The organism is Nocardiopsis sp. TSRI0078 (genome assembly GCF_001905145.1).
In the GTDB taxonomy this organism is placed as follows: Bacteria; Actinomycetota; Actinomycetes; order Streptosporangiales; family Streptosporangiaceae; genus Nocardiopsis.
On the sequence record NZ_LWLB01000001.1, the window covers coordinates 114,374 to 170,811 of the forward strand.

Genomic DNA, 56,438 nt, shown 5'->3' on the forward strand with positions numbered 1-56,438 from the left:
GCTCGAAGTGCGCGGCCCGCTTGCCGTCCCGTGTCACCACGGTCCAGCCGTCGTCGAGCTGGACCACGTCGTGGCGGCCCAGGGTGGTCATCGGCTCGATCGCCAGGCACATGCCCTCGACCAGCTTCATCCCCTTGCCGCGCTTGCCGTAGTTGAGCACGTGCGGGTCCATGTGCATCTCGGTGCCGATGCCGTGGCCGCCGTACTCGCGGACGTTGCCGTAGCCGCCGTTGCGGGAGATGTGGCCGCCGATCGCGTGGCCGATGTCGCCCAGGCGCCTGCCCGGGCGCAGCTCGGCGATCCCCTGCCACATGGACTCCTCGCAGACCTCCATCATCCGCAGGTCCTCCGGGCGGCCCTCGCCGACGGCGACCGTGATCGCCGAGTCGCCGTGCCAGCCCTCCAGGATGGCCCCGCAGTCGATGGAGATGATGTCGCCCTCGGCCAGCACGCGCTCCGCGCTGGGGATGCCGTGGACGACCTCCTCGTTCACCGATGCGCAGATGGATCCGGGGAAGCCGTGGTAGCCCTTGAAGGAGGGGACGGCACCCGCGTCGCGGATGACCTTCTCCGCCACGGCGTCCAGCTCCAGGGTGGACACCCCGGGCCGCACCGCGGCCCGGAGGGTGTCCAGGGCGCGGGCCACGACCTGGCCCGCCGCCCTCATCTTGGCGATCTGCTCCGGCGTCTTGATCTGCACGTCCGGTTCGGCCCTGCGAAACATCAGGAGTCGGCCCCGGCCTTCTCGATGGCGGCCTTGGCGCGGGCCGTCACCTCCTCCACGGAACCCGTGGCGGCGATGGTGGCCAGCAGTCCCCGGGCCGCGTAGAACTCCACCAGCGGAGCGGTCTGCTCCCGGTAGACCTCCAGGCGGTGCCTGATGGTCTCCTCGCGGTCGTCCTCCCGCTGGTACAGCTCGGCGCCCTCGTTGTCGCACCTGCCCTCCGCATTCGGAGGGTCGTACTCGACGTGGTACACACGGCCGCACTCGGGGCACGAGCGGCGGCCCGAGAGGCGCTTGACGACCTCCTCCTCGTCGACCCTCAGCTCCAGGACGACGTCCAGGGAGGTGTCGAGGTCGGCCAGGATGGTCCCGAGCGTCTCGGCCTGCGCGACGTTGCGCGGGAATCCGTCGAGCAGGAAGCCCGCGGCCGCGTCGTCCCGCGCCAGACGGTCCTTGACCATGGCGTTGGTGACCTCGTCGGGGACGAGGTCACCGCGGTCCATGTACTCCTTGGCCTTCTTGCCAAGCTCAGTGCCGCCGCTGACGTTGGCCCGGAAGATGTCGCCTGTGGACACCTTGGGAATCGACAGCTCGGACGCGAGGATCTGGGCCTGGGTGCCCTTGCCGGCCCCAGGCGGCCCCACCAATACTGCTCGCATTTATCGCAGAAAACCTTCGTAGTTCCTCTGCTGGAGGTGACTCTCGATCTGCTTCACCGTGTCCAGCCCGACACCGACCATGATCAGGATGCTCGTCCCCCCGAACGGGAAGTTCGCGTTGGCACCGGTGGCGCCGAGCGCGACCATCGGAAGGAGAGCGATCACACCCAGGTACAGAGATCCGGGAGTCGTCAGCCTCGTCAGCACGTAGTCGAGGTACTCGGCCGTCGGACGCCCTGGTCGGATACCCGGGATGAACCCACCGTACTTCTTCATGTTGTCGGCGACCTCAGTGGGGTTGAAGGTAATCGCCACGTAGAAGAACGCGAAGCCGATGATCATGACGAAGAACGTCGCCATGTACACGGGGTGGGTGCCGGTGAGGAAGTACTCCTGGACGAAGGTCACCACGGGGTTGGTGGAGTCCTGGCCCATCAGGCCGACGAGCAGCTGCGGCAGGTACAGCAGCGAGGAGGCGAAGATCACGGGGATGATGCCCGCCTGGTTGACCTTCAGCGGGATGTAGGTCGAGCTTCCGCCGTACATGCGGCGGCCGACCATGCGCTTGGCGTACTGCACCGGGATGCGGCGCTGGGCCTGCTCGATGAAGACCACGGCGGTGATGAGCACCAGGCCCGCGATGCAGATGATCGCGAAGACCCAGATGGAGCGCTCCTGGTACAGGCTCATGATCGAGGAGGGGAACATCGCGATGACCTGGGTGAAGATCAGCAGCGACATACCGTTGCCCACGCCCCGCTCGGTGATGAGCTCACCGAACCACATGATGATGGCGGTACCGGCCGTCATCGTGAAGACGATGGTCACCAGGGTCATGATGTCCTGGTTGGGCATGTAGGAGCTGACCGGGATGGCCCCCTGGAACAGGGCGCCCGTCCTGGCCATGGCGACGATGCTGGTGGCCTGCAGGACCGCGAGCATCAGCGTCAGGTAGCGGGTGTACTGGGTGATCTTGCTCTGCCCGGACTGTCCCTCCTTCTTGAGGGCCTCCAGCCGGGGGATCACCACCGTCAGCAGGTTGATGATGATGCTCGCGGTGATGTACGGCATGACCCCGAGCGCGAACACGGCAAGTTGCAGCAGCGCGCCGCCGCTGAACAGGTTCACGAGCGCGTACACGCCCGACGTGTCGGCGGCGGTGATCGCCTCCATCTGGTCCCGGATCGCCGCGGAGTTGATACCCGGAGCGGGGATCACCGACCCCAGACGGAAGATCGTCAGGATGAACAGTGTGAACAGCAGCTTGTTGCGCAGGTCGGGCGTGCGGAATGCACGAACGAACGCACCTAGCACGTCTCCTCCTGCGCGGCTTCGGCGGCGGAACGGGTTCCAGACATCGCGGCCGATCCTGAATCGTCGTAGAACGTCAGCTCCGGGCGGTCGCCCGTTGCTCGGAAGTATTCACAGTACGTCAACTGGTGAACTCAAACAGATGGCACTGTAACAGTGATCACTCGGCAGTTGAGTTCGCGAGACATAACGATCACCGCTCACAACGCGCGGGGGCGTCCGCCGGCAGGTCCCTCACGGGCCTGCCGGGCGAACGCCCCCGGTCGCACATGGCGGGGAGATCCCCTACAGCTCGGTGACGGAGCCACCGGCAGCGGTGATCTTCTCCTTGGCCGAGGAGGAGAACGCGTTCGCGCTCACCTGCACGGCGGAGGTGATCTCACCGGTGCCCAGCACCTTGACGAGCTGGTTCTTGCGAACCGCGCCCTTGGCGACCAGGTCCTCGACGGTGACCTCGCCGCCCTCGGGGTAGAGCTCGCTCAGCTTGTCCAGGTTGACGACCTGGTAGGTCGTCTTGAACCGGGCGTTGCTGAAGCCCTTGAGCTTGGGCACCCGGCGGATGAGGGGCATCTGACCGCCCTCGAAGCCGGGGCGCACGGTGTTACGAGCCTTCGTGCCCTTGGTGCCGCGACCCGCGGTCTTGCCCTTGGACGCCTCGCCGCGACCCTTGCGGATCTTGGCCTTGTTGGAGCCCGGGGCGGGACGCAGGTGGTGCAGCTTGAGCAGCTCGTCGGGGTTGTAGTCGCTCATTCGGCAACCTCCTCGACAGAGACGAGGTGCGCGACGATCGTGATCTGCCCGCGAACCTCAGGGCGGTCCTCACGGACGGTGGACTTGCCGATCCGGCCCAGACCGAGCGACTGCAGAGCAGCGTGCTGCTTCTCCTTGCCGCCGATCTTGGAACGGGTCTGCGTGATCTTGAGCTTGGCCATGGTCAGGCTCCTGCCTTCGCCTCAGCGCGAGCACGCAGCATGGCGGCCGGGGCGACGTCCTCGATCGGCAGGCCACGGCGGGCGGCGATCTCCTCGGGCTGGTTGAGGCCCTTCAGAGCCGCCACGGTGGCGTGCACGATGTTCAGCGGGTTGGACGAGCCGAGCGACTTGCTCAGCACGTCGTGGATGCCGGCGCACTCCAGCACGGCGCGCACGGGACCACCGGCGATAACACCGGTACCCGGAGCGGCCGGACGGAGCAGGACGACGCCGGCAGCGTCCTCGCCCTGGACCCGGTGCGTGATCGTGCCCTGGATGCGGGGGACGCGGAAGAAGTTCTTCTTCGCCTCCTCGACACCCTTGGCGATCGCGGCCGGGACCTCCTTGGCCTTGCCGTAACCGACACCGACCATGCCGTTGCCGTCGCCGACGACGACCAGGGCGGTGAAGGAGAAGCGACGGCCGCCCTTGACGACCTTCGCGACCCGGTTGATGGTCACGACCTTCTCGATGTAGGAGACACCCTTGTCTGCGGCGCCGCCGCGGCGATCGTCACGGCGATCACGCCGCTCGCCACCGGCGCCGCGCCGCGGTGCTGCAGCCATCAGTGGTTCCTCTTCTCGTGGTTGATCTTGGCCGTTACAGAGGTCATCGCTAGAACTCCAGCCCGCCCTCGCGCGCCGCGTCGGCGAGCTTGGCGATACGCCCGGTGTACTGGTTGCCACCGCGGTCGAAGACGACGGTGGAGATGCCAGCGGCCTTGGCGCGCTCAGCGATGAGCTGGCCGACCTTGGCGGACTTGTCGGACTTGGTGCCCTCGGCGGCACGCAGGTCGGCCTCGACGCTGGAGGCGGCGGCCAGGGTGTGGCCCCTGGTGTCGTCGATGACCTGCGCGACGATGTGCTTGGAGGAGCGGAACACAGCCAGGCGGGGACGCTCGGCGGTACCGACGACCTTCTTGCGCACGCGGAACTGGCGGCGCGTACGAGAGGTGGCGCGCTTGGAGGTCCGCTTACGGCTCGAGGTGATAGCCATGCCTACTTACCAGCCTTTCCGGCCTTGCGGCGGATGTGCTCACCCTGGTACCGCACGCCCTTGGCCTTGTACGGGTCAGGCTTGCGCAGACCGCGGATGTTCGCGGCGACCTGTCCCACCAGCTGCTTGTCGATGCCCTCGACGTGGAGGAGCGTCGGCTTCTCCACCCGGAAGCTGATGCCCTCCGGGGGCTCCACCACGACGGGGTGGCTGTAGCCCAGCGAGAACTCCAGGTTGGAGCCGCGGGCCTGGACGCGGTAACCCACACCGTGGATCTCCAGCGTCTTGGTGTAGCCCTTGGAGACGCCCTCGACCAGGTTGGCGATGAGCGCACGGGTCAGACCGTGCAGCGAGCGGTTCTCCGGCTTGTCGTCGGGACGCGCCACCGTGAGCACCCCGTCCTCCAGGGAGGCGGTGATCGGCTCGGCGATGGTGTGCTTCAGTTCGCCCTTCGGCCCCTTGACAGTGACGTCTTGCCCGTTAATCGTGACTTCGACGCCCTTGGGGACCGAGAGCGGCAGTCGACCGATTCGCGACATGCTTCAATCTCTCCCTCTACCAGACGTAGGCGAGGACTTCGCCGCCCACGCCACGCTTCTTGGCCTGCTTGTCAGTCATCAGGCCGCCGGACGTCGAAATGATCGCCACGCCGAGGCCACCCAGCACCCGCGGCAGGTTCTCCTTCTTGGCGTACACCCGCAGACCGGGCTTGGAGACCCGGCGGATGCCCGCGATCGAACGCTCCCGGGTGGGGCCGTACTTCAGGTCCAGGACGAGGCTCTTGCCCACGGGGGCCTCCTCGGTCCGCCATCCCTGAATGAAGCCCTCCTGCTGGAGGATCTCGGCGATGTGCGCCTTGATCTTGGAATACGGCATGGTCACGGTGTCGTGGTAAGCCGAATTCGCGTTGCGCAGACGTGTGAGCATGTCTGCGATCGGGTCGGTCATCGTCATGGCCGACTGGCCCTTCCTCACCGCGGTTTCCGAGTGCGGGCCTTCCCAGGGCCTGCCCTTCCACGGGACATGCGTCCCGCGAAGGTGCACAAACGGACCTACGGCGTGGTCGTGGGCACCGCGGTCCCCTTCGGGACTGCCGTGCCCTGATGGTTGGATGTTGCAGGACCGTGCCGCCTGGTGCGGTCACGATCACTTCTGTGAACCACCGAGCGGTGGCGCTTCGGGGGGCCGACTCCGCGCTCGGGAACGAGCGCCCGGTCGGCCCCGCCGGAAACTACCAGCTCGACTTGGTGATACCGGGCAGCTCGCCCCGGTGCGCCATCTCGCGGAAGCAGATACGGCACAGGCCGAACTTCCGGAAGACGGCACGCGGGCGGCCGCACCGCGAGCATCGAGTATACGCGCGAACGCCGAACTTCGGCTTCCGCTGCGCCTTGGCGATCAGGGACTTCTTGGCCATGTGTTACCCCTCAGGCTTCCTTGAACGGGAAACCGAGCCGCTTGAGCAGGCTGCGGCCCTGGTCGTCGGTCGTGGCCGTGGTGACGACCGTGATGTCCATCCCACGCTGCCGGTCGACCTTGTCCGGGTCCACCTCGTGGAACATGACCTGCTCGGTGAGCCCGAAGGTGTAGTTGCCGTTCCCGTCGAACTGCTTCGGGGACAGGCCACGGAAGTCCCGGATACGGGGCAGGGCCAGCGAGAGCAGCCGGTCGAGGAACTCCCACATCCGGTCGCCGCGCAGCGTGACGCTGGCGCCGATCGGCTGGCCCTCGCGCAGCTTGAACTGCGCGATGGAGTTCTTGGCCCGGTTGATCTTCGGCTTCTGCCCGGTGATCGCCGACAGGTCGGCGACCGCGCCCTGGATCAGCTTCGCGTCACGAGCCGCCTCGCCCACGCCCATGTTGACCACGATCTTCGTCAGACCGGGGACCTGCATGATGTTGGCGATGTCGTGCTCCTCCTTGAGGGCAGCGACGATCTCGTTACGGTACTTCTCCTTGAGCCGCGGCATCGGAGGGGCCGTGATGTCGTTGGTAACCGTCATCAGATGTCCTTACCGGTGCGGCGGGAGACCCGAACCTTGGTTCCGTCTTCCTCGAAGCGATAGCCGGCACGGGTGGCCTTGCCGTCCTCCGCGAGCGCTACGTTGCTCACGTGGATCGGGGCCTCCTTGGTGACGACCTCACCCTGCTGGCCGCCCGCCGGGTTGGCCTTCCTGTGCTTCTTGACCAGGTTGACGCCCTCGACGATGACACGGTCTTCCTTCGGCATGGCCTTGACGACCTTGCCGGTGGCACCCTTGTCCTTGCCGGCGAGGACGATGACCTCGTCGCCAGATTTGATCTTCATCGCTTAGAGCACCTCCGGCGCCAGCGAAATGATGCGCATGTACTTCTTGTCACGCAGCTCACGGCCGACAGGGCCGAAGATGCGGGTGCCTCGCGGGTCCCCACCGTCCTTGATGAGCACGGCAGCGTTCTCATCGAAGCGGATGTAGGAGCCGTCGGGCCGGCGGCGCTCCTTGACGGTGCGCACGACAACGGCCTTGACGACGTCGCCCTTCTTGACTCCAGCGCCAGGCAGGGCGTCCTTCACCGTGGCGACGATGGTGTCGCCGATCCCGGCGTAGCGCCGACCCGAGCCACCGAGAACACGGATGGTAAGGATCTCCTTGGCACCCGTGTTGTCGGCGACCTTGAGTCGCGACTCCTGCTGAATCACGTCTGCTCCTGATGTGATGCGTGCGGTCCACTGCCGCACGGCTAGGTGGTCTCACCCCTCGCGCCGGCGGCCGACACCTGGTGTCGGCCGCCGACAGGCTGGGGTTACTTAGCCTTCTCCAGGATCTCCACGATGCGCCAGCGCTTCGTCGCGGAGAGCGGCCGGGTCTCCATCAGTCGGACCCGGTCGCCGACGCCACAGGAGTTCGCCTCGTCGTGCGCCTTGTACTTGGACGTCCGGCGGATGACCTTGCCGTACCTGGCGTGCGTGATGCGGTCCTCGACCTCGACAACGACGGTCTTGTCCATCTTGTCGCTGACGACGTAGCCCTCGCGCACCTTGCGGTAGTTGCGGGTCGCGGTCTGGTTCTCACTCATTCGGCTGCTTCCTTCGACTCCTGCGCCGACTCACCAGACAGCGGGGCGATGCCCAGCTCGTGCTCCCGCAGGACCGTGTAGATCCGCGCGATCTCGCGCTTGACGGTACGCAGTCGGCTGTGGTTGTCGAGCTGGCCGGTGGCGGCCTGGAAGCGGAGGTTGAAGAGCTCTTCCTTGGCTTCCTTGAGCTTGGAGACCAGGTCCTCGACGGACTGGTCACGGAGCTCATGGGCAGTCACGGACTTGGCCATCACTCCCCCTCCCGCGTAACAAACTTGCACTTCATCGGGAGCTTGTGCATCGCACGGCGCATGGCCTCCTTGGCCACGGCCTCGGGCACGCCCGACAGCTCGAACATCACGCGACCGGGCTTGACCGGCGCGACCCACCACTCGGGCGAGCCCTTACCGGAGCCCATGCGGACCTCGGCGGGCTTCTTGGTCAGCGGGCGGTCCGGGAAGATGTTGATCCACACCTTGCCGCCACGCTTGATGTGACGCGTCATGGCGATACGAGCGGACTCGATCTGGCGGTTCGTCACGTAGGCCGACTCCAGGGCCTGGATGCCGAACTCGCCGAAGTTGATCGTCGTGCCGCCCTTGGCCTTACCGCGCAGGTCCGGGTGGTGCTGCTTGCGGTACTTGACCTTACGAGGAATAAGCACTGTCAGCTCCCCTCGGTCTTCGCGGACTCGGCCGGAGCCTTGGCCTCGGTGTTCTGCTGCTGACCGCCGCCGGCACCGCCGCCGCGGCGACGACGCTGGGGGCGCTCGCGGCGCTGACCGCCACCGCCACCGCCGGCGGAGCGCTGCGCGGCCTGGGCCGCCTCGCGCTCGGCGCGGGTCGCGGGCGCGTCACCCTTGTAGATCCACACCTTCACACCGATGCGGCCGAACGTCGTACGGGCCTCGAAGAAGCCGTAGTCGATGTCGGCGCGCAGCGTGTGCAGCGGGACGCGACCCTCGCGGTAGAACTCCGAGCGGGACATCTCGGCCCCGCCCAGACGGCCACCGCACTGGATACGGATGCCCTTGGCACCGCTCTTCATGGCGCTCTGCATGGCCTTGCGCATCGCACGGCGGAACGCCACGCGGCTGCTCAGCTGCTCGGCGACGCCCTGGGCGACGAGCTGCGCGTCGATCTCGGGGTTCTTGACCTCGAAGACGTTCAGCTGGACCTGCTTGCCGGTCAGCTTCTCCAGGTCGGTCCTGATCCGGTCGGCCTCGACACCGCGGCGGCCGATGACAATGCCCGGCCGGGCGGTGTAGACGTCGACGCGGACGCGGTCACGGGTGCGCTCGATCTCCACCTTGGAGATGCCCGCGCGCTCCATACCGCGGGTCAGCATCCGACGGATCGCGACGTCTTCCTTGACGTAGTCCTTGTAGGACTTGTCGGCGTACCAACGGCTCTTGAAGTCGGTGGTGATGCCGAGGCGGAACCCGTGCGGGTTTACCTTCTGCCCCACTATCGGGTCCTTTCCTTCGTCTTGGACGAGGCGCCCGAGCGCTCAGCGACGACCACGGTGATGTGGCTCGTACGCTTGGTCACCCGGAAGGCGCGGCCGAAGCCTCGCGGACGAATGCGCTTCAGGGTCGGACCCTCGTCCACCCACGCGCGCTCGACCACCAGCGTCTCGCGGTCCAGCTTGTCATTGTGCTCGGCGTTGGCGACGGCACTAGCCAGTACCTTGCCAACGGGCTCGCTCGCCGACTGGGGCGCGAACCGGAGCACCGCCTGTGCCTCGTCAGCGGGCAACCCGCGAATAAGGTCCACCACCCGGCGGGCCTTCCGGGGCGTAACACGGACGAACCGTGCCTGTGCCCTCGTTCCCATCGCTTTTCCCTCGCTCACGGAAATTCATCTCCACTCACCGTGGAGAAATGGTTCTTTCTCCTGCTGCAACCGCTAACGGCGGCTACGGCGGTCTTCCTTGACGTGGCTACGGAAAGTACGCGTGGGAGCGAACTCACCGAGCTTGTGGCCGACCATCGACTCCGACACGAACACGGGGACGTGCTTGCGGCCGTCGTGGACGGCGATCGTGTGACCGATCATCTCCGGAACGATCATGGACCGCCGGGACCACGTCTTGATGACGTTCTTGGTCCCCTTCTCGTTCTGCGTCTCCACCTTCTTGATCAGGTGGTCGTCGACGAAGGGACCCTTCTTAAGGCTACGTGGCATCAGACGTGCTCCTTACCGCTTCTTCTTACCGCTACGCCGACGCCGCACGATCAGCTTGTCGCTGGGCTTGTTCTTGGCCCGGGTCCGGCCTTCCTTCTGACCCCAGGGGCTGACCGGGTGACGGCCGCCCGAGGTCTTGCCCTCGCCACCACCGTGCGGGTGGTCGACCGGGTTCATCACGACACCGCGAACGGTCGGGCGCTTGCCCTTCCAACGGGAGCGGCCGGCCTTGCCCCAGTTGATGTTGGACTGCTCGGCGTTGCCGACCTGGCCGACGGTCGCGCGGCAGGTGATCTCCACCATGCGCATCTCGCCGGAGGGCATACGCAGCGTGGCGTAGCGCCCCTCCTTGGCCAGGAGCTGGATCTGCGACCCAGCGGAGCGGCCCAGCTTGGCGCCGCCGCCCGGCTTCAGTTCGACCGCGTGCACGAACGTACCCGTGGGGATGTTGCGCAGCGGGAGGCAGTTGCCGGGCTTGATGTCGGACTGCGGGCCGTTCTCGACCCGGTCGCCCTGCTTGAGGCCGGCGGGCGCCAGGATGTAGCGCTTCTCGCCGTCCACGTAGTGGAGCAGGGCGATACGGGCGGTGCGGTTCGGGTCGTACTCGATGTGAGCGACCTTGGCCGGCACGCCGTCCTTGTCGTGGCGACGGAAGTCGATCACGCGGTAGGCCCGCTTGTGACCGCCACCCTGGTGGCGGGCGGTGATCCGGCCGTGGCCGTTGCGCCCACCCTTGGAGTGAAGCGGACGCACCAGGGACTTCTCCGGCTCCGAGCGCGTGATCTCGACGAAGTCGCTCACGCTGGAGCCGCGACGACCCGGCGTCGTCGGCTTGTACTTACGAATGCCCATCTTCTTCGCGCATTCCTTTACGTATTGCTTGGTGTGTAGCGGTCAGACCCGGAGAAGGTCAGACACCGAAGATGTCGATCCGGTCGCCCTCGGCGACACTGACGATCGCGCGCTTGGTGTCGGGACGCTTCCCGTAACCGAAGCGGGTGCGCTTGCGCTTGCCCTTGCGGTTGATCGTGTTCACGCTCGTGACCTTCACCTCGAAGATCTTCTCGATCGCGATCTTGATCTGGGTCTTGTTGGCGTCGGGGCTGACGATGAACGTGTACTTGTTCTCGTCCATGAGCCCGTAGCTCTTCTCGGAGATCACCGGCTCGATGATGATGTCCCGGTGGTCGGCGATCCTCACTGGTCGTCCTCCTCGGACTGCGCGGCCTTGGAGGCACCGGCCGCGTGGGCCAGGAACTCGGCGTAGCCCGCCTCGGTGAAGACCACGTCGTCCGAGTACAGGACGTCGTAGGTGTTCACCTGGTCCGCGTCGAGGATGTGCACCTCTTCGAGGTTGCGCAGGGCGCGCCGGTTGTGCTCGTCCTCGCGGGCCAGGACCACCAGGACCTTGTCGGACTCGGTGACCTGGCGCAGTGCCTTCAGAGCGTTCTGCGTGAGCTTGCTCTCCACGCCCTCGGCCACGAAGTGGCTGACGACGTGGATGCGGCCGTGGCGCGCCCGGTCCGAGAGGGCACCGCGCAGGGCGGCGGCCTTCATCTTCTTCGGGGTGCGCTGGCCGTAGTCGCGCGGCTGGGGTCCGTGGACCGTGCCGCCGCCGGTGTACTGCGGGGCGCGGATGGAACCCTGGCGGGCCCGGCCGGTGCCCTTCTGGCGGTAGGGCTTCTTGCCACCGCCGCGGACGTCGCCGCGGGTCTTGGTGGCGTGGGTGCCCTGACGGCCAGCGGCGAGCTGGGCGTTCACGACCTGGTGGATCAGCGGGATGCTGACCTGCTGGGCGAAGACGCTCTCCGGCAGCTCAACGCTGCCCTTGGCGCCGCCCTCGGGGTTCTTGACCTCGATCTGGGCCATGGCTTACTTGTCCCCCTTCACAGCGGTGCGGACGAGCACCAGACCGCCGTTGGGACCGGGGACGGCACCCTTGACCAGGATGAGCCCCTTCTCCGCGTCCACGGAGTGAACGGTCAGGTTCTGGACGGTCTTGCGCACGTTGCCCATGCGACCGGCCATCCGCATGCCCTTGAAAACGCGGCCGGGTGTGGCGCAGCCGCCGATGGAGCCGGGCGAGCGGTGCTTGCGCTGCGTACCGTGTGTGGCGGAGAGACCACGGAAGCCGTGGCGCTTCATCACACCGGCGAAGCCCTTGCCCTTGCTCTTGCCCGTGACGTCGACCATCTGGCCGCTCTCGAAGCTGTCCGCGGCGACCTCCTGGCCGAGCGTGTACTCGGAGGCGTCGGTGGTGCGGACCTCGACGTAGTGCCGGCGCGGGGTCAGGTCGTGCTGGCGCAGGTAGTCGCCGAGAGGCTTGTTGACCTTGCGCGGGTTGATCTGCCCGTAGCCGAGCTGGACAGCCGAGTAACCATCGGTGTCCGGAGTCCGGATGCGGCTCACGACGCACGGACCGGCCTTCAGAACCGTCACGGGAACCATGCGTCCCGCGTCGTCGAAGACCTGGGTCATGCCGAGCTTTTCGCCCAGAACTCCCTTGATCTGCTTGGTGGCCATGTCTGTGCGTCCTTAAAGCTTGATCTCGATGTCAACGCCGGCCGGGAGGTCGAGTCGCATGAGCGAGTCCACCGTCTTCGGCGTGGGGTCGATGATGTCGATCAGCCGCTTGTGGGTGCGCATCTCGAAGTGCTCGCGCGAGTCCTTGTACTTGTGCGGCGATCGGATGACGCAGTAAACGTTCTTCTCCGTCGGCAGCGGCACCGGGCCCGCGACCTGTGCGCCGGTTCGCGTCACAGTTTCGACGATCTTGCGCGCCGAGCTGTCGATGACCTCGTGGTCATAGGCCTTTAGCCGAATGCGGATCTTCTGTCCCGCCATATGGCCTGTTCGTCCTTCGCTTCAGTGTCCGTAACGGTGAGCTGTCCGGTCACAGACGCCCAGGCCCGACGAAGTCCGCCGTGTAGCCGTGAGCCCCTATTCCCTTGAGAAACCGCAACAGGGCTTGCCCCTGCGGTGCGTCACCGTCACAGAGCCCGATGACGTCTTGTCGTGTGGCGGGCGGGCCGCCTGTGGGGGCGGCCCGCCCGCCACGCCCGGGGCGGCTCCGTACGGAGTCGCCACCCGGCGTGTGTGTGCTACTTGTTGATCTTCGTGACGCGACCGGCACCCACGGTCCGGCCACCCTCGCGGATGGCGAACTTCAGGCCCTCTTCCATCGCGACCGGCTGGATCAGCTGGACGGACATCTCGGTGTTGTCACCGGGCATGACCATCTCGGTGCCCTCCGGCAGCGTCACGACGCCGGTGACGTCGGTGGTGCGGAAGTAGAACTGCGGGCGGTAGTTGTTGAAGAACGGCGTGTGGCGGCCACCCTCGTCCTTGGACAGGATGACGACCTGGGCCTCGAACTCGGTGTGCGGGGTGGTCGTGCCCGGCTTGATGATGACCTGGCCGCGCTCGACGTCCTCGCGCTTGGTGCCGCGCAGGAGCAGACCGACGTTGTCGCCGGCCTGGCCCTGGTCGAGCAGCTTGCGGAACATCTCCACACCGGTGACCGTGGTGGTCTGCTTCTCTTCCTTGATGCCGACGATGTCGACGGTCTCGTTGACGTTGATGACGCCACGCTCGATGCGACCGGTGACGACGGTGCCGCGACCGGTGATCGAGAAGACGTCCTCGATCGGCATGAGGAAGGGCTTGTCGGTGTCACGCTCGGGCTCGGGGATGAAGCTGTCCACGGTGCCCATGAGCTCCAGGACGGCGTCAGCCCACTTCTGGTCGCCCTCGAGCGCCTTCAGAGCCGAGACCTTGGTGACGGGAACGTCGTCGCCGGGGAACTCGTACTCGCTGAGCAGCTCGCGGACCTCGAGCTCGACGAGCTCGAAGATCTCGTCGTCGTCCACCATGTCGGCCTTGTTCAGGGCGACGACGATGGCGGGGACGCCGACCTGGCGGGCCAGGAGCACGTGCTCCTTGGTCTGCGGCATCGGGCCGTCGGTGGCGGCCACGACCAGGATGGCACCGTCCATCTGGGCCGCACCCGTGATCATGTTCTTCACGTAGTCGGCGTGACCCGGGCAGTCCACGTGAGCGTAGTGGCGCTGCTCGGTCTGGTACTCGACGTGGGCGACGGAGATGGTGATACCGCGCTCGCGCTCCTCAGGAGCGTTGTCGATGTCCTCGAACGGGGTGAACGGGTTCAGCTCCGGGTACGCGTCGTGCAGCACCTTGGTGATGGCCGCGGTCAGCGTGGTCTTGCCGTGGTCAATGTGACCGATGGTGCCGATGTTGACGTGCGGCTTAGTCCGCTCGAACTTTTCCTTCGCCACTGGAAGTCTCCTAGACGTACAGAGCTATCTGGTCCATCCCCGGCGCGTGGCCGGAGATCGGATTGGTTACGTGTCCGCGATTACTCGCCGCGGACCTTCGCCACAATTTCTTGGGCGACAGCGGACGGAACCTCCGCGTAGGAGTCGAACACCATCGAGTAGTTGGCTCGACCCTGCGTACGGCTGCGCAGGTCACCCACGTAGCCGAACATTTCGGAGAGGGGCACCTGGGCCTTGACGACACGCACGCCGGAACGCTCGTCCATGGACTGGATCTGTCCACGGCGGGAGTTCAGGTCGCCGATGACGTCACCCATGTACTCCTCAGGAGTGGTGACCTCGACGGCCATGACCGGCTCCAGGAGAGTCGGCTTGGCCAGCTTGACGGCCTCCTTGAAGGCCATCGAACCGGCGGTCTTGAACGCCATCTCGGAGGAGTCGACCTCGTGGTACTGGCCGTCCTGCAGCGTCACCTTGATGCCGACGAGCGGGTAGTGCGCGAGCACACCCAGTTCGGCGGCCTCCTGGCAGCCGGCGTCCACGGACGGGATGTACTCCCGGGGGATGCGGCCACCGGTGACGGCGTTGACGAACTCGTAGCCCGAGGCGTCGCCGCTCTCGGTCTCGAGGGGCTCGAGGTCGATCTTGACCTTGGCGAACTGGCCCGACCCACCGGTCTGCTTCTTGTGGGTGTAGGTGTGCCCCTCGACCTTCTTGCGAATGGTCTCGCGGTAGGCCACCTGGGGCTTGCCGATGTTCGCCTCGACCTTGAACTCGTCGCGCATGCGGTTGACGAGGACCTCGAGGTGCAGCTCACCCATACCGGAGATCACGGTCTGGCCGGTCTGCTCGTCCGTGGCGACCTGGAACGAGGGGTCCTCGTCCGCGAGGCGCTGGATCGCGATGCCCAGCTTCTCCTGGTCGCTCTTGGTCTTGGGCTCGATGGCCACCTCGATGACCGGAGCCGGGAAGGTCATGGACTCCAGGACGATCGGGCTGCCCTGCTCGCACAGGGTCTCACCGGTCGTGGTGTCCTTCAGGCCCATGACGGCGACGATGTCGCCCGCGCCGACCTCGGCGATCTCCTCACGCTTGTTGGAGTGCATGCGGTAGATCTTGCCGATGCGCTCCTTGCGGCCCTTGAGGCTGTTCAGCACCTGGGTGCCGGCCTTCATGACGCCCGAGTAGATGCGCACGTAGGTGAGCTTGCCCAGGTGCGGGTCGCTCATGATCTTGAAGACCAGCGCGGAGAGCGGCTCGTCGTTGCTCGGCTTGCGGACGAGCTTGGTCTGCTCGGTCTCGTCCTTGGGGTCGTGGCCCTCGACGGACTCCACGTCCAGGGGCGAGGGGAGGTAGGCGGTGACCGCGTCGAGCAGGGGCTGCACGCCCTTGTTCTTGAACGCGGTGCCGCACAGGACCGGAACGGCCGTACCGGCGATGGTGGCGCGGCGGATCGCGGGGATGAGCTGCTCCACGGTGGGCTCCTGGCCCTCCAGGTACATCTCCATGATCTCGTCGTCGGCCTCGGCCAGCGTCTCGATGAACTGGTCGCGGGCCTCGCGGGCGGCGTCGGCGTGGCTCTCGGGGATGTCGACGGTGTCGTACATCTCGCCGAGCGCGGCCTCCTCGTTCCAGACGTAGGCCTTCATCCGCACAAGGTCGATGACGCCCTTGAAGTCGCTCTCGGCACCGATGTTGAGCTGGATCGGCATGGCGTTGGCGCCGAGGCGCTCACGGAACATGTCGACACAGCGCTGGAACTCGGCGCCGATCTTGTCCATCTTGTTGACGAAGCAGATGCGCGGAACGCCGTAGCGGTCAGCCTGGCGCCAGACCTGCTCCGACTGGGGCTCGACGCCTTCCTTGGCGTCGAAGACCGCGACGGCACCGTCGAGGACACGCAGCGAACGCTCGACCTCGACCGTGAAGTCGACGTGGCCGGGCGTGTCGATGATGTTGATGGTGTGGTCGTCCCAGTGGGTGGTGGTAGCAGCCGAGGTAATGGTGATACCCCGCTCCTGCTCCTCCTTCATCCAGTCCATCGTGGCGGCGCCGTCGTGGACCTCACCCACCTTGTGGGTGACACCGGTGTAGTAGAGGATCCGCTCAGTCGTCGTGGTCTTACCCGCGTCGATGTGAGCCATGATCCCGATGTTGCGGACCTTGGCCAGGTCAAGAACAGTCTTAGCAGCCATGAGGCTCGTCGTCCCTCGGTCTTTTTCGATCCGCCGCTTTACCAGCGGTAGTGCGCGAAGGCCTTGTTCGACTCGGCCATCTTGTGCGTGTCCTCACGCTTCTTGACAGCCGCGCCGAGACCGTTGCTGGCGTCGACCAGCTCGTTCATCAGACGCTCGGTCATGGTCTTCTCACGGCGCTTGCGCGCGAAGGAGACCAGCCAGCGCAGGGCCAGCGTGGTGGACCGGGAGGCGCGGACCTCGACCGGCACCTGGTAGGTCGCGCCACCGACACGGCGGCTGCGGACCTCGAGCGCGGGCTTGACGTTGTCCAGAGCCCGCTTGAGAACGACGAGCGGGTCCTGGCCGGTCTTCTCGCGGGCACCCTCCAGGGCGTCGTAGACGACGCTCTGGGCGATGGAGCGCTTGCCGTCGAGCAGCACCTTGTTGATCAGTGCGGTGACGAGCGGCGAGCCGTAGACCGGGTCGGTGATGAGCTGGCGCTTCGGCGCCGGGCCCTTGCGCGGCATACTTACTTCTCCTTCTTGGCGCCGTAGCGGCTACGCGCCTGCTTGCGGTTGCGGACACCCTGGGTGTCGAGCGAACCGCGGACAATTCGGTAGCGGACACCCGGCAGGTCCTTCACACGGCCACCGCGCACGAGCACGATGCTGTGCTCCTGGAGGTTGTGGCCGATGCCGGGGATGTAGGCCGTGACCTCGATACCGCTGCTCAGCCTCACTCGAGCGACCTTGCGCAGAGCGGAGTTCGGCTTCTTCGGCGTAGTGGTGTAGACACGCGTGCACACACCACGACGCTGCGGACTCCCCTTCAGCGCCGGGGTCTTGTTCTTTGCGACCTTGTCCTGTCGGCCCTTACGGACCAGCTGCTGGATGGTGGGCACCGCGTCTCCGTCTTCCTCGTGACCTACGCCGGTTCTCGTAGCCGATATCGCTATTGACCTGCTGAATTTCCCGAATCTCCCCGGCCCCCGATGTCGGGCGTGTCGCATTCGTTCCCGCGCATGGCGAAAAGGCGTTCACACCCGGCACGAGGCCGATCTTGGGAGGAGGCTCACATGCGCCGCGCACCGTAGGCCCGCATCTGCTGGGACCGGGGCGCCGCACACGCACGTGTGACCCGTCGACTCACGGGCACAATCACACAGGCTACCGTTTGCCGTCATGGCGGTCAAAACGGTGTGCGACACGGCGAGAACCGCGGAACCGGCCTCGCACAGCCGTGGGTCACGACCAGTCTACGCGCTCCCAGGGCTGCTTCGTACTCGGTTCTCCCGGGGAACAGGCGAAGGCGGACCGGCCGCCTTCCTGAGGACCCATTGTCGCCGGAAGGCGGCCGTCCGCGCTACAGAACCAGCCAGACGGCGACGGAGATCACCGTCACCAGGATGCCGAGCACCGCGAAGACCGTGCCCGTGGTGATCAGACCGAGACCGTCCAGCTGCCCGCGGGACTCGCGGATCTCCTTCTTCGCCTTGGGGCCGGTGACCAGCAGCGCCACGAGGGCGGTGGCCAGGCCCACACCCGGAAGCAGCGAGGCCACGCCCAGCCACAGCGTGAGGACCGCTCCCCGCTCGGTGTCGGCGAGGAAGTCGATGTTGTCGTAGCCGGGGTAGGGATCGCCGGGATCGCCGCCCAGGGGGCGGTCGTCGAAACCGGGGAAGTCCCCGGCGATGGGGTCCCTGCGCCGCCTGCGGCCGACCGCGGCCTCGGGCATGCCGTAGTCCGCCGGGGTGAAGCCGTCGTCGTACTCCGGATCATCCGTCCCGCCGTCGTACCCGGGATCCCCGGGGCCGTCGCCGTACCCGGACGCGTCCGGAGCCGCGTCGTACCCGTGCTCGGCCGGACCCGCGTCGTACCCGTGCTCGGCCGGACCCGCGTCGTACCCGTCCGGGCCGTCCTCGTATCCGTATCCGTCCGGACCGTCGTCGTACCCGGCCTCGCCGTCCTCCCAGGTCCGTCCGTACCCGGCGGGGTCCCGGCCGTCCTCCCAGTCCTCCTCCCGGACGTCGAACATCCGGGTCGCGTCGCCCGGCTCCTCGTCCCTGGACCGGGCACGCGTCTGCATGTCGGCGATCGCGGCCAGGGGGTCCTCCGACGCGGGGACCGCGGCGGAGAGCTCTCCGGTGTCGGGATCCGCCCCGCCGGGGGTCCCGGAACCGGCGGCGGACTCACGGCGCCGCCGCTCGGCCTCCCTGACCGCGTCCGGCATCCGGGGATCGTCGCGGCCGAACACCCAGGTGTTGCCGCTCCCCGCGCCCGGGTCCGGGGGCGAGAGCTCGTCCCCGCGCCCGTCTGTCCACGGTTCGTTGGCGCCCGAGCCGGCCCAGCCGTCGCCGTTCTCCCGAGGGGGTGTCCACGAGTCCAGGCCGTCGGTGCCCGCGGCGGACCCGTCGGCCCCCCAGGAGCCCGCGCCCAGCTCGTCGGTGTCCCAGGACCGCCCGCCCGAAGCATCCGCCCCAAGGGGGTCCTCATCCCAGGACCGCTTCCCCTGTGCGCCCGCACCGAGAGGGTCGTCGGCGCCCCAGGACCGCTCCCCGGGCACGTCCGCGCCGAGGGGGCCGTCGTCCCAGGAGCGCTCCCCCGGCACGTCCGCCCCAAGGGGAGCGTCAGGGCTCCAGGACCGCCCGCGCGGCTCGCTCCCTCCGAGGGGGTCCTCACCCCAGGGCCGTCCACCCGGCGCGTCCGTACCGAGGGGGGCGTCGGCGTCCCAGGAGCGCTCCCCCGGCGCGTCCGCGCCGAGGGGGTCCTCACCCCAGGGCCGTCCACCCGGCGCGTCCGCGCCGAGAGGGTCGTCGGCGTCCCAGGACCGCTCCCCCTGTGCGCCCACACCGGGGAACCCCGCGTCGGAGGCGGGCCGGGCACCGGACCCGTCGTCCCACGGCTGCCCGCCGAACGCCTCGGAGCCGGGTGCTCCCGGGGTACCGCTCGCGGGGGAGCCGTCGGTTCCGGCGGTGGTGCCCCAGGCGTCCGCGCCGGGCCTGTCGGCACCGCCGACGGGAGCGTCGGCGCTCCAGGTGGAGGAGCCGAGCTCGTCATCGTCCCACGGCCGACCGCCCGCGGGGGCCTCGGCGCCCTGCTCGGCGAAAGCGCGTGCGGCGTCGGTGTCGGCGGCCTCCCCTCCCCATGCGGGGGGACCGACCTCGTCGGCGCCGTCCCCGTCCCATGCGGAGGAGGCCTGCTCCCGGGCGTCCCAGGGCCGGTCGTCGACCGCCTCCGCACCGGGGCCGTCCACGGGCCCGGGCGCGAAGGACGGTGCGTCCCAGGCGGCGTCCGGGTCGGCCGTCCCGGGACCGGGCGCGTCCTGTGCTCGGTGGTCGTCCTCCCAGGGCCGGTCACCGGGCGCACCGGTAACGGCGCCCCAGGTGTTGGCACCTGCGCGGTCGGTGTCGGCGGCGGGAGCGTCGGCATCCCAGGCGGGGGAACCGAGCTCGTCACCGTCCCACGGCCGACCGCCCGCGGTGTCGCTCCACGGGGCGGCGCCGTCCGCTTCGCCGGGGCCCGGGGAGGGAGTGTCCCAGGAGGCGGGTCCGTCGTCCCATGGCTGCCCGCCGAGCGCCTCGGGGCCGGATGCCCCCACGCCCTCGGGCGCGGGGGCGGACGGCGCGCCCCAGGCGACACCGGGGTCGCCGGCGTCGGGAGTGTGCGTCTCGGCCGTGTCCTCTCCGTACCGGCCCGCGTCGCCGGAGTGCCAGGGCCGGTCGCCGACCGCGTCGGGGCCCGGCGTCCCCGGAGCCGGGGAGGACCAGGCGTCCGGGGCGTCGTCGCCCCAGGGCCGGTCGTCGACGGCCCCGTCACCGGGAACGGCGGCGGGAGCCCCACCCTCCCAGGTGCGCGCACCCCCGTCCCACGGCTGGCCGGCGGCGGGTCCGGGCATGCTCCATGCGGAGGGCCCGGAGTCCGTGTCGTCGTGTTCGTCGGAGCCCTCCGGAGCGGCGTCGGCCCCTCCGGAGGGGTCCCAGGAGTCCAGGGCGGGGATCTCCTGGGTCTGCGGCTCATCGGATCGGGAGTCCTCCCGTTCCTCCTCGGGCAGGGGGACCCGTGCGCTGGCCGCCACGCTCGGGAAGCTCGGCTCCTCCGGCTCCCCCGGAACCCTGGTCAACGGCTGGTAGGCCGACGCCCCGGCTCCCGGGTAGGAGATGCCGTTGGAGGGCGGAGGACCGCCCAGGGCCTCCGGATACGGCTCCACCATGGCCGGGCGGGACGAACTCAGCCCCGTGTATCCCCCGCTGTCCGGGAAGACCGTCTCCTGGCTCTCCCCGGTCTCCTCGTCTTCGAGCGGATCCTGGTACTCCGACTGCGTGCGATAGCGGTTCTCACTCGGCTTGAACCACGAGTCCCCCGCACCGGAGTTCCGCCGCTCGCCCCCGTTATCAGTCACCTGTGCCTCTTCCGCCAGCGCAGTAGCGCAATCTCCCGTCCGCGTCAGCGGACCCTCACGCGGCAACGGCGGCGGTACCACCCCCCTGAGGGGGTGGTGCTCCGCCGCCGTCAGCTCAGCAAACCACTCTTACCTGTTGTACGGCCCGAAGTCGTACTCCTCCAGCGGGACGGCCTCGCCCGAGCCCTGCCCGAAGGTGTACTCGCTCGGCTCCTCGTACCCGGAGACCGAGTACATCGAGGCCTTGGCCTCCTCGGTCGGCTCCACCCGGACGTTGCGGTACTGCGGAATGCCGGTACCGGCCGGGATGAGCTTACCGATGATGACGTTCTCCTTGAGGCCGAGCAGAGGATCGCTCTTGCCGTGGATCGCGTTCTCGGTGAGCACCCGGGTGGTCTCCTGGAAGGAGGCCGCGGACAGCCAGGACTCCGTGGCCAGCGAGGCCTTGGTGATACCCAGCAGCACCGGGCGCCCGGCCGCGGGCTGGCCGCCCTCGGACACGACGCGGCGGTTGATCCGCTCGAACTTCGGCCGCTCGACCATCTCACCGGGCAGTAGCTCGGTGTCGCCGGACTCCAGGATGTTCACCCGCTTGAGCATCTGGCGGACGATGATCTCGATGTGCTTGTCGTGGATGGACACACCCTGCGACTTGTACACCTCCTGGACCTCCGACACCAGGTGCTGCTGCACCGCGCGCGGGCCCTGGATGCGCAGGACCTCGTGCGGGTTGATCGCACCCTGGATCAGCTGCTGACCGACCTTGACGTGGTCGCCGTCGGTGACCAGCAGCTGGGCACGCATCGGGACCGGGTAGGCGATCTCGTCCGTGCCGTCGTCGGGGATGACGACGATCTTGCGGCTCTTCTCGGTGTCGTCGATCCGGATCCGGCCCTCCATCTCGGAGATCGGGGCCACACCCTTGGGGATGCGGGCCTCGAAGAGCTCCTGGACACGGGGCAGACCGTGGGTGATGTCCTGACCGGCCGAACCGCCCATGTGGAAGGTCCGCATGGTCAGCTGGGTGCCGGGCTCACCGATGGACTGGGCCGCGATGATGCCGATCGCCTCACCGACGTCCACCGGCTTGCCGGTCGCCATGGAGCGGCCGTAGCAGGTGGTGCAGACGCCGATCTTGGCCTCGCAGACCAGCGACGAGCGAACGCGGACGCGGGTGATCCCGGCCTCGATCATCCTGTCGATGTTCTGCTCGGAGGTGTCGCTCAGGGCGGGCAGGATGACCTTGCCGTCGGCGTCCACCACGTCCTCGGCGATGGTCCGGCCGAAACCGGTGTTCTCGACGTTGTGCTTGCGCACCACGACGCCGGCGGCGTTCTTCTCGCCGATCTCGTGCCACAGCGACCGCTCGGTGCCGCAGTCGATCTCCCGGACGATGACGTCCTGCGCCACGTCCACCAGACGACGGGTCAGGTAACCCGAGTCGGCGGTACGCAGGGCGGTGTCGGCCAGACCCTTGCGCTGACCGTGCGTGGAGATGAAGTACTCCAGCACGGACAGGCCCTCGCGGTAGGAGGACTTGATCGGACGCGGGATCGTCTCACCCTTGGTGTTGGAGACCAGGCCGCGGATACCCGCGATCTGGCGCACCTGCATCGGGTTACCGCGGGCGCCCGACTGGACCATCATCCACACCGGGTTGTCGGCGGGGAAGTTGTCCTCCATGTTCTGGGCGACCTCGGTGGTGGCCTGGGTCCACACCTCGGTGAGCTCCTGGCGGCGCTCGTCGTCGGTGATCAGACCCCGGTCGTACTCGCGCTGGATCTTGTCCGCCTTGCGCTCGTACCCCTCCAGGATCTCGGCCTTGCGCGGAGGCGCGACGACGTCCTCGATGCCGATGGTCAGGCCGGACCGGGTGGCCCAGCGGTAACCGGCGTCCTTGAGGGCGTCCAGGGTCGTGGCGACCTGGACCTTGGGGTAGTTCTCGGCGAGGTCGTTGACCAGGACCGAGACCTGCTTCTTGCCCACCTGGAAGTTGACGTACGGGTAGTCGACCGGGGTGGTCTCGTTGAACAGGTACCGGCCCAGGGTGGTCTCCAGCAGGTAGTCGTCGCCCTGCTGCCAGCCCTCCGGCGGCGTCCAGTCCTTCGGGGCCGGGGCTCCGTCGGCGATCCGCAGCTTGATCCTCGCCTGCAGGTCGAGGTCGCCCAGGTCGTAGGCCATGAGCGCCTCGGCCGGGGAGAGGAACGAGCGGCCCTCGCCCTTGGCTCCGGCCTTCTCCGTCGTCAGGTAGTACAGGCCGATGATCATGTCCTGGGTGGGCATGGTCACGGGCTTGCCGTCGGACGGCTTGAGGATGTTGTTCGTGGCCAGCATCAGCAGCCGCGCCTCGGCCTGGGCCTCGGCGGACAGCGGCAGGTGCACGGCCATCTGGTCACCGTCGAAGTCGGCGTTGAACGCCGTGCACACGAGCGGGTGGATCTGGATGGCCTTGCCCTCGACCAGCTGCGGCTCGAAGGCCTGGATACCCAGGCGGTGCAGCGTCGGGGCGCGGTTGAGCAGAACCGGGTGCTCGGTGATGACCTCTTCGAGGACGTCCCACACGACCGGGCGGGACCGCTCGACCATGCGCTTGGCGCTCTTGATGTTCTGCGCGTGGTTCAGGTCGACCAGGCGCTTCATCACGAACGGCTTGAACAGCTCCAGCGCCATCTGCTTGGGCAGACCGCACTGGTGCAGCTTCAGCTGCGGGCCGACGACGATGACCGAACGGCCGGAGTAGTCGACGCGCTTGCCCAGCAGGTTCTGGCGGAAGCGGCCCTGCTTGCCCTTGAGCATGTCGGACAGCGACTTGAGCGGACGGTTGCCCGGACCGGTGACCGGGCGGCCGCGGCGGCCGTTGTCGAACAGTGCGTCGACGGCCTCCTGCAGCATCCGCTTCTCGTTGTTGACGATGATCTCGGGCGCGCCGAGGTCGAGCAGCCGCTTGAGGCGGTTGTTGCGGTTGATGACACGGCGGTACAGGTCGTTGAGGTCGGAGGTCGCGAAGCGGCCACCGTCCAGCTGCACCATCGGACGCAGGTCCGGCGGAATGACCGGGATGCAGTCCAGCACCATGCCCATGGGGCTGTTGGTGGTGTTGAGGAACGCCGAGACGACCTTGAGCCGCTTCAGGGCGCGGGCCTTCTTCTGGCCCTTGCCGGTGCGGATGGTCTCGCGGAGCTTCTCGGCCTCCTCGTCCAGCTCGAAGTTGGCGAGCCGGTCCTGGATGGCCTGGGCGCCCATGCCGCCGCGGAAGTACTTGCCGAAGCGGTCCCGCATCTCGCGGTAGAGCATCTCGTCGCCCTCGAGGTCCTGGACCTTGAGGTTCTTGAACCGGTTCCAGACCTCGTCGAGGCGGTCGATCTCGCGCTGGGCGCGGTCGCGCAGCTGGCGCATCTCGCGCTCGGCGCCCTCGCGGACCTTGCGGCGCGCGTCGCCCTTGGCGCCCTGCTCCTCCAGCTCGGCGAGGTCGGCCTCCAGCTTGCGGTGGCGCTCCTCGACGGTGGAGTCGCGGCGCTGCTCCAGGTGCTGCTTCTCGACCGAGATCCGCGCCTCCAGGGACTGGAGGTCGCGCTCACGGGCCTCGGTGTCCACCCACGTGACCATGTAGGCGGCGAAGTAGATGATCTTCTCGAGATCCTTCGGCGCCAGGTCGAGCAGGTAGCCCAGGCGGGAGGGCACGCCCTTGAAGTACCAGATGTGCGTGACGGGAGCGGCCAGCTCGATGTGGCCCATCCGCTCACGGCGCACCTTGGCGCGGGTCACCTCGACGCCGCAGCGCTCACAGATGATGCCCTTGAAGCGGACGCGCTTGTACTTGCCGCAGTAGCACTCCCAGTCCCGGGTCGGGCCGAAGATCTTCTCGCAGAAGAGGCCGTCCTTCTCGGGCTTGAGGGTGCGGTAGTTGATGGTTTCGGGCTTCTTGACCTCGCCGTGCGACCACTGGCGGATGTCGTCGGCCGTGGCGAGACCGATGCGCAGCTCGTCGAAGAAGTTGACGTCGAGCACTTAATTCGTCCCCTGCTCTCGAAGAATGCGGAAGTTAGACCTCTTCGACACTGCTCGGCTCACGCCTACCCAGGTCGATTCCCAGTTCTTCCGCGGCGCGGAAGACGTCCTCGTCGCTGTCCCGCATCTCGATGGACATACCGTCACTGGACAGCACCTCCACGTTCAGACAGAGCGACTGCATCTCCTTGATGAGCACCTTGAAGGACTCAGGGATGCCCGGCTCGGGGATGTTCTCGCCCTTGACGATGGCCTCGTAGACCTTGACCCGGCCCACCACGTCGTCGGACTTGATGGTGAGCAGCTCCTGGAGGGCGTAGGCGGCGCCGTAGGCCTCCAGCGCCCACACCTCCATCTCACCGAAGCGCTGGCCGCCGAACTGCGCCTTACCGCCCAGCGGCTGCTGGGTGATCATGGAGTACGGGCCGGTGGAGCGCGCGTGGATCTTGTCGTCCACGAGGTGGTGGAGCTTGAGGATGTACTTGTAGCCGACGGAGATCGGCTCGGCGAACGGCTCACCGGTGCGGCCGTCGAACAGGCGCGCCTTGCCGTCGGAGTTGATCAGGCGGTTGCCGTCCGCGTTGGGGCGCACCGACTGGATCAGGCCGCTGAGCTCGTCGCCGCGCAGGCCGTCGAAGACCGGAGTCGCCACGCGGGAGTCCGGCGGCACCTCCATCGCGCCGATGGCCTCCAGCGACTTCTGCCACTCCTCCTCGACCCCCTCGACCAGCCAGCCGTTCTTGGCCAGCCAGCCCAGGTGGACCTCCAGGACCTGGCCGACGTTCATACGCCCGGGAACGCCCAGCGGGTTGAGGATGATGTCGACCGGCGTGCCGTCCTCCAGGAAGGGCATGTCCTCCTGGGGCAGGATCTTGGAGATGACGCCCTTGTTGCCGTGGCGTCCGGCGAGCTTGTCGCCGTCCGTGATCTTGCGCTTCTGGGCCACGTAGACGCGGACCATCTCGTTGACGCCGGGGGCGAGCTCGTCGCCCTCCTCGCGGCTGAACACGCGGACGCCGATGACCTTGCCGGTCTCGCCGTGCGGCACCTTGAGCGAGGTGTCGCGGACCTCGCGCGCCTTCTCACCGAAGATCGCGCGCAGCAGGCGCTCCTCCGGGGTCAGCTCGGTCTCGCCCTTGGGCGTGACCTTGCCGACGAGGATGTCGCCGTCGACGACCTCGGCGCCGATGCGGATGATGCCCCGGTCGTCCAGGTCGGCGAGGACCTCCTCGCTGACGTTGGGGATCTCCCGGGTGATCTCCTCCGGGCCCAGCTTGGTGTCGCGGGCGTCGACCTCGTGCTCCTCGATGTGGATCGAGGACAGGACGTCGTCCTGCACCAGGCGCTGGGAGAGGATGATCGCGTCCTCGTAGTTGTGGCCCTCCCAGGACATGTACGCCACGAGCAGGTTCTTGCCCAGCGACATCTCACCCTGGTCGGTGGAGGGCCCGTCCGCGAGGACCTGGCTCTCCTCCACCCGCTGGCCCTCGGCCACGATCGGCCGCTGGTTGAAGCAGGTGCCCTGGTTGGAGCGCTGGAACTTGCCCATGCGGTACGTCTTGCGCGTGCCGTCGTCGGCCATGACGGTGACGTAGTCGGCGGTGACGTCCTCGACGACACCGGCCTTCTCGGCGAGGATGACCTCGCCGGCGTCGGTGGCGGCGCGGTACTCCATGCCGGTACCGACGAACGGCGACTCGGCGCGCAGCAGCGGCACGGCCTGGCGCTGCATGTTGGAGCCCATGAGGGCGCGGTTGGCGTCGTCGTGCTCCAGGAACGGGATCATGGCGGTGGCGACCGACACCATCTGGCGCGGCGACACGTCCATGTAGTCGACCTCGTCCGCGGTGACCTGCTCGAACTCCCCGCCCTTACGGCGCACGAGCACACGCGTCTCGGCGAAGGTGCCGTCCGCGTTCATCGGCGTGTTGGCCTGCGCGATGACGAAGCGGTCCTCCTCGTCCGCGGTCAGGTAGTCGACCTGGTCGGTGATGCGGCCGTCGACGACCTTGCGGTACGGGGTCTCCACGAAGCCGAAGGAGTTGACCCGGCCGTAGGCGGCGAGCGAGCCGATCAGACCGATGTTGGGGCCCTCGGGCGTCTCGATCGGGCACATGCGGCCGTAGTGCGAGGGGTGCACGTCCCGGACCTCGAAGCCCGCGCGCTCACGGGACAGACCGCCCGGACCCAGCGCCGAGAGGCGGCGCTTGTGGGTCAGACCCGCGAGCGGGTTGGTCTGGTCCATGAACTGGGACAGCTGCGAGGTGCCGAAGAACTCCTTGATGGAGGCCACGACGGGACGGATGTTGATCAGGGTCTGCGGCGTGATCGCCTCGACGTCCTGGGTGGTCATCCGCTCACGGACGACGCGCTCCATGCGGGCCAGGCCCAGGCGGACCTGGTTCTGGATGAGCTCGCCGACGGTGCGCAGGCGGCGGTTGCCGAAGTGGTCGATGTCGTCGGTCTCGATCGGGTTGAGACCGGTGACGGTCTCCTTCTCGACCTCGCCCGCGTGCAGGCGGACCAGGTAGTCGATCGTGGCGACGATGTCCTCTTCGGTCAGCGTGCCCTGCGTGTAGTCGGTGTCGAGACCGAGCTTCTTGTTGATCTTGTAGCGGCCGACCTTGGCCAGGTCGTAGCGCTTGGGGTTGAAGTACAGGTTCTCCAGCAGCGCCTGGGCCGACTCCTTCGTGGGCGGCTCTCCCGGACGCAGCTTGCGGTAGATGTCCAGCAGCGCGTCGTCGGTACCCGCGGTGGGGTCCTTCTCCAGCGTGTTGCGGATGGACTCGTACTGGCCGAAGCGCTCCAGGATCTGGTCCGTGGTCCAGCCCAGCGCCTTGAGCAGGACGGTGACGCCCTGCTTGCGCTTGCGGTCGATACGAACGCCGACGAAGTCGCGCTTGTCGACCTCGAACTCCAGCCATGCACCGCGGGACGGGATGACCTTGCAGCCGAAGAGGTCCTTGTCCGAGGTCTTGTCGACGGACTTGTCGAAGTACACGCCCGGCGAGCGGACCAGCTGGGACACGACGACGCGCTCGGTGCCGTTGATGATGAAGGTGCCCTTGACGGTCATGAGCGGGAAGTCGCCCATGAACACCGTCTGGCTCTTGATCTCACCGGTGTCGTTGTTGATGAACTCCGCCGTGACGAACATCGGGGCGGAGTAGGTCATGTCCTTGTCCTTGCACTCCTCTTCGGAGTACTTGGGCGGCTCGAACCGATGATCGCGGAACGACAGGGACATCGTGCCCGAGAAGTCCTCGATCGGGCTGATCTCCTCGAAGATCTCTTCGAGACCGGACTGCTCCGGAACGTCCTTGCGGCCAGCGTTTCGGGCTGTCTCAACCCGGGTCTTCCACTTCTCGTTGCCCAGCAGCCAGTCGAACGACTCGGTCTGCAGGGCCAGGAGGTTCGGGACCTCCAGTGGTTCCTGGATACGGGCGAAGGAAACGCGGTGCGGACCAAGGGCGTTAGCGGAGGCGTTGCGCGAGGCTGCCAACAGGGGTCCTTCCGAAGGCTTGTGGCGGTTGAAGCGCGCACGCCAGACGATCCGTCGCGAGAAGGACCGCCGCAACACGGTTGAGACGGTCACATCGTGCGGGAGCGGGCCACCGTATGTTCCGGAATCGGAAGTGGGCGGCAGCCGTTCACCGGCACAGGGATCACCAAAGGGCAGCGCAAAAGAGCAGTGTAGCCGAACACCACACCGCTGTCCACTCACGGTCCACAGCGCCACTCACGACACCGGCAGGATGGCCCGTTGAGGGCGATCCGTCAACCCCAACCAGGTTGTTCTCACCTCGAAACCGACTCGCCGGGATGGTCCGGAACCGTCTCGGTGGACTGGTGCGCCTGCCCTGGCCCGGGGGTGGAAGCCAACGGACATCCGAAGGATTCCCCCGCCGTGGGCGGGTAAACACTTCCTCAGGGCCCCGCCGGGATTCCCGGGACGGGAGATTACCGCGTCCTGAGGACAGTTCGCACACGCGCCCCCCACCCGGGCCCGCCCAGCTTCGCACACGCGGAGGAAGGAGCGGTGGCGGACACGGCGCGCGGCGCCCGGCGAACACGCACGGCCCCGCCGCGGGCCTCCGGGCCGGCGGGCCGTCCCGGAAAGGAGCGGGCACGGGGCCCGGACCGCGCATCAGGATAGCCCAGCGCCGCCGCGCCGGCGCCCCCGAGAACACGAAAGCGGCCGCCCTGCCCGGAAAAGGGCGGGGACGGCCGCGTGCGCAGACCAGCGGGCCTCTGCGACCCGCGGAGGACTACTTGAGGGTGACGGTGGCGCCGGCGCCCTCGAGGGCGGCCTTGGCCTTGTCCGCGGCCTCCTTGTTGACGCCCTCCAGCAGAGCCTTCGGGGCGTTGTCGACCAGGTCCTTGGCCTCCTTGAGACCCAGGCTCGTGAGGCCGCGGACCTCCTTGATGACCTGGATCTTCTTGTCGCCGGCGGCCTCGAGGACGACGTCGAACTCGTCCTTCTCCTCCTCGGCGGCGGCCTCGCCACCGCCACCGGCGGGGGCGACGGCCACGGCGGCCGGAGCGGCGGCGGTGACGTCGAACTTCTCCTCGAAGGCCTTCACGAACTCGGACAGCTCGAGGAGGGTCATCTCCTCGAAGGCGGCCATCAGGTCGTCGTTGCTGAGCTTCGCCATGGTGCGATCTCTCTTTCTCTACGGACACGCGAGCCTGCGAGCGTCACGTGCGAGCCAGTGTCCGGACACCCTCGGCGCCCGGCGGGTTCGAAAATGTTCAGGCGGCTTCTTCGGAGCGCTTGTCCGCCAGGGCCTGCGCGAGACGCACAGTCTTGGAGGGGAGCGCCTGGAAGACGGCGGCGGCCTGGCCCTGCTTGGCCTTGAGCACACCGGCCATCTTCGAGAGAAGCACCTCGCGGGACTCCAGGTCGGCCAGCTTGGTGACGTCCTCGGCGCTCATCGACTTGCCGTCGATGACGCCGCCCTTGATCACCAGGGACGAGTTCGCCTTCGAGAAGTCACGCAGACCCTTGGCGGCCTCGACCACGTCGCCGTGGACGAAGGCGATGGCGGACGGGCCCTCAAGCAGGTCCTTGACCTGCTCGTCGAGTCCGGCCTCCGTGACCGCGATCTTGGTCAGCGTGTTCTTGACGATGCGAAAACGCGCACTCTGGCCGAGGCTGCGGCGCAGTTCGGTGATCTGCGCCACGCTGAGCCCCCGGTATTCGGTCAGCACGGCGCCGTTCGAGCCGCGGAGCTCCTCCGCGATCTCGGCGACCGCGGCTGCCTTGTCCGGCCTCGCCATGGGACTCCTTCCAACAGTGAACGCTGGTTGACCCCCAAGGACCCGTGCGATCGGCGTCAGCACGAGAAAAGGCCCCGGGCGCCAGGCGCACGGGGCACGACCGCGTTCTGCTGGGCGCACGGGGGCGCCCGGAACGGGAAGCTCTTGTGACACCTGCGCGGGCGCCCATCGCGGATGGGTCCTTGGGCCACCCGTTCGGGTGGCGACCAGCGGTCTTCGGCAATAACCCATCGTACTGCACGTCTCGGGGTGCCCGTCCACCCGTGCACGACCGGACGGGTGATCGCGCTCACTCCCCCGGGGCACGAAACCGTACCGAAGGAACCTACGTCCCAGTAACGACCGCCGCGGACCGGACTCGAACGTCGGTTTCCCGTGGCAACATGATGCACTCGGGCACCCCCGCTCCCAGATGTGCCCTTCCCCCACAGAATATGAAGAAGGCGGACACCCCCGTGAAGACCCGTATGCCGGCCCTGATGACCGCCGGCACCTTGGCCCTGGCCCTCACCGCCTGCGGCGGAGGAGCCCCCGAGGAGGAGCCCGCCGACGCCGCGGCGGAGACGCCCGAGGAGAGCAGCGGTGGCGGCATCCTCGACCTGGTCGCCAGTCTCGGACAGAGCTTCCAGGAGGTCGACAACTACACCCTCGACATGGAGATGGTCGCGTCCGACCCCGAGGAGGGCGACACGACGATGACCACGACCTACGAGGTCATGGACGACCCCGAGGCCGCCCACGTCACCATGGTCATGCCCTTCGTGGGCGAGGCGATCCTCGGTCTGGCCGAGCTGAGCGGAGAGGACCTCGGCCTGACCGCGGAGGAGCTCGGCACGTCCATCCTCATCGTTCCGGCCGAGGGCGACGTCCTCGTGTCCAACCACAACGGCCTCCAGGAGGTCGACACGCCGTGGGTCCGCGGTGTGCAGGACACCGAGACGGCCCCCTCGGACGAGGTGTTCGACACCAGCCACTTCCCCCGCATCGCCGGGACCGTCGCCGAGATCGAGCAGATCGAGGAGGTCGGTACCGAGGAGGTCAGCGGTGTCGAGACCACCCTCGTCGAGGGCACGCTGACCCAGGAGGAGGTCGAGGCCCTGGAGCCGGAGCAGAAGAAGGCCGTCAACGAGCTCATGGGCGGCAGCATCGAGGGAACCGTCGAGGTCTCCGCCTGGATCGCCGACGACGGCTTCCCCATGCGCATGGAGTTCTCCGACGACGTGGCCGACGTCTCGATGGTCTTCTCCGACCTGGGTGAGACCTCCTTCGAGATGCCCTCCGAGGACGAGATCACCGACCTGTAGGCGGTCACCTCCTCCGGTACGCGCACAGCGGTCCCCTGGCCCGGCGGGCCCGGGGACCGCTTCCGTCCGTACCGCGCCGCGGACGGGCCCCGCACGCGAAGCGGCCCCCGACGTCCTGACCGGGACGCCGGGGGCCGCTCTCCTGATGCGCGGAGACCGCGAAGGCTAGGCGTCGAGCGGGATGCTCGGGCCCATGGACGTGGTGACCACGGCCTTCTTGATGTAGCGGCCCTTGGCGGCGGACGGCTTGAGGCGGTTCACCTCGTCGATCGCGGCCTGGTAGTTCTCCACGAGCTGCTGCTCGGCGAAGGAGGCCTTGCCGATGATGAAGTGCAGGTTCCCGTGGCGGTCCACGCGGAACTCGATCTTGCCGCCCTTGATGTCGGTCACGGCCTTGGCCACGTCGGGGGTGACGGTGCCGGTCTTCGGGTTCGGCATCAGGCCGCGCGGACCGAGGACGCGGCCGAGACGACCGACCTTGCCCATGAGGTCCGGGGTGGCGACGACGGCGTCGAAGTCGGTGAAGCCCTTCGAGACCTTCTCGATCATCTCGTCGTCGCCGATGATGTCGGCGCCAGCGGCGAGGGCCTGCTCGGCACGCTCACCGGTCGCGAAGACCAGGACCCGAGCGGTCTTACCGGTGCCGTGCGGCAGGTTCACGGTGCCGCGGACCATCTGGTCGGCCTTGCGCGGGTCGACGCCCAGGCGCAGGGCGACCTCGACGGTCGCGTCGAACTTGGCGGTGGAGGTCTCCTGGGCGAGCTTCACGGCCTCGGCGGGGCTGTAGAGCTTGTCCCGGTCCACCAGCTGGCTGGCTTTGCGGTGGTTCTTGCTGCGCTTCACGCGGTTCTCCTAGGGAACTTGTGGTCACGGGGCCAGCGCCTGGCCCTGCCACTGCGGTTCTTGAAGGTCGGGCGTCCCCGGCCGCTCCGGTCCGGCCGGACCGGTGCCACCGTAGGGGGCTACTTGACCTCGATGCCCATCGAGCGGGCGGTGCCGGCGACGATCTTGGTGGCGGCCTCGATGTCGTCGGTGTTGAGGTCGGGCAGCTTGGTCTGCGCGATCTCGCGAACCTGGTCGGCGGTGATGGAACCGGCCGTGGTGCGGCCCGGGTCGGTGGCGGCCTTGTCCATCCCGGCGGCCTTCAGGATCAGCTTGGGCGCCGGAGGCGTCTTGGTGACGAAGCTGAAGGAGCGGTCCTCGTAGATGGAGATCTCCACGGGGATCACGTTGCCGCGCTGGGCCTCCGTAGCAGCGTTGTACTGCTTGCAGAAGTCCATGATGTTGACGCCGTGCGGGCCGAGCGCGGTACCGACGGGCGGCGCCGGGGTGGCCTGACCAGCGGGGAGCTGCACCTTGACGAGTGCGGCCAGTTTCTTCTTCGGAGGCATATCGGGTCCTTTGCCTGATCTGCGTTGTGTGCTGGCCCCTGGCCTCCCTGACGGAGCCGCACGGCCGCGAGGGGCCGGGGCGCCGCTGCCGAAGGAGGCACGACCCCGCGCACGCGGCACGGGGCGGCGGCCCGCCGGGGCCTGGCGGGCCGTGGTGCGGCCCGCCGGGGCGGGACACGCGAGTGGGTCCGCCGCGGGGCGGACCCACCAAGTCTACGCGGCCCGGCCGGGTACCCTGACATGCGCTCCGCGCAGGCAGGGACGCCCGCCCGGGCGTCGGTCCCGGGGCGTGGTCAGATCTTGGCGACCTGGTTGAACGAGAGCTCGACCGGGGTCTCACGGCCGAAGATCGACACCAGCACCTTGAGCTTCTGGGTGTCGGCGTTGATCTCGCTGACCGTCGCGGGCAGGGTCGCGAACGGACCCTCCATGACCGTGACGGACTCGCCGACCTCGTAGGCCACGTCGGCACGGGTCTCGCCGCCGCCGGCGGCCTTGGCCTGCTGCGCCTGCTCCGGCTCCTCCTCCGGCTCGGGCGCGAGGAGCTTGGCCACCTCGGTCAGGCTCAGCGGGGCGGGCTTGTTGGACAGGCCCACGAAACCGGTGACGCCCGGGGTGTTGCGGATGGCCGACCAGGACTCGTCGGTCAGGTCCATGCGGACGAGCACGTAGCCGGGCAGGACCTTCTCGGTGACCTGCTGGCGCTTGCCGCTCTTGACCTCGGTGACCTCGTGCTCGGGCACCTCGACCTGGAAGATGTACTCCTCCATGTTGAGCGACTGGGTGCGGCTCTCGACGTTGGCCTTGACCCGCTTCTCGTAACCCGCGTAGGTGTGCACGACGTACCAGTCGCCGGGCAGCAGGACCAGTTCGTTCTTGAACTCCTCGACGGGGTTCAGGCGGGGGGCCTCCTCGACCTCCGCGCCCTCCTCGTCGGCGTTCTCCCGGTCCGCGTCGGCCGCGCCGGTCTCTTCGGCCTCGTCAGCGTCACCGGTCAGCTCCGGGCTGTCGGTGTCGGCCTCGCCGGCCGCATCCTCCGGCAGCTCGCCCGCCAGGCCGGTCTCTTCCGCCGACGACTGATCCGGCTCCTCTTCGGGGAAGTCGTCAGAGGTCAGTGGGGACTCGGACACGGCTGCTCTTTCTCTCGTCGGATTCGCTCTCGGGCACGACGCATACGAGACAGCGCCATGCGTCGGGCCCGGTCATGCCAGCTTACGGTCTCCCCGGATGATCCGGGACCAACGCGCGGACGAGGACTGACCCGCCCCCGGCTCGTCCGGGAGGGGCGGCCGTGAGGGGCGTCAGGCTCCCTGCGGAGTGCCGAACGTGCCGTACAGCCAGGTGACGGCCTCGCCGAAGCCCCAGTCGAGGAGGGAGACGTAGCCCAGGACGATCAGCACGAAGACGAGGACCACGATGGTGTAGGTCACCAGCTCACGGCGCGTGGGCCAGCGGACCTTGCGCAGCTCGCCGACGACCTGCTTGGTGAACGTCACCGGACCGGTACGACGCTTGGGCTCCCTGTCGGGCTTGGCGTCGGCGTCAGTCTGAGTCACCTGGGGTCCTTAGGGTCGCGGGCTGCTGGATTTCCCCGTGTTGTCCGTTGCCCGCGCGGCGCGGCGCCCGGGGGCGCCACACCGCGCGAGCGGATGTGCAGGGCAGGAGGGACTCGAACCCCCAACCGCCGGTTTTGGAGACCGGTGCTCTGCCAATTGAGCCACTGCCCTTAGCGGAAACTGCGATCCCACCATAGCCGGTCCCGGCGCGCTACGCACACCGTATGTCGGATAACACCCCGACAACGACCGGCCGGCGCGGAAGAGTCTATGCGCTCCCCGCCCCCTGGCCAAACCGTTCGTCCTCCCGCGCGGGGGAGGGGTGTCTTCGTCCCCCCACCACCCGCCTTCCCTCCCCGGACGGGAAGGCACATGACAACATGGGACCATGACTGACCGACCCCGTATCTCTGCACGTATCAGCGCCATCTCCGAGTCCGCCACCCTCGCCGTGGACGCCAAGGCCAAGGCCATGAAGGCGGAGGGCCGTCCCGTCATCGGCTTCGGCGCGGGGGAACCCGACTTCCCGACCCCCGACTACATCGTCGAGGCCGCCGTCCAGGCCGCCCGTGAGCCCCGGTTCCACCGCTACACCCCGGCGGGCGGCCTTCCCGAGCTGAAGAAGGCCATCGTCGAGAAGACCCGGCGCGACTCCGGCTACGAGGTGGAGGCCTCCCAGGTCCTGGTGACCAACGGCGGCAAGCAGGCCATCTACGAGGCCTTCGCGGCCATGCTGGACCCGGGCGACGAGGTCATCGTCATCGCCCCGTACTGGACCACCTACCCCGAGTCCATCAAGCTCGCGGGCGGCGTCCCGGTCTACGTGGTCACCGACGAGAGCACCGGTTACCTGGCCGGTGTGGAGCAGCTGGAGGCGGCGCTCAGCGAGCGCACCAAGGTCCTGGTGTTCGTCTCCCCGTCCAACCCGACCGGCGCCGTGTACCCGCGCGAGCAGGTCCGGGAGATCGGCCGGTGGGCGAACGAGCACGGCCTGTGGGTGCTGACCGACGAGATCTACGAGCACCTGGTGTACGGGGACACGGAGTTCTCCTCGCTGCCCGTGGAGGTGCCCGAGATCGCCGACCGCACCGTCGTCGTCAACGGCGTGGCCAAGACCTACGCCATGACCGGCTGGCGCGTGGGGTGGATCATCGGCCCCAAGGACGTCGTCAAGGCCGCGAGCAACCTCCAGTCGCACGCCACCTCCAACGTCGCCAACGTCTCGCAGGCCGCCGCCCTGGCCGCGCTCTCCGGCGACCTGGAGGCGGTGGCGAGGATGCGCGAGGCCTTCGACCGCCGCCGCAGGACGATCGTGCGCATGCTCAACGAGATCGACGGCGTGGTCTGCCCCGAGCCGCAGGGCGCCTTCTACGCCTACCCGTCCGTCAAGGGCGTGCTGGGCAAGGAGATCCGCGGCAGGACGCCGCAGACCTCGACCGAGCTGGCCGAGCTCATCCTGGAGGAGGCCGAGGTCGCCGTGGTGCCCGGTGAGGCCTTCGGCACCCCCGGCTACCTGCGCCTGTCCTACGCGCTCAGCGACGAGGACCTCGCCGAGGGCGTGAGCCGCGTCCAGAAGCTGCTGGCCGAGGCCAAGTAGCGGTATCCCCCCGGGGCTTCACCTCGCCCCGTTGTTCGGGCGCCCGGAGAGCGGGAACCTTCGGCGCCGGAGGCGGACTCGTTCCTCGCGAGTTCGCCTCCGGCGCCTCCAGCGCCCCCGCGGGCGCCCGAACACCCCCTGAGGCCGGGGCGGGCGCTCACCGGCCCCGGCCACAGGCGCCCCGGCGCCGCGCCGTGCGGGGCGCTCCCGCGCGTCCGTGCCCGGTCCGGACGGACGAAGTCCGGCGTCCCGGCACCACCGGTGCTCCTCATACGGCAGGCTTACGCCATGGAGACACCGACCAGCGCCCGCCGGTTGGACCGGCTGCCCAAGGCTCACCTGCACCTGCACTTCACCGGCTCGATGCGCCACTCCACCCTGGTGGAGATGGCCCGGGAGAACGGGGTCCACCTTCCCCAGGCCCTGGTCGAGGAGTGGCCCCCCAGACTCCGCGCCACCGACGAGCGCGGCTGGTTCCGCTTCCAGCGCCTCTACGACATCGCCCGGTCGGTGCTGCGCCGGCCCGAGGACATGTACCGGCTGCTGCGCGAGGCGGCCGAGGACGAGCGCGCCGCGGGGTCCGCGTGGCTGGAGATCCAGGTCGACCCGAGCGGCTACGCTTCGCGCTTCGACGGGCTCACCGCGACCCTGGAGCTGATCCTGGACGCCGCCCGCGCCGCCGAGCGCGAGACCGGGGTGGCCATCGGCCTGATGGTGGCCGCCAACCGCACCAGGCACCCGCTGGACGCCAAGGTCCTGGCCCGGCTGGCCCGCCAGTACGCGGGCAGGGGCGTGGTCTCGTTCGGGCTGAACAACGACGAGCGGCGGGGCCGGGCCCTGGAGTTCGAGGGCGCGTTCCGGATCGCGCGCCGGGCCGGGCTGCTGTCCGCGCCGCACGGCGGAGAGCTCCAGGGGCCGCGCAGCGTGCGCGAGTGCCTGGACGAGCTGCGGGCCGACCGGGTGGGGCACGGGGTGCGCGCCGTGGAGGACCCCCGCCTGGTGGAGCGGATCGCCGCCCAGGGGGTGACGCTGGAGATCTGCCCGACCTCGAACGTGGGCCTGGGGGTCTTCGACGAGCTGGAGCACCTGCCGCTGCGCAGGCTCTTCGACGCCGGAGTGCCGATCGCGCTGGGGACCGACGACCCGCTGCTGTTCGGCCCGCGCCTGGTGGAGCAGTACCGGATCGCCCGCGAGGTGTTCGGGTTCTCCGACCCGGAGCTGGCCGAGCTGGCGCGGATGTCCGTCCGCGGTTCGGGAGCGCCGGAGTCGCTGCGCAAGGAGCTGCTGTCCGGGGTGGACGCGTGGCTGGCCGAGGAGCCCGGGGAGTAGACCGGCGGGCCCGCGCGGTCAGGCGAGGAGCATCCAGGCGCCCTGGCCGAGCATGGCCGCGCCCGCGACGAAGAACAGGGCGGCGGCGCCGATCTGGATGGCGCGCTCGGGCAGCTTCTTGCCGAGGACCGCGCCCAGGGCGATGGCGATGGCGTCGGCCGCGACCATGCCGATGGTGGAGCCGATCCACACCGGCAGCCAGTGGTACTGGGTGCCGACGGTGATGGTGGCGAGCATCGTCTTGTCGCCGAGCTCGGCGACGAAGAAGACGAGGAGGACGGTCGCGAACGCGGAGCGGATGCGCCGGGAGGCGGCGCGCTCCTCGTCCTTGTCGGTCATCTCGTCACCGCGCAGGGTCCACAGGCCGAAGAAGACGAACGCGACACCGGCGGCGAGGGTGAGCCAGTCGGTGGGCAGCGCCGCGCCCAGGACCTCGGCCAGCAGGACGCTTCCGGCGTGCACGGCGGCGGTGGCGACGGTGATGCCGAGGATGACCGTGAGAGCCCGGTAACGGGTGGCCAGGGACATCGCCACGAGTTGGGTCTTGTCCCCCATTTCGGCGATGAAGATGGCGAAGGCACTGAATGTCAGGCCCGCGATAAACCCTGTCACGCTTTCCCTTCCGTCCGAGGCGCCCTGGGCGGAAGGAGGCGGAGGACGCCACTTCAACCCGGTCTTGTCCGGGTCAAAGGTCTCGTCCGCCCCTGGTCAGGTCCTGTGGCCTGACCGGGCTCGCACGACCGGGCCGCGACGGCCAGGATGTCGATCGTACGCATTGGGGACTACTCCCCTTCGACGCATCCGACTTTATGGGAGGACAGAAGGGGGATGCAATTCATGGCTTTACTGAATTCTTTTATCAGCCAGCCCTGCAAAAGAAGTTGGCTGCGCCCAACTCACAGGTTGGGCGCAGCCGCGAAGAGGTTCAGAGCGCGACGCCGACCATCACCGGCTCGTTGACGAGGACGACCCCGAAGGCCTCCTCCACACCCGCGCGTACCTCGCGGGCCAGCTCCAGCAGGTCCTCGGTCGTGGCCCCGCCGGGGTTGGTCAACGCCAGGGTGTGCTTCCCGGAGATGCGGGCGGGCCCGCTCCCGTACCCCTTGCCGAACCCGGCCCGGTCGATCAGCCAGGCCGCGGACAGCTTGACGCCGCCCAGGCCGTCGGGGTGGCCGGGCACCTCCGCGTCGGCGCCCAGGCGGGCGGCGGCCCGCTCCCGCACGGCCGCGAACTCCTCTGCGGTGACCACCGGGTTGGTGAAGAAGGACCCCGCGCTGCGGGTGTCCGGGTCGTCGGGGTCCAGGACCATGCCCTTGCCCCTGCGCAGCCCCAGGACGGTCTCCCGCGCCCGCTCCAGCGGCACGCGGGCCCCCGCCTCGGTGCCCAGGGTGCGGGCCACCTCGGCGTAGGCGATCGGTCGGCTGAGCTTGGAGCGGTGCAGGGCGAAGGTCACCTCGCACACCACGTAGCGGTCGTCGCCCTTGAAGACGCTGTCGCGGTAGGTGAAGCCGCACTCGGCGTTGGTCATCCGGCGCCGCTCGCCGGTGCGCCGGTCGTGGACGAGCACCTCGCGGATGGTCTGGCTGACGTCCTGGCCGTAGGCACCCACGTTCTGGATGGGGGTGGAGCCGACCCGGCCGGGGATGCCCGACAGGAACTCCACGCCGCTCAGGCCCTCGGAGACGGCCCGCTCCACCAGGGGGTCCCACTCCACGCCGGCGTCGGCGCGCACCAGCACGACGGGCTCGCCCGTCTCGTCGGTGCCCGCCTCCTCGAAGGAGACCTCCCGGGAGTCCACCAGGACCACGGTCCCGGGGAATCCGGCGTCGGAGACCACGAGGTTGCTGCCGCCGCCCAGGACGAGGACGGGCTCGCCGGCGGCGTCGGCCGCGGCCACCGCGGCGACCAGGTCCTCGGTGGTGGCGGCCGCACGGAACTCCCTGGCCGGGCCGCCCAGGCGCAGGGTGGTGTACTCGGAGAGCGCGGTCACGGCCTACCTCGCCAGGCGCACGGTGGCCTTGGACTGCGCCAGGACCTTGGCGCCGCCGGAGCGCGCGGTCAGCAGGACGTCGACGGTGCCGTCGCCGTTCTTGGCCCTGACCTTGCCCCCGACCGTGACCTCGGCGCCCTCGTCGTCGTCCGGGACCACCACGGGCGCGGAGAAGCGCACCGAGTAGTCGACGACGCAGCCCGGGTCGCCCGTCCAGTCGGTGAGCACCCGCGCGGCCTCGGCCATGGTGAACATGCCGTGCGCGATCACGTCGGGCAGGCCCACCGACTTGGCGAAGCGCTCGTTCCAGTGGATGGGGTTGAAGTCGCCCGAGGCCCCCGCGTAGCGGACCAGGTCCAGGCGGCGGACCGGGAAGGTCCGCTCGGGCAGCTTGGTGCCGACCTCGACGTCGGCGTGGCGCAGCCTGCTCATTCCTCTCCTCCCCGCACGACGAGCATCATCGTGGCGGTGACCACGTGCTCGCCGTCGGCGTCGTCGGCCACGGTCTCCAGGGTGAGCAGTTCGTTGCCGCCGAGGGCCTTGATGCCCGTGATGCGGGTGACACTGCTGAGGAGGTCGCCGGCGTGCAGCGGACGGCTGTAGTGGAAGCCCTGGTCGCCGTGCACGACCCGGGAGAAGTCCACTCCCAGTCCGGGGTCGGCGATGGCCTGGGCCGAGCCCGCCATGCCGAGGATCACGGGGAAGGTGGGCGGGGCGATCACGTCGGGGTACCCGGCGTCTCGGGCCGCGGCCGGATCGACGTAGAACGGGTGGGGGTCGTTGACCGCCTCGGCGAACTCCCGGATCTTGCCCCGGGTCACCTCGTAGGCCTCCGGCGCGGGATACTCCCGGCCGAGGTAGTCAGGGTTGATCGCCACGCTCTCTCCTGTCGTGAAGGGGCCCGGAAGACGCGAACGGCCCGGTGAGCGGATCGCTCACCGGGCCGGAAGTTCACGGGAACCGCCTCTGCTCCGTCGCACTCGAGACGATCGCGCTCGTCAGGGCGCTCGTCATGAGACCGGGTCTAGCGGGTCTCGCGGTGCTCGTTGTGCTTGCGGCAGTTCGGGCAGAACTTCTTGATCGCGAGACGGTCGGGGGTGTTCCGACGGTTCTTGCGGGTGATGTAGTTCCGGTGATTGCACTCCTGGCAGGCCAGGGTGATCTTCGGCCTCACGTCTGTGGCAGCCACTTCGGAGTGCCTTTCTCGCTGGAGACAGTACTAAGCGCCCGCGACGACCCCTGAGCCATGAGCCTCAGGGGTCAGCGGGTGGTAGCGGGGGCCGGACTTGAACCGACGACACAGCGATTATGAGCCGCTTGCTCTACCGACTGAGCTACCCCGCCCCGATCAGCGGGAACCGCCCCCTGCGGGGCCTTCCCGGTACAGACCGGCAGATCCTCCGCCGGCCACCCACCTGCGTGGACCGGACCTCGTCAAGTGGTGGAGCCCCTTTACGGAATCGAACCGTAGACCTTCTCCTTACCATGGAGACGCTCTGCCGACTGAGCTAAAGGGGCGCGCTGTTGGGGCTTCCTTGTCGTCCGCCCCGGGGGGCGTTGCCCCCTTGCGCTGGTCATGACTATACAGGGATTCGGGGGTGCTCTGCCAAATCGAATGCCCCGCGCCCGCCTCCTGAGGACGAAACCCCTGCTCACAGGCCTTTTCACGAAAGCGATGCGACTCAGGATGTGACTCAGACCGCTCCGTCGGAGACCCACACGTTGGACATGGCGTCCCGGTTGATCGTGCGGATGTCCGCCGGCAGGCCCAGCCTGCGCAGGGCGTCGGACAGGCGGGTGTCGTGGGTGAACACGATCAGCTGCCGGTGTCTGCCCACCTCGGCCAGTACCGAGGACAGGCCCTCCACCGTCTCGGTGTCCATCGCCTGGACCGGGTCGTCCAGCACCAGGAAGCCGAACGGGTTGCCCTCCACCAACGTACGCGGCAGGCAGATGGACAGCGCCAGGGCCTGGAACTCGCCCTGGCTCAGCAGCCCGGGCGCGCTGGTCTGGTCCTCGACGCCGTCGACGGACACGTCCACCTCGACCCTGCGGCGGGCGCCCCGCCCGGTCAGGCGCATGCCCTGGAGGTCGATGTGGCGCTCCTGGCGCAGCCGGTACCAGACCTGCTCGGCCTGTGCGGCGACCGGGCCGAGCCGCTCCGCCCGCAGGATCCGCGCCTGCTCCGACAGCCAGTTCAGCGCGGCCTCGGCCGCGTTCAGGGTGTCCCGCGCCGCGATGGCGTCCTGAGCGTCGTCCAGCCAGCCCGAGAGCTGCCCGGCCAGCTCCGCCCAGCCGCCCGTGGGATCCTCCAGGCGCTCGCTGGCGTCGCGGCGGGCACTCACGGCGGCCGCCCGCAGCTTGCGGCCGACCACCTCGATGTGCTCGGCCAGCTCTCCCAGGTCGGTGATGTCCGCGCCGGACTCCCACAGCGCCCAGACCTGGCCCAGCTCGCTCTCCGGCGGCAGCCAGCCCGGTGCCGGCGACATCAGGAAGCGGGCCTGGTCCCGGGCCGCCTCGGCGCGCTCGTAGGCGGCCGCGACGACGGCCGCCTGCGGCCGCAGCACCCGCAGCTGGGCGTTGGCCCGGCGCGCCCAGTCGGCTCCCAGGGGCGCGGAGCACGTGGGGCACTCGGTGTCCGTGGGATGGCGCTGGTGGTGTTCGAGGGCCTGCTCCAGGAGCCGGACCACCCCGTGGGCGCGGTCGCCCTTGCTGCCCGCGGCCATGGCGAGCTCCATGGCCGCGCCCCGCAGCTCGTTGACCACGTCGGACATCACCGTCCGCTCGGGCACCGCCAGCCGCCGCAGGCGGCGCAGGACCACGTGCAGCTCGGGGTCGCTGGGCCCGTCGTCGGCGGCGATCCTGCGCAGGGCGTCCATGTCGAAGTAGGAGGCCGTCAGGAGGCGCACGGCCTCGGCGGCCCGGGGGTCGCCGGACTCCCGGAGCGCGTCGAGCAGATAGCGCAGCTCCCGTGAGGGCCGGTCGCGGCGCTTGACGAGCCCGTCGCACACCTTGGCCAGGCGGCGCTCGGCCTCGGCCAGACTGCTCAGCCCCAGCAGGGAGGTCAGCGTGTCGTACAGCTCGGCGGAGCGTCCGCTCACCGTGCGGCCGAGCTCGTCGTAGGACAGGAAGGGCCGGTAGCGCACGAGGTTCTCGCCCCACTCCAGCGTCCGGAGCGGCGAGACCTCCCCGTCCGGATGGACGACCTCGCCCCGCGCGGAGCGGACACTGTCGCCCGTCCACCTGCGGCTGATCCGGGTGGATCCCTGGTCCCCGGCGATGCGGATGTCCACGGACGCCTCGGTGCGCTCGTCGTAGTGCAGGTTGCGCCAGCCGTCGCGCCAGCCGGTGGGCATGGCGTCCCACCGGGGGTTGCGCCCGGTGAGGGCGGCCTCGGCGGCCTCGGCGAAGCTCGACTTGCCCGAGCCGTTGCGGCCCACGATCACGGTGAGGCCGGGGCCGGCCCCGAAGGTGAGCTCGGCCGGGCGGCCGATGCCCCGGAAGCCCTGGACCCTGATGCCCGTCAGGTAGGCCCGGCGGATCCTGCTCGCGGTCCCCGGTTCCGGCTCCGGCTCGGGCTCCGGCAGCTGCTCGCCCTTCAGGCGGGCCGCGAGCGCGTCCTCGCCCCACAGGGCCGCGGTGACCCAGGAGCGGACCTCGCGGGGGAGCCCGGAGCGCGCCAGAGCGTCCAGGAGTGCCCTCCCACCCTCGAACGTCTCGGGTACCCGAGTCACCTACGCCACCCCGCTCCTGTGTCGTTCCTGCACAAGCAGACTAGGACAGGCCGGGAGGAAGCGCTCGCCGAACACCCGCCCCTTCCACGGTCGGGCCCTCCCCACTGGGGAGCTCCCTACACACCGACGAGGCGTCTCCTGCTCCCGTCCCATGTGAAGTGCAGGGTCGCGATGCCCGGCACGTTCGGGTCCCTCAGGCACTCGTAGATGTTCAGGCTCGGCACGCTGGCGAAGCACCCCCACACCCGTTCCGACGTCAGGACGAAGTCCAGGTCCAGCTCCACCAGCAGGCCGAGCAGGCGCCCGTGCGTGGGTTCGTCGACCTTGGCGAAGGCGTCGTCGAGCAGGATCAGCCTCGGAGCCCACGGCACGCGCGCGGCCAGGGCGTCGAAGTGCGCGGCGGCGGCCGCGAACAGCACCAGGTAGGCGACCACCCTCTGCTCGCCCTGGCTGAGCGCCGTGCGGTGCCCCAGGCGCCGCTCGTCGCCCGCGGCGTCGGTCACGTACACGGTGAAGGTGAACCAGGACCGGTAGTCCAGCGCGGCGCGCAGCTGCGCGCCGCCCGTGGCGGTGGGGTCCAGGCGGCGGATCGCCTCGATGCAGCGCCGCAGCGCGTCCCGCAGCCGCGTGGTCTGCACACGGGTGCGCTCCTCGGCGGGCGTGGCCAGGAGCGGCACGACCGCCTCCACGTCCGCGCCCGCGTCGGGGGCCAGCCGCCAGTCCAGGCGCACGCCGAGCCCGGCCGAGGTGGTGACGTCCTTGAGGACGTCGTTCATCGTCGCGATGAGGGCCCGGGCCTCGTCGATCTGGCGGGCCAGGTGGCCGGCCAGCTCGCCCAGCAGGTGCCGTTCGAAGGCCTCCTCCTCGGCGACCGCGACGACCTCCTCCGCCTTGGTGACGGCGGCCGCGACCCTCTCGGCGTAGGCGGTGACGTCGTGGGCGCCCTCCTCGTCGTGCACGGTGAGGCGCTTGATGCCCCGGGGCTCGCTCATCTCGGTGCGGATCTGCGCCCAGCCCGACGACGCGAGCAGGCGGTCGAGGTCCTCGCGGCTGCCCAGGATGGCGCTGTCGTCGACCTCGGCCTCCGGGGCGGTGAGCCCCTCCTCCACCTGGTCGACGAAGGCCTCCAGCAGGGCGAGGCGGACGTCGGGGCCGGGAGGGGCCGCCTCGCCGCGGGCGGCGAGGTAGGCGGCCAGGGGGGCCTCCTGCCCGTCGCGCGGCTCCAGGCCGGCGGCGCGCAGCAGCACCTCGTCGGGGACGTCGGCGCCGTCCGCGTCCTCCGTGGTGACCGCCGAGACCAGCCTGTCCCCCGCCGCGAGCGCGCGGAGCACCTGTTCGCCCCTCTCCCGCTCCGCCACGGCCAGGCGCGCCTCGGCGCTGATGCGCTCGTCGCGTGCCCGCTGGGCACCGCGTTCGAGTTCGGGCAGCCGCTGGGCGGCCTCCTCGGCCCTGGCCCTCACCTGCTCGCGCGCGGAGTCGAGCTGCTCGGGGGCCACACCCCGCGCCCGGTCGCCGAGCTCGATCTGGCGGCGGACGGTGATCATGTCGTCGATGGCCGCGGCGCGGGCGTCCTCGGCCAGTACCCGGTCGGCCCGCGCGGCCCGCCACGCGGCGACGTGGCGCTCGTGGTCGGCCAGTTCCCAGGCCAGGACGTCCAGGTCCCGCAGCGCCGAGGCGATGAGCACGCGCAGGTGGTCGAGGGCGCGCAGGGCGCTGTCCAGCTCGGCGCGCGTGGTGGGCAGGTCCCGCTCCCACGGGGAGCCCTCCGCCTCCTCGGCGCCGCCCACCGCGGCGGAGGCGCGCAGCCTCGCGCGGATGTCGAGCAGCTCGGACCGGCAGGACTCCGCGGCGGCGCGTGCGACGTCGTGCGCGCGCCGGGCGGCGGCCACGTCCTCGCGGGCGACCTCCAGCGTGGCCCAGGCACTGATCAGCGGCGCGGGATCGGGCAGGTCGCGGGAGACCTCCAGGAGCTCGGCGTAGGAGTGCTCGACCGCCCAGCGGCGTTCGCCCGCCTCGGCGAGCAGGGCCTCGGCGATCGCCATCCGGCGGTCGGTATTGGCCGACTTCCGGTCGCGGGCGCGCTTGCGGGCGGCCTCGCCGATGTACTCGGGTTCGCTCTTGTGGTGGGCTCCGGAGGCGACGCCCAGGCGCCAGCTCCCGGAGAGGGACACGGCGCTGGACAGGACGACGGTGCCCTGGCTGTCCCGGCGGTGCCTGGGCTCGGCGTCCGGGGAGCCGTGTCCGTCCCTGCGGTGCCTGGCGTCGTTGTCTCCGTCCTCTCCCCTGGCGCGCTCCATCTCCGCGTCCGAGTACAGCGCCACGGAGGACAGCAGGGCCCGCAGGCCGTCCTGGTCGACCGCGCGGCCGGGCCCGGAGGCGGGGACGGCGGCCGGCACGAGGACGTCGAGCAGCGTCCGTCCCCTGAACGGCCTCGACAGCGCCGGCACGGGCACCGGGGAGACCATCAGGTCCCGCGTCGTCGGGTCGTGGAGGGTGCCGTCGGCGCGCACCCACCCGGCCAGCAGCCCGCTGGCCTCCAGCGCCGCCTCCAGTCCGGCCTGCTCACGCGTGCTGAGCCCCTCGGCGAAGTCGACGGCCTCGTACAGCGGGACGCCGTCCCCGGCGGGGCGCGGGTGGGTGGCCCAGGCCGGGCGCTCGGGGGCGTGCTCGGTGTTCCTCGCCTTGCGGTCCGCCAGCTCGGCGAGCTCGTCGGAGAGCTGGCCCTCCTCCCCCACCGCCACGTCCCGGCGGGCGCGCAGCTCCTCCAGCAGGGGGTCCACGGCCGCGTAGGCGAGGCGGGCGACCGTGGCGGGCACGTTCGGGTCCAGGACGCGCAGGGAGTCGTTGATGGGCAGTTCGACACTGCCCTCCAGTTCGTGGATGGCCTCGCCCAGGGCGTGCGCGTGGCTGGAGTCGCGCAGCCGCGCGGCCCAGGCCCGGACGCCCTCCGCGTAGGCGGCGCTCTCCCGGCGCACCCCGCCGACGGCGTCCTGCTCGCGCGTGTGGGCCTGTTCGAGCGCGGCGTCGGCGCCCTCGGCCTCGCTCGTCAGGGCGACCAGGCGGCGGTCGGCCTCGGCCGCGGCGGCGGTGAGCCCGGTCAGGCGGGTGACCAGGTCGGTCCGGTCGGCGGCGCGCCCCGCGGCCCCCGTGAGCTGGTCGTGGAGGCGTCCCAGGCGGTCGCGCAGGCCGTCCAGGTCGATGCCCTCCACGGGCTCGCGCTCGACGGCCTGTTCCAGCCCCTGCAGGTCCACCCGCGTGGTGCTCTCGCGCGGCGCGTGGACGGTGAGGACCGGGTCGGGTACGGCGCCCAGGACACCGGGGTCGATCCCCGCGGCCGTGGCCGCGCGCGAGGCCTCGGCATGGGTCTGGCGCAGCACGTCCAGTGCGCGCTCGACCGTGTCGGAGTCCTCGCCCAGCCGCTCGACGGCGCTTCGCTCCAACCGTTCGGCGTGCTCGGCGGCGACCCATGCGGCCTCGGCCGCGCGGATGTAGGCGCCCACCGCGGCGTCGTAGGCGCGGCGCTCGTTGCCGGTGGCCGCGGCGGCGCCCTCCTGTGCGGTGGCGAGGGTGCCGTCGTCGGCCTGCGCGGTGTCGCGGGTGCGGCGGGCCTGGTCGCGCTCCTCGGAGACCTGGCTCTCCACCGTGATGAGGCGGTCGAGCTCGGCGCGCAGCCGCTCGGTCTCCTCCGTGCGGTGCGCGGCGGAGTCGACCTGTTCGCGCACCTCGGCGACCCGCGCGCGCAGTGCGTGGACCAGGTAGCCCCGGTAGTCCTCCAGGAAGACGGTGACGCCCGCCCGTGCCTCGGCGAGGGAGTCCTTGTCGGAGCGGGCCTGCTCCAGGTCGGCGATGTTGCGGGCGACCTCGTCCAGGACGGACTCGTCCATGGGCGGCAGCGCCTCGGACAGGACCCCGACGAGCTCACCGGCCTCCAGGCGGTCGCCGATGGTGGGACGGCGCAGCCGGTAGAGCAGGTGGATGAGGTTGCGGTAGCGGACGGAGTCGTCGATGCCGAACAGGTCGCGCATCACCCGGGCCCGGTAGGGGACGGCGCTGGTGAAGCAGTTGTCGGTGCCGATCTCCGAGCGGAGGCGGTCCACGGGCTTGGGGCGGCCGTCGGTGACCAGTTCGAGGTCGTGCCCGACCCTGCGCTCGGTGACGAAGAACACGCAGCGCGGGTCGGAGCCGTCCACCGCCATGACGGCGGCGCCCAGGGTCAGGTGGCTGGGCGGGGCGCCGGGGTCGCGGGGCTCCTCCCGAGGGGCGCCGTGCCCCTCGGCGTTCGCGGCGAGCAGCGCGGAGGTGCTCCTGGGACCCGCACCGGCCCGGGCCGCGGCGTCGAGTCCGCGTTCGCCGCGCTCGGTGGTGAACTCCACCCACAGGTAGCCGAGCCGGGTGGTGGGACCGGTGCTTCCGCCCTCCGCGTCCGTCTCCTCCCCGTCCCCGGCGGCCTCGCCCGTCCCGGGTCCGCCGAGCAGGTCGGGGCCGGTCTCCTCGGTGTCGGGGAGGCGGCCCGCGCGCGGGCCCTCGGCCATCAGCCAGCGCAGGCTGGTCCGGTTGGTCCCGGTGGTGTCCAGCCGGCGCACGTCCCCGTCCAGCAGGAACGGGAGCAACATCTCCAGGGCCTTGGACTTGCCCGCGCCGTTGCGGCCGCGCAGCAGCAGCCGCCCCTCAGCGAAGTCCAGGACGTGGTCGTCGTACTGCCAGACGTTGCGGATGCCCGCGCGTTCGAGGCGGTAGCGGGGAATACCGCGGGAGGTACGGGGCCCGTCGGCGGAGGCTTCAGCCGGAACCGCCGCCGCTTCCGTCCCCGGGGCCTGGCTGGTCTCCTGTGTCACCACTGGACGCGCTCACCTTCTCGTTCGCCACCGCTTGCAGCACGGACGCCACCCGGCTCAGATCACCCTGGGGATCGGCGGGAGCCTCGGGCACGGGGCCGTCACCGGGGCCACGTGCCGTGTCGGGTCGTGTCCGGCCGTGTTGGTCATTGTCCTGGATCGGCGGGACGTGCTCGTCCGTTTCGGTCCCGTAGCGGGCGGCCGCGGCGGTGAGCCGCCACCGTCCGGGGCCGCCGCGCAGCAGCCCGAGGTCCGACAGCAGGGCCGGCACCCGTTCACGGAGCCGTGCGGGGTCGGGCACCTCGGGGCCGGCGGTGCGCGCCCACTCGGCCCTCGCGGGTGCGTCCTCGCCGCAGAGGGCGTCCAGGGCGGCGTCCAGCTCACGCTCCGGAACGGGGACGGAGGTGGCGGGCTGACCGGGGTGCAGGCGCCCGGAGAGGTGCCGGACCAGGGACAGGGCCACCTGGCCGACCGGGTCGGCGGAGGGGAAGGTCGGGCGGGCCCCGGCCTCGTCGGGCATCACGAGGGCGACGCCCTCGGCCCGGACCTCGGTGTCGCAGCCGAGCAGGTTGCCGAGCGCGGCGGCGGCCCGCCACTGGTGCGCGGCGAGGCGGTCGCGCTGCCGGTCGGGAAGCTCCTCGCGGTAGACGACGGCGGTCTCGGCGAGGAGGCGGCGCAGGGCGGTCTCACCCTGCTGGTCGCTGTCGGGGTCGGTGTCGGAGGCGGCCGCGATGAAGGAGTCCGGGTCGTCGTCGGCGCGGGGCAGGTGGGCGGCGACGGAGCGGATGATCTGCGTGCGCGGCAGCAGGTGCGGGTCGGCCGCGGGGTCGGCCTGGTGGTCGGCGATGGCGCCGGAGGTCTCGGTGAGGGCTCCGAGTCCGGCCAGGTACCGCAGGGCCGCGCAGAAGGCGCGGCGCTCGCCGAGGCTCCGCGCCGGGTCGGCGTCGACCCCGGCCTCGTGCGCGGCGGAGCGGACCTGGCCGGCCAGCCGCCGGACCGTGGTGGGCCCGTGCTCCTCGACCAGGACGGCCAGTGCCAGGGCGAGGTAGGTGTGCGTGCGCGGTGTGAAGGGCGCACCCGTCCTGCGCGTGAGGGGCCGCGCGGACTCCGTGGCCAGGCCCCTCTTGACCAGGCGGGCGTGGTCGGCGGCGACGGTCAGCCGGTAGCCGAGCACGCGTTGGAACCTCTGGATGAGCCACTCGGCGTGGGAGCGCACGAGGGGGAACTCCGCCGGGTGGGTGCGTTCGGTGAGCAGGGGGTTGGCCAGCAGGGCGCGGGCCGCGGCCTGGCGCTCGCCGATGAGCGCGGCGTCCTCGCTGTAGGTGTTCGTCTCCATCACCCCCACGATCGGGTCCAGGACCGGTTCGCGGACAGGTCGAGCGGACCCGTGGTCTCGACGTCCGGATCCGGTCCATGGAGGTTACCGGTGGGTTCGGTGTCTTCGGCAGGGGTCTGGGGCGAACCCTCGGTGTCCGCTTCCCCGGCGTCCGGCCCGGAGTCGTCCTGGCCGGCCGGATACGCCCGGGCGGGCGGCGCCTCCGGATCCTCCAGGGCCTCCGGGGGGAGCGGGTCCGTCAGGGGATCGCGAGGGGCCGCCGCGGGGGAGGCCTCCTCCGCGGCGAAGGTCCCGGACGCGTCCGGGACCTCCCCTCCCGGGGTGCCGCCCTCCGGGGCGGACTCCTCCGGGGCCTCGTCCGGGGAGCCGTCCTCAGCGCCTCCCGTGCTCTCCGCGGCCTCCTCGACGACGTGCTGGTCGTAGTCGGTGACGCACAGGCGCAGCCCCTCCAGGGTCAGTTCGCCGCCCTCGCCCTGGACGGTGACCTCGGCGCCCGGAGCGGTGATGACGTGCAGGCGCAGCGAGAACTCCAGGTCCCCGGCCGACGTGGGACGCCGGCTGGCGTCACCGGAGCCGAGCGCCGCGGTGAGGAGTTCCATGAGGACCTCCATCCCGGCTCCGGACAGGTCCAGGCGGGCGCGGTGGCCGGTGGGCTCGGTGAGCAGGGCGCGGATCTGCGCGGCACCGGCGCGGCGCCAGTGCGCGGAGGACTCGGCCGCGTCGCGGAGGCGGGCCTGCTGGGCGCGGTGGTCGCGGACCGGTTCGGGCAGCCGGCTGCCGGGCCGCTCGATGACGGTGCTGCGGTCGGGGTCGGCCTGCCACCAACTGGTGGTGGCGGCGACGCCCTCGTCCACGCGTCCCTCCAGGTGGAGGGCGGGGTGCAGGGCGTAGGCGGCGGCGGCGAGGGCGTGGGCCCTGTCGGGGCCGGCCTCCTCGAACCAGGTGGCCAGGCGCAGCAGGGCGGCGCGGCCGTGCCGCGGCGCCGGTAGCCCTCCGGTGCCCTGTGCGTCGTCCGCGCGGTTGTCCGTCCGCTGGTTGAGTCCCACAACTCAGCAGACTAGAGACCTCCCGGGCGCGCCACGCCCGTTTCGGCACCGTCTGGCCCGGCTGAGAGGACCGTGTCACCCGTTCTGATCAGGCGTTATGTTCTTTTGAGGAACTTTGGCATGATTCTGCGAAGCCGTGGTGGAGGCGAACCTCACCTTCGCCGGCGCGGGCACTCCCCCCGGGTCCGTCACCGCGTCCGGGTTCACCCGGAGGACGGTACCGACAGGCGTCCGCCGTCGGCCTCCTGCATCGCCTGGCGCGTCTCCGCCGACATGTCGTCGTCGTGGTCGGTGATCGTGTAGGTGGAGAAGTAGGTGGTGCCGTCGGCCTCCACCGGATCGCCCAGCTCGACCTCGACGTCGTAGGGATCGTCCTGGCAGCCCACGTCCATGCACCAGGTTCCCAGCAGTTCGCCCTCGCCGCGCGCGACCTCGTTCGACCACTCGCTCCACTCCATGTCGGAGAAGGTGGTGAACTCCGTGGCGACGTAGTCGGTGGGACGCACGTCGGCGAACCCGTCCTCGTCGCCGTGGCGGTTGAAGACGTGGGGCTCCTCGCTCCCGCCCGGACTGGCCTGCCCTTCGGGGCTGGCCTGCCCTTCGGGGCTGGCCCCGTCCCCCGGGCTGCTGGTCGCCTGCGGGTCGCCGCCCTCCTCCCGCGGGGACTGCTCGGCCTCGGGAGCGCCCTCGGGTACGTCGGGCGCGGCCGTCTGCTCCCCGCAGGCGGTGACCGCCAGCAGTAGTGCCGCTCCGGTCAGGATCGTGCGCCTCATCTGGCCTCTCTCCTCCTCTTTCGGTCCCTCTCGGGTCACCTGGCCCCGCGGTCCGCTGCCGCGAGCCCGGGCCCGGGGGCCGCCTACCCGCGTCCCGTGACCCCATGTGTCCGGCGGCGCGGGGCGGCGGTCCCGGTGACGACAAGGCCCCCCGGCAGGGTGCCGGGGGGCCTCGACGGGCCATGTGCCTTCCGTCACTGCGGGGCCGAGGGCCCCACCACCCGGAGGTGGTCAGTAACCGTGGCCGTTGTCGTCGCCGTCCTCGTCCTCGGAGCGGTCGTGGCTCACGTTGTTCCACGCGGGCCCGTTGATGCAGTCACCGGTGGTCTGCGGCGACAGGATCGGCACGTTGACCGCTCCCAGGCCGACGGACAGCTCGGTGTTGCACAACTGGATGGGAACCAGCTGCAGGTTCTGGTTGAACTGCTGGTCCCCGCCGTGCGAGGCGAAGGCGGGCGAGGCGGCGAGCATCGCGCCCAGGGCGACACCGGCGATCGCGGTGGCCGCCGTGAACTTGCGCAGCATGCCGTCTCCTAGTCGATGTTGGTGCTGGCCGGGCCGTTGATGCAGTCGCCCGTGGTCTGCGGCGACAGGATCGGCACGTTGACCGCGGCCAGGATGCCCACAACGATCTCGGAGTTGCACAGCTGGACGGGAACGGCCTGCAGGTTCTGGTTGTACTGCTGGTCGCCGCCGTGGGAACCACTGGCGGAGGCCGGCGTGGCGGCCAGAACGGTGCCCAGGGCGATCCCGGTAACGGCCGCGGCCGTGGTGAACTTGCGCAGCATGCCGTCTCCTAGTCGATGTTGGTGCTGGCCGGGCCGTTGATGCAGTCGCCCGTGGTCTGCGGCGACAGGATCGGCACGTTGACCGCGACCAGGCCGACGACGATCTCGGAGTTGCAGAGCTGCACGGGAACGGCCTGCAGGTTCTGGTTGTACTGCTGGTCGCCGCCGTGGGAACCACTGGCGGAGGCCGGCGTGGCGGCCAGAACGGTGCCCAGGGCGATCCCGGTAACGGCCGCGGCCGTGGTGAACTTGCGCAGCATGTCGGGACCTCCTAGTCGATGTTGGTGCTGGCCGGGCCGTTGATGCAGTCGCCGGTGGTCTGCGGCGACAGGATCGGGATGTTGACCGCGACCAGGCCGACGACGATCTCAGAGTTGCAGAGCTGCACGGGAACGGCCTGCAGGTTCTGGTTGTACTGCTGGTCGCCGCCGTGGGAACCACTGGCGGAGGCCGGCGAACCGGAGAGAACGACACCGAAAGCGGCACCAGCGACGAGGCCGGCAACACCGAGCTTACGCAGCATTGTGACTACCCTTCGAAAAAGTTTGAGATATTGTCTCGGTCGGACGTATTGCCGGAACTAGCTGATGTTGGTGCCGACAGGGCCGTTCACGCAGTCGCCGGTGGTCTGCGGCGACAGGATCGGAATGTTGACCGCGACCAGGCCGACGCTGGCCTCCAGGTTGCAGGCCTGGATCGGAACCAGCTGCAGGTTCTGGTTGAACTGCTGGTCACCACCGTGCGAACCGTGGGCGTGAGCGGGAGCCCCCATGAGGAGAGCGCCCATCGCGGCACCGGCGACCAGGCCAGCAGCGGCCATCTTCTTGATCATGTTTCCCCCGAGAATCGGATACGAGGATCGACAGAAAAAGACGCAGGCGCTTCTTGCACCTGTGTCGCGGTGGACTGGGGCAATCATCATCCGCCCCCCGGTTTTTGTCAATGCCGAAACTCGGGAAGCAATTTGTCCAGATTGTCGCGAGGATTCTTTTCGCGTCGGTCGCAAATGAATATATTGGATCTCTTTCTGCGCGACCCGAGCAAAAGACTGACTTCCGTCCAGGAAGGGGTCCGAACGGCGAAGCGGACACACCCCCCTATCCGCACATCCGTGACCGACCCCATCGCACGGACCGCCCGGGGGAAGGGCGAACCCGCAGCTCAGCGCACCCGGGGGCGAGCACCCCGCCCGCGGCCCTCCCACCACCGGACGGAAAAACGGCGTTACCTCCCCGTGTCCCGAACGCGACCAACACGCGATCGCCCGAATCCCGGACGCGGTCCGCGCCGGGCCCGGATCACGTCCGCGCCACCGAGCGACGCGGGTGTGATCTGCCTCTCCCCCGCTCCGGTGCGGGCCCGGTCCCCAGTGCGCCCCGAACACGCCGAGGCCCCGGAACCTGGTGGTGCCGGGGCCTCGTTGGTCAAGTCCACCCGGGGAATGCCCGACACAAGGTGCTGCGGGAAGCCCTCTACGGCCGGGCCTTCCACACCGAGCGACGCAAGGAGGGGCCCGCCTCCGGAGTACGAGGCCGCCATCGCGTGGACGCGCGTCGACGCGGGACAGGAGCACCTGCCTTCCGCGGCAAGCGCGGTGGGCCGCTGGGTGAGAGCACCCACGGCCGCGTGTGGCAGGAAATCCGTGTGAGGGTCCTCACCCCGAAGCAGACCGGGACCGGCCTTGGCGGCCGGGTCCACGACCCGCGCGGCACGGGGAGCTCGCTCGGGCTGAGCTCCGGAGTGCCCGTGCCGGTGTTCGCGGAGGGGCCGGACACAGCCCGGCCGTCCTGCCGAATCCACGCGGGCTGGCTCGAAGGGCACGAGCAGCTCTGGAACGCGCGTCTGGAGGCCGCCTTCGACGGACGCGACCGGGCACCGGGCCGGCGGGGGCACTCCCGCGATCGCGGCCTGAGAGGCGTTCCGTGACTGTTCCGTGAGCAGCCGTGGACGACCAGGAACGCGAAAGACCCCGGTGACCAGCGTGTGGGCTGGTCACCGGGGTCTTTCCCCAGTGTGGCAGGTCAAGGATTCGAACCTTGGAAGGCAAAGCCGACGGATTTACAGTCCGCTCCCATTGGCCGCTCGGGCAACCTGCCTGGGCTGCGGCGACGTGTTCGTCGCGACGCACCACCGAGAATAGCGGATGATCCGCCCGAACCTGAAATCGGTTTCTCCGGGCGCGCCCCGAACAGGTGCTTCGGCAGCCTGAGCAGGGCGCGGCTAAGCTCTGAAGTCCTGCCCGCCCCGGGGTCCGGCGCGGGTGGACGAGACCCACGCGGGCGTCCCGGGCGCCCGCGACCCATGATGACTAGCGGGGTGTGAGCGAACGTGGCCGCCGAATCCAGTTTCGACGTCGTGTCCAAACTCGACCGTCAGGAGGTCGACAACGCCCTGAACCAGACCGGCAAGGAGCTGGCCCAGCGGTTCGACTTCAAGGGCACCGGAACCACCATCTCCTGGCAGGGCGAGGACGGGATCGAGATCAGGGGCAACTCCGAGGAGCGGGTCAACGCCGCCCTGGAGGTCTTCAAGGAGAAGCTGATCAAGCGCAAGCTCTCCCTGAAGATCCTGGACTCCGCCGACGAGCCCAAGCCCTCCGGCAAGGAGTACCGCCTTCCCGTCGGCCTCAAGGAGGGCATCACCTCCGAGGACGCCAAGAAGATCTCCAAGCTGATCCGCGACGAGGGGCCCAAGGGCGTCAAGGCCCAGATCCAGGGTGACGAGCTGCGTGTCAGCTCCAAGAAGAGGGACGACCTCCAGGCGGTCCAGAACCTCATCAAGGAGAAGGACTTCGACCTGGCCCTCCAGTTCGTCAACTACCGGTAGCGACGACCGAACGGCCGCCCACCCCCTCGGTGGGCGGCCGTCGCCGTGTCCGTCCGCCTATCCGCCCAGGTCCCACTCGCGGCGCAGCAGCCGCAGCCGCCGGACGCGCTCGGCGGTCGGCGGGTGGGCGGCGAAGAGGCGGCCCACACCGCACGGGAACGGGTTGGTGGTCATCAGGTGCGCCGACGCCAGCAGGCTGCGCTCCCGGGGCAGCGGGTACCGGCGGGCGCCCGCCTCCAGCTTGCCCAGCGCGTCGGCCAGCCCCTCCGGGTCCCCGGTCATCCTCGCGGCCCGCTCGTCGGCGCGGAACTCGCGCCGGCGCCCCACGCCGAAGTGGACGACCAGCGCGGCGAGGGGTGCCAGCAGCGCCACCATCAGGCCGCCCAGCAGGTTGGGCATGTCGGTCTCCTCGGACTCGCCGAGCGGGAGGAGGAGCGCGACCGCCGACATGGCGGTGATGACCGCGGTCAGGGTGGCCGCCACCGAACTGGTCAGGGTGTCGTGGGAGCGGATGTGCGCCAGCTCGTGGGCGATCACCCCGCGCAGCTCGCGCTCGTCCAGGGCACGCAGCAGCCCCGTGGTGCAGCACACGGCGGCGCGCCGGGGGCTGCCGCCGGTGGCGAAGGCGTTGGGCGAACGCACCGGGGACAGGTACAGCTTCGGCATCGGCTGCCGGGCCGCGGTGGCCAGCTCCCGGACGATCCGGTAGAGCTCGGGCTGCTCGATCTCGCTGACCGGCCGGGCCCGCATCGCGCGCAGTGCCAGGGACTCGCCGAAGAGGTAGACCAGCACCCCGGCGCACACCACGAGGGCCGCGGAGAACTGGGCGCCCTTCTCGGCGCCGCACAGCCAGCCGACCGTGACGACGAGTACCGCGACACCGACGAACAGACCGATCGCACGGGCCACGTTGACGTGCACGCCGCCACCTCCTCGTCAGCCGACCACGGATGCGTATACATGGTGACAAACGTGCGGGTCGGCGTTCCGCGTTCCCCGTGTGACCAGCCGTCGGTCACATCCCGGATCCCACGCCTTCCCCGCGCCCCGTGCCACCCGCCGGCTCCTCCCCGCCACTCCCGCATCCGCCTCCCCGAGCCCGCGCTCCCCGCGCCCCGCCGCACGTGTGAGAATCGCCACCCGGCCACCGCTCCGGCACCCCCGACGACCTATAGTGCGAACGTGGCCCTCATCACTCCGCCTGCCAGGCCGTCGGGACTCCGCTCCCTCGGTCCGGTGTGCGGATGGCCGTGTCGTTGAAGGCTGGCCCCTTCACGACCCGGCCGTCGCGGCGCGGCCGCACCGCGCGAGACCGGGTTGGCGCACCCGGCGATCGCGAGGGCCGCGAACGCTGTCCCCACGTCCCCGAACCCGGCACCCGGCCCGCGACGGTACGGTCCGGTCGGGGGCTGACACCCGAGCGCCGCCGCCCGTCACGACCGGCGGCTCACCAAGGAGGTCGTCGATCTCAGTGGCCAAACAGATCGAACAGCTCGACCGCGTCGTCATCCGCTTCGCCGGTGACTCCGGCGACGGCATGCAGCTGACCGGTGATCGCTTCACACAGGAGACGGCGTCGTTCGGCAACGACCTGTCGACCCTGCCGAACTTTCCCGCGGAGATCCGCGCGCCCGCCGGAACCCTGCCCGGGGTGTCCAGCTTCCAGCTGCACTTCGCCGACCACGACATCATGACTCCGGGGGACGCCCCGGACGTGCTGGTGGCGATGAACCCCGCGGCCCTCAAGGCCAACCTGGGCGACCTGCCCCGGGGCGCCACCGTGATCGTCAACACCGACGAGTTCACCAAGCGCAGCCTGGCCAAGGTGGGGTACACGGTCGACCCGCTCACGGACGGGACACTGGACTCGT

General features: G+C 69.8%; 58 protein-coding genes and 4 tRNA genes (2 of these 62 running past the window's edge). 5 read left to right on the top strand and 57 right to left on the bottom strand.

The window, feature by feature from the left end:
* The 33 genes from map to rplJ all read right to left on the bottom strand — a co-directional run.
* On the bottom strand, positions 1-724 hold the 5' portion of the coding sequence (gene map / locus A6A08_RS00485; protein WP_073700502.1) for a type I methionyl aminopeptidase. Its footprint begins 101 nt before the window's first position; only the first 724 of its 825 coding nucleotides appear in the window; it begins with the start codon at positions 722-724; the stop codon falls past the left edge of the window.
* Complete coding sequence (locus A6A08_RS00490; protein ID WP_199866800.1) at positions 724-1,383, bottom strand: adenylate kinase; 660 nt, start codon at positions 1,381-1,383, stop codon at positions 724-726. Before A6A08_RS00490 ends, map begins: the two co-directional genes overlap by 1 nt.
* Positions 1,384-2,697, bottom strand: a complete 1,314-nt coding sequence (gene secY, locus A6A08_RS00495; protein WP_073700504.1) for a preprotein translocase subunit SecY — start codon at positions 2,695-2,697, stop codon at positions 1,384-1,386.
* A gap of 282 nt (positions 2,698-2,979) precedes the next feature.
* Complete coding sequence (gene rplO, locus A6A08_RS00500) at positions 2,980-3,444, bottom strand: 50S ribosomal protein L15 (protein ID WP_073700505.1); 465 nt, start codon at positions 3,442-3,444, stop codon at positions 2,980-2,982.
* Positions 3,441-3,626, bottom strand: a complete 186-nt coding sequence (gene rpmD / locus A6A08_RS00505) for a 50S ribosomal protein L30 (RefSeq protein WP_073700506.1) — start codon at positions 3,624-3,626, stop codon at positions 3,441-3,443. Before rpmD ends, rplO begins: the two co-directional genes overlap by 4 nt.
* A gap of 2 nt (positions 3,627-3,628) precedes the next feature.
* Positions 3,629-4,231: a 30S ribosomal protein S5 gene (gene rpsE / locus A6A08_RS00510; RefSeq protein WP_073700507.1), complete on the bottom strand. Its 603-nt coding sequence runs from the start codon at positions 4,229-4,231 to the stop codon at positions 3,629-3,631.
* A 49-nt stretch (positions 4,232-4,280) separates the two neighbouring features.
* Positions 4,281-4,661, bottom strand: coding sequence for a 50S ribosomal protein L18 (rplR, locus tag A6A08_RS00515; RefSeq protein ID WP_073700508.1), 381 nt, complete (start codon positions 4,659-4,661; stop codon positions 4,281-4,283).
* Between the two features lie 2 nt (positions 4,662-4,663).
* Complete coding sequence (gene rplF, locus A6A08_RS00520) at positions 4,664-5,200, bottom strand: 50S ribosomal protein L6 (protein WP_073700509.1); 537 nt, start codon at positions 5,198-5,200, stop codon at positions 4,664-4,666.
* A gap of 16 nt (positions 5,201-5,216) precedes the next feature.
* On the bottom strand, positions 5,217-5,615 hold the full coding sequence (gene rpsH / locus A6A08_RS00525; protein ID WP_073700510.1) for a 30S ribosomal protein S8: 399 nt from the start codon (positions 5,613-5,615) through the stop codon (positions 5,217-5,219).
* A gap of 277 nt (positions 5,616-5,892) precedes the next feature.
* Positions 5,893-6,078 (bottom strand): type Z 30S ribosomal protein S14, encoded by a 186-nt coding sequence (locus A6A08_RS00530; RefSeq protein ID WP_017573364.1) that lies wholly within the window; start codon positions 6,076-6,078, stop codon positions 5,893-5,895.
* Positions 6,079-6,088: 10 nt separating this feature from the next.
* The gene (gene rplE, locus A6A08_RS00535; RefSeq protein WP_073700511.1) at positions 6,089-6,664 is read right to left on the bottom strand and encodes a 50S ribosomal protein L5; all 576 of its coding nucleotides are present in this window, start codon (positions 6,662-6,664) and stop codon (positions 6,089-6,091) included.
* On the bottom strand, positions 6,664-6,969 hold the full coding sequence (gene rplX / locus A6A08_RS00540) for a 50S ribosomal protein L24 (protein WP_073700512.1): 306 nt from the start codon (positions 6,967-6,969) through the stop codon (positions 6,664-6,666). The genes rplE and rplX overlap by 1 nt, the downstream gene beginning before the upstream one ends.
* Before the next feature lie 3 nt (positions 6,970-6,972).
* Positions 6,973-7,341 (bottom strand): 50S ribosomal protein L14, encoded by a 369-nt coding sequence (rplN, locus tag A6A08_RS00545; RefSeq protein WP_013156121.1) that lies wholly within the window; start codon positions 7,339-7,341, stop codon positions 6,973-6,975.
* Between the two features lie 104 nt (positions 7,342-7,445).
* Positions 7,446-7,718: a 30S ribosomal protein S17 gene (gene rpsQ / locus A6A08_RS00550; RefSeq protein WP_073700513.1), complete on the bottom strand. Its 273-nt coding sequence runs from the start codon at positions 7,716-7,718 to the stop codon at positions 7,446-7,448.
* Positions 7,715-7,969 (bottom strand): 50S ribosomal protein L29, encoded by a 255-nt coding sequence (rpmC, locus tag A6A08_RS00555; protein WP_073700514.1) that lies wholly within the window; start codon positions 7,967-7,969, stop codon positions 7,715-7,717. Before rpmC ends, rpsQ begins: the two co-directional genes overlap by 4 nt.
* A complete protein-coding gene (gene rplP / locus A6A08_RS00560; protein ID WP_073700515.1) occupies positions 7,969-8,382 on the bottom strand; it encodes a 50S ribosomal protein L16 in 414 nt (137 codons plus the stop codon). Before rplP ends, rpmC begins: the two co-directional genes overlap by 1 nt.
* Positions 8,383-8,384: 2 nt before the next feature.
* Positions 8,385-9,185, bottom strand: coding sequence for a 30S ribosomal protein S3 (rpsC, locus tag A6A08_RS00565; protein WP_073700516.1), 801 nt, complete (start codon positions 9,183-9,185; stop codon positions 8,385-8,387).
* The gene (gene rplV / locus A6A08_RS00570) at positions 9,185-9,553 is read right to left on the bottom strand and encodes a 50S ribosomal protein L22 (protein ID WP_073700517.1); all 369 of its coding nucleotides are present in this window, start codon (positions 9,551-9,553) and stop codon (positions 9,185-9,187) included. The genes rpsC and rplV overlap by 1 nt, the downstream gene beginning before the upstream one ends.
* A gap of 72 nt (positions 9,554-9,625) precedes the next feature.
* Entirely contained in the window at positions 9,626-9,904 is a 279-nt protein-coding gene (gene rpsS / locus A6A08_RS00575) for a 30S ribosomal protein S19 (protein WP_073700518.1), read from the bottom strand.
* 12 nt (positions 9,905-9,916) lie between these two features.
* The gene (rplB, locus tag A6A08_RS00580; protein WP_073700519.1) at positions 9,917-10,756 is read right to left on the bottom strand and encodes a 50S ribosomal protein L2; all 840 of its coding nucleotides are present in this window, start codon (positions 10,754-10,756) and stop codon (positions 9,917-9,919) included.
* 58 nt (positions 10,757-10,814) lie between these two features.
* Positions 10,815-11,105, bottom strand: a complete 291-nt coding sequence (gene rplW / locus A6A08_RS00585) for a 50S ribosomal protein L23 (RefSeq protein ID WP_073700520.1) — start codon at positions 11,103-11,105, stop codon at positions 10,815-10,817.
* Entirely contained in the window at positions 11,102-11,773 is a 672-nt protein-coding gene (gene rplD, locus A6A08_RS00590) for a 50S ribosomal protein L4 (protein WP_073700521.1), read from the bottom strand. Before rplD ends, rplW begins: the two co-directional genes overlap by 4 nt.
* Before the next feature lie 3 nt (positions 11,774-11,776).
* A complete protein-coding gene (rplC, locus tag A6A08_RS00595; RefSeq protein ID WP_073700522.1) occupies positions 11,777-12,427 on the bottom strand; it encodes a 50S ribosomal protein L3 in 651 nt (216 codons plus the stop codon).
* 12 nt (positions 12,428-12,439) lie between these two features.
* Positions 12,440-12,748: a 30S ribosomal protein S10 gene (gene rpsJ, locus A6A08_RS00600; protein ID WP_013156110.1), complete on the bottom strand. Its 309-nt coding sequence runs from the start codon at positions 12,746-12,748 to the stop codon at positions 12,440-12,442.
* A gap of 257 nt (positions 12,749-13,005) precedes the next feature.
* Entirely contained in the window at positions 13,006-14,199 is a 1,194-nt protein-coding gene (tuf, locus tag A6A08_RS00605) for an elongation factor Tu (protein WP_073700523.1), read from the bottom strand.
* Between the two features lie 80 nt (positions 14,200-14,279).
* Complete coding sequence (gene fusA, locus A6A08_RS00610; RefSeq protein ID WP_073700524.1) at positions 14,280-16,394, bottom strand: elongation factor G; 2,115 nt, start codon at positions 16,392-16,394, stop codon at positions 14,280-14,282.
* 38 nt (positions 16,395-16,432) lie between these two features.
* Positions 16,433-16,903, bottom strand: a complete 471-nt coding sequence (rpsG, locus tag A6A08_RS00615; protein ID WP_073700525.1) for a 30S ribosomal protein S7 — start codon at positions 16,901-16,903, stop codon at positions 16,433-16,435.
* A gap of 2 nt (positions 16,904-16,905) precedes the next feature.
* A complete protein-coding gene (rpsL, locus tag A6A08_RS00620) occupies positions 16,906-17,277 on the bottom strand; it encodes a 30S ribosomal protein S12 (protein WP_040274940.1) in 372 nt (123 codons plus the stop codon).
* Between the two features lie 461 nt (positions 17,278-17,738).
* Positions 17,739-20,774: a hypothetical protein gene (locus tag A6A08_RS00625; RefSeq protein WP_073700526.1), complete on the bottom strand. Its 3,036-nt coding sequence runs from the start codon at positions 20,772-20,774 to the stop codon at positions 17,739-17,741.
* A gap of 129 nt (positions 20,775-20,903) precedes the next feature.
* Positions 20,904-24,782: a DNA-directed RNA polymerase subunit beta' gene (locus tag A6A08_RS00630; protein ID WP_073700527.1), complete on the bottom strand. Its 3,879-nt coding sequence runs from the start codon at positions 24,780-24,782 to the stop codon at positions 20,904-20,906.
* Positions 24,783-24,816: 34 nt separating this feature from the next.
* Complete coding sequence (gene rpoB, locus A6A08_RS00635) at positions 24,817-28,284, bottom strand: DNA-directed RNA polymerase subunit beta (protein ID WP_073700528.1); 3,468 nt, start codon at positions 28,282-28,284, stop codon at positions 24,817-24,819.
* Between the two features lie 766 nt (positions 28,285-29,050).
* Positions 29,051-29,437: a 50S ribosomal protein L7/L12 gene (gene rplL, locus A6A08_RS00640; protein ID WP_073700529.1), complete on the bottom strand. Its 387-nt coding sequence runs from the start codon at positions 29,435-29,437 to the stop codon at positions 29,051-29,053.
* A 97-nt stretch (positions 29,438-29,534) separates the two neighbouring features.
* Positions 29,535-30,062, bottom strand: a complete 528-nt coding sequence (gene rplJ, locus A6A08_RS00645) for a 50S ribosomal protein L10 (RefSeq protein ID WP_073700530.1) — start codon at positions 30,060-30,062, stop codon at positions 29,535-29,537.
* Positions 30,063-30,541: 479 nt separating this feature from the next.
* On the opposite strand from rplJ, the gene A6A08_RS00650 reads away from it, so the two are divergent.
* On the top strand, positions 30,542-31,366 hold the full coding sequence (locus A6A08_RS00650) for a hypothetical protein (protein ID WP_242422040.1): 825 nt from the start codon (positions 30,542-30,544) through the stop codon (positions 31,364-31,366).
* A gap of 165 nt (positions 31,367-31,531) precedes the next feature.
* Here A6A08_RS00650 and rplA read toward each other — a convergent pair whose 3' ends face one another.
* From rplA to A6A08_RS00675, 5 genes are all read right to left on the bottom strand, one after another.
* Complete coding sequence (rplA, locus tag A6A08_RS00655) at positions 31,532-32,209, bottom strand: 50S ribosomal protein L1 (RefSeq protein WP_073700531.1); 678 nt, start codon at positions 32,207-32,209, stop codon at positions 31,532-31,534.
* Positions 32,210-32,328: 119 nt separating this feature from the next.
* Positions 32,329-32,757 carry a 50S ribosomal protein L11 gene (gene rplK, locus A6A08_RS00660; RefSeq protein WP_073700532.1) on the bottom strand — a complete coding sequence of 143 codons (429 nt, stop codon included), beginning with the start codon at positions 32,755-32,757 and terminating at the stop codon, positions 32,329-32,331.
* A gap of 293 nt (positions 32,758-33,050) precedes the next feature.
* On the bottom strand, positions 33,051-33,887 hold the full coding sequence (gene nusG, locus A6A08_RS00665) for a transcription termination/antitermination protein NusG (protein ID WP_073700533.1): 837 nt from the start codon (positions 33,885-33,887) through the stop codon (positions 33,051-33,053).
* A 171-nt stretch (positions 33,888-34,058) separates the two neighbouring features.
* Positions 34,059-34,313, bottom strand: coding sequence for a preprotein translocase subunit SecE (gene secE, locus A6A08_RS00670; RefSeq protein ID WP_073700534.1), 255 nt, complete (start codon positions 34,311-34,313; stop codon positions 34,059-34,061).
* Between the two features lie 98 nt (positions 34,314-34,411).
* Positions 34,412-34,484, bottom strand: a tRNA-Trp gene (locus A6A08_RS00675).
* 217 nt (positions 34,485-34,701) lie between these two features.
* Here A6A08_RS00675 and A6A08_RS00680 point away from each other — a divergent pair.
* Both A6A08_RS00680 and A6A08_RS00685 read left to right on the top strand, forming a co-directional pair.
* Positions 34,702-35,910, top strand: coding sequence for a pyridoxal phosphate-dependent aminotransferase (locus A6A08_RS00680; protein ID WP_199866801.1), 1,209 nt, complete (start codon positions 34,702-34,704; stop codon positions 35,908-35,910).
* 288 nt (positions 35,911-36,198) lie between these two features.
* Positions 36,199-37,239: an adenosine deaminase gene (locus tag A6A08_RS00685; protein WP_073700535.1), complete on the top strand. Its 1,041-nt coding sequence runs from the start codon at positions 36,199-36,201 to the stop codon at positions 37,237-37,239.
* 18 nt (positions 37,240-37,257) lie between these two features.
* On the opposite strand, the gene A6A08_RS00690 is transcribed toward A6A08_RS00685, so the two are convergent.
* From A6A08_RS00690 to A6A08_RS00780, 18 genes are all read right to left on the bottom strand, one after another.
* The gene (locus tag A6A08_RS00690) at positions 37,258-37,851 is read right to left on the bottom strand and encodes a TMEM165/GDT1 family protein (RefSeq protein ID WP_073700536.1); all 594 of its coding nucleotides are present in this window, start codon (positions 37,849-37,851) and stop codon (positions 37,258-37,260) included.
* Between the two features lie 313 nt (positions 37,852-38,164).
* Entirely contained in the window at positions 38,165-39,229 is a 1,065-nt protein-coding gene (locus A6A08_RS00695) for a UDP-N-acetylmuramate dehydrogenase (protein ID WP_073700537.1), read from the bottom strand.
* A gap of 3 nt (positions 39,230-39,232) precedes the next feature.
* Complete coding sequence (locus A6A08_RS00700) at positions 39,233-39,661, bottom strand: MaoC family dehydratase (protein ID WP_073700538.1); 429 nt, start codon at positions 39,659-39,661, stop codon at positions 39,233-39,235.
* A complete protein-coding gene (locus A6A08_RS00705; protein ID WP_073700539.1) occupies positions 39,658-40,107 on the bottom strand; it encodes a MaoC family dehydratase N-terminal domain-containing protein in 450 nt (149 codons plus the stop codon). Before A6A08_RS00705 ends, A6A08_RS00700 begins: the two co-directional genes overlap by 4 nt.
* 146 nt (positions 40,108-40,253) lie before the next feature.
* Positions 40,254-40,418 carry a 50S ribosomal protein L33 gene (gene rpmG / locus A6A08_RS00710; protein WP_013156089.1) on the bottom strand — a complete coding sequence of 55 codons (165 nt, stop codon included), beginning with the start codon at positions 40,416-40,418 and terminating at the stop codon, positions 40,254-40,256.
* Between the two features lie 79 nt (positions 40,419-40,497).
* Positions 40,498-40,573 (bottom strand) — tRNA-Met (locus A6A08_RS00715).
* A 98-nt stretch (positions 40,574-40,671) separates the two neighbouring features.
* A tRNA-Thr gene (locus tag A6A08_RS00720) sits at positions 40,672-40,747 on the bottom strand.
* Positions 40,748-40,923: 176 nt separating this feature from the next.
* Positions 40,924-42,963 (bottom strand): ATP-binding protein, encoded by a 2,040-nt coding sequence (locus A6A08_RS00725; protein WP_073700540.1) that lies wholly within the window; start codon positions 42,961-42,963, stop codon positions 40,924-40,926.
* A gap of 116 nt (positions 42,964-43,079) precedes the next feature.
* Complete coding sequence (locus tag A6A08_RS00730; protein WP_073700541.1) at positions 43,080-47,801, bottom strand: SbcC/MukB-like Walker B domain-containing protein; 4,722 nt, start codon at positions 47,799-47,801, stop codon at positions 43,080-43,082.
* On the bottom strand, positions 47,743-49,134 hold the full coding sequence (locus A6A08_RS00735; protein ID WP_073701032.1) for a TIGR02678 family protein: 1,392 nt from the start codon (positions 49,132-49,134) through the stop codon (positions 47,743-47,745). The genes A6A08_RS00730 and A6A08_RS00735 overlap by 59 nt, the downstream gene beginning before the upstream one ends.
* Positions 49,134-50,180 carry a DUF2397 family protein gene (locus A6A08_RS00740; protein WP_073700542.1) on the bottom strand — a complete coding sequence of 349 codons (1,047 nt, stop codon included), beginning with the start codon at positions 50,178-50,180 and terminating at the stop codon, positions 49,134-49,136. Before A6A08_RS00740 ends, A6A08_RS00735 begins: the two co-directional genes overlap by 1 nt.
* A 203-nt stretch (positions 50,181-50,383) precedes the next feature.
* Entirely contained in the window at positions 50,384-50,953 is a 570-nt protein-coding gene (locus A6A08_RS00745) for a hypothetical protein (RefSeq protein ID WP_073700543.1), read from the bottom strand.
* A gap of 231 nt (positions 50,954-51,184) precedes the next feature.
* Positions 51,185-51,478 carry a hypothetical protein gene (locus A6A08_RS00750; RefSeq protein WP_073700544.1) on the bottom strand — a complete coding sequence of 98 codons (294 nt, stop codon included), beginning with the start codon at positions 51,476-51,478 and terminating at the stop codon, positions 51,185-51,187.
* Positions 51,479-51,486: 8 nt separating this feature from the next.
* Complete coding sequence (locus A6A08_RS00755; RefSeq protein WP_073700545.1) at positions 51,487-51,741, bottom strand: hypothetical protein; 255 nt, start codon at positions 51,739-51,741, stop codon at positions 51,487-51,489.
* 8 nt (positions 51,742-51,749) lie between these two features.
* The gene (locus A6A08_RS00760; protein WP_073700546.1) at positions 51,750-52,001 is read right to left on the bottom strand and encodes a hypothetical protein; all 252 of its coding nucleotides are present in this window, start codon (positions 51,999-52,001) and stop codon (positions 51,750-51,752) included.
* Between the two features lie 11 nt (positions 52,002-52,012).
* Positions 52,013-52,264 carry a hypothetical protein gene (locus tag A6A08_RS00765; protein ID WP_073700547.1) on the bottom strand — a complete coding sequence of 84 codons (252 nt, stop codon included), beginning with the start codon at positions 52,262-52,264 and terminating at the stop codon, positions 52,013-52,015.
* 57 nt (positions 52,265-52,321) lie between these two features.
* Positions 52,322-52,573 carry a hypothetical protein gene (locus tag A6A08_RS00770; RefSeq protein ID WP_073700548.1) on the bottom strand — a complete coding sequence of 84 codons (252 nt, stop codon included), beginning with the start codon at positions 52,571-52,573 and terminating at the stop codon, positions 52,322-52,324.
* 1,182 nt (positions 52,574-53,755) lie between these two features.
* Positions 53,756-53,837: transfer RNA gene (locus A6A08_RS00780), tRNA-Tyr, on the bottom strand.
* A gap of 232 nt (positions 53,838-54,069) precedes the next feature.
* On the opposite strand from A6A08_RS00780, the gene A6A08_RS00785 reads away from it, so the two are divergent.
* Positions 54,070-54,567, top strand: a complete 498-nt coding sequence (locus tag A6A08_RS00785) for a YajQ family cyclic di-GMP-binding protein (RefSeq protein WP_073700550.1) — start codon at positions 54,070-54,072, stop codon at positions 54,565-54,567.
* A gap of 57 nt (positions 54,568-54,624) precedes the next feature.
* Here A6A08_RS00785 and A6A08_RS00790 read toward each other — a convergent pair whose 3' ends face one another.
* The gene (locus A6A08_RS00790) at positions 54,625-55,488 is read right to left on the bottom strand and encodes a M48 family metalloprotease (protein ID WP_073700551.1); all 864 of its coding nucleotides are present in this window, start codon (positions 55,486-55,488) and stop codon (positions 54,625-54,627) included.
* A 550-nt stretch (positions 55,489-56,038) separates the two neighbouring features.
* Between A6A08_RS00790 and A6A08_RS00795 the strand changes: the two genes are divergently transcribed.
* A protein-coding gene (locus A6A08_RS00795; protein ID WP_073700552.1) for a 2-oxoacid:acceptor oxidoreductase subunit alpha crosses the window boundary here: on the top strand, positions 56,039-56,438 show its 5' end (the start). The gene runs 1,451 nt beyond the window's last position; only the first 400 of its 1,851 coding nucleotides appear in the window; its start codon is at positions 56,039-56,041; its stop codon lies beyond the right edge, outside the window.

Coding starts and splice junctions, on each gene's coding strand:
- A6A08_RS00680 (WP_199866801.1), top strand. CDS start 34,702: ATGACTGACCGACCCCGTATCTCTGCACGTATCAGCGCCATCTCCGAG.
- A6A08_RS00490 (WP_199866800.1), bottom strand. CDS start 1,383: ATGCGAGCAGTATTGGTGGGGCCGCCTGGGGCCGGCAAGGGCACCCAG.
- rpsJ (WP_013156110.1), bottom strand. CDS start 12,748: ATGGCGGGACAGAAGATCCGCATTCGGCTAAAGGCCTATGACCACGAG.
- A6A08_RS00765 (WP_073700547.1), bottom strand. CDS start 52,264: ATGCTGCGTAAGCTCGGTGTTGCCGGCCTCGTCGCTGGTGCCGCTTTC.
- A6A08_RS00745 (WP_073700543.1), bottom strand. CDS start 50,953: ATGAGGCGCACGATCCTGACCGGAGCGGCACTACTGCTGGCGGTCACC.
- A6A08_RS00755 (WP_073700545.1), bottom strand. CDS start 51,741: ATGCTGCGCAAGTTCACCACGGCCGCGGCCGTTACCGGGATCGCCCTG.
- rplK (WP_073700532.1), bottom strand. CDS start 32,757: ATGCCTCCGAAGAAGAAACTGGCCGCACTCGTCAAGGTGCAGCTCCCC.
- fusA (WP_073700524.1), bottom strand. CDS start 16,394: ATGGCTGCTAAGACTGTTCTTGACCTGGCCAAGGTCCGCAACATCGGG.
- rplB (WP_073700519.1), bottom strand. CDS start 10,756: ATGGGCATTCGTAAGTACAAGCCGACGACGCCGGGTCGTCGCGGCTCC.
- A6A08_RS00650 (WP_242422040.1), top strand. CDS start 30,542: ATGACCGCCGGCACCTTGGCCCTGGCCCTCACCGCCTGCGGCGGAGGA.
- A6A08_RS00700 (WP_073700538.1), bottom strand. CDS start 39,661: ATGAGCAGGCTGCGCCACGCCGACGTCGAGGTCGGCACCAAGCTGCCC.
- rplE (WP_073700511.1), bottom strand. CDS start 6,664: ATGACGGTTACCAACGACATCACGGCCCCTCCGATGCCGCGGCTCAAG.
- rpsH (WP_073700510.1), bottom strand. CDS start 5,615: ATGACGATGACCGACCCGATCGCAGACATGCTCACACGTCTGCGCAAC.
- rplR (WP_073700508.1), bottom strand. CDS start 4,661: ATGGCTATCACCTCGAGCCGTAAGCGGACCTCCAAGCGCGCCACCTCT.
- A6A08_RS00530 (WP_017573364.1), bottom strand. CDS start 6,078: ATGGCCAAGAAGTCCCTGATCGCCAAGGCGCAGCGGAAGCCGAAGTTC.
- rplC (WP_073700522.1), bottom strand. CDS start 12,427: ATGGCCACCAAGCAGATCAAGGGAGTTCTGGGCGAAAAGCTCGGCATG.
- rplX (WP_073700512.1), bottom strand. CDS start 6,969: ATGAAGATCAAATCTGGCGACGAGGTCATCGTCCTCGCCGGCAAGGAC.
- rplJ (WP_073700530.1), bottom strand. CDS start 30,062: ATGGCGAGGCCGGACAAGGCAGCCGCGGTCGCCGAGATCGCGGAGGAG.
- A6A08_RS00770 (WP_073700548.1), bottom strand. CDS start 52,573: ATGATCAAGAAGATGGCCGCTGCTGGCCTGGTCGCCGGTGCCGCGATG.
- rplF (WP_073700509.1), bottom strand. CDS start 5,200: ATGTCGCGAATCGGTCGACTGCCGCTCTCGGTCCCCAAGGGCGTCGAA.
- rpmC (WP_073700514.1), bottom strand. CDS start 7,969: ATGGCCAAGTCCGTGACTGCCCATGAGCTCCGTGACCAGTCCGTCGAG.
- rplD (WP_073700521.1), bottom strand. CDS start 11,773: ATGGCCCAGATCGAGGTCAAGAACCCCGAGGGCGGCGCCAAGGGCAGC.
- rpsQ (WP_073700513.1), bottom strand. CDS start 7,718: ATGAGTGAGAACCAGACCGCGACCCGCAACTACCGCAAGGTGCGCGAG.
- rplO (WP_073700505.1), bottom strand. CDS start 3,444: ATGAGCGACTACAACCCCGACGAGCTGCTCAAGCTGCACCACCTGCGT.
- rplL (WP_073700529.1), bottom strand. CDS start 29,437: ATGGCGAAGCTCAGCAACGACGACCTGATGGCCGCCTTCGAGGAGATG.
- A6A08_RS00685 (WP_073700535.1), top strand. CDS start 36,199: ATGGAGACACCGACCAGCGCCCGCCGGTTGGACCGGCTGCCCAAGGCT.
- rpsS (WP_073700518.1), bottom strand. CDS start 9,904: ATGCCACGTAGCCTTAAGAAGGGTCCCTTCGTCGACGACCACCTGATC.
- rpsG (WP_073700525.1), bottom strand. CDS start 16,903: ATGCCGCGCAAGGGCCCGGCGCCGAAGCGCCAGCTCATCACCGACCCG.
- A6A08_RS00750 (WP_073700544.1), bottom strand. CDS start 51,478: ATGCTGCGCAAGTTCACGGCGGCCACCGCGATCGCCGGTGTCGCCCTG.
- A6A08_RS00760 (WP_073700546.1), bottom strand. CDS start 52,001: ATGCTGCGCAAGTTCACCACGGCCGCGGCCGTTACCGGGATCGCCCTG.
- A6A08_RS00735 (WP_073701032.1), bottom strand. CDS start 49,134: ATGGAGACGAACACCTACAGCGAGGACGCCGCGCTCATCGGCGAGCGC.
- rpmD (WP_073700506.1), bottom strand. CDS start 3,626: ATGGCCAAGCTCAAGATCACGCAGACCCGTTCCAAGATCGGCGGCAAG.
- rplV (WP_073700517.1), bottom strand. CDS start 9,553: ATGGGAACGAGGGCACAGGCACGGTTCGTCCGTGTTACGCCCCGGAAG.
- rpsE (WP_073700507.1), bottom strand. CDS start 4,231: ATGGCTGCAGCACCGCGGCGCGGCGCCGGTGGCGAGCGGCGTGATCGC.